This is a genomic window from Dyadobacter sp. HNCC25DJ187 (assembly GCF_056895255.1).
In genome coordinates, this window is sequence record NZ_JBXHAT010000006.1 from 1 (window position 1) to 57,671 (window position 57,671).

The following is a 57,671-nucleotide window of genomic DNA, read 5'->3' on the forward strand; positions in this document are numbered from 1 at the left end:
AAGTTATTTTTAAGGAAACCTCTTGAACTTCATGATAGCGCTATTCCAGCCCAGTTACTAACTATTAATAGCTATCTATAGATTTAATAAGATCAGCTTTGAATAAGGTCTTATTATGTTGGTGTAGATAGGAGCTTCCATCAATGACGGAAATAGAAGCCCCTAATTATCGAACTGTAGAAGCGAAATGTTAATCTATATGCTTTTCATGCAATCATGCTTCCAGGATATCAATCCTTATACACATGGTAGTATACCCTGAAAAAAGATACTACTTGATATAGCATGACAATCCTAACCGAAAACGATTACCTCTGATCATATAGTTCTTCCATGAATCTGTTACCAATGGCAAATTATATTGCGCCTGCAACCCCATATTTTTCCCTATTCGCAGGCTCAGACCCAACGCCCCGAACATGACGTAATGATTGGTATTAATAGCGGTTTTGTTACCTGAAAATCCATCCTTTATTGAAAACTCACCGAGGTTGTAACCTGATGATAATTGTACGAATGGAGTAAAACGAAACGGAAGGACATAATAACGAGCGTATACCTCTGGTGTGAAAGCAAATTCCCTCAGCCCCCCACGCTTCAGGTTCACCCAGCTACTTCCCTGCTTTGAAAATCGATTGGCCACTGACAACTGAACGCCAACTACCAGACGGTCTGCGATCAAATAACCAGCCTGGGGTGTCAGTGACCAGCCTCCTATATGCCTGCTATTATTCCCAGAACCATTCAATGAAAAAGTAAAAGTTCCCTTTTTCAAATTTTTATAAGTAGGTCTATCTGTTGGGCCATCAATCTGATCAGAGTTTTGGCTTGACTGCGCAATCAAATTACCAGAGAATATCAAAAGACTGGCAAAGAATAAAAGGATTATCTTTTTAATCGATAGCATTGGTGATCTGTGTTAAAATTTAAGTGTATAACCGATGGAAGGAAGTATAGGGAAAAATGAAACTTGCTTTACCGCTATTGCAGTTGGGACGAAATCCTGATTTCGCTGAGTCTTCAGGTCCAGATATAGCGGGTTGTTCCTATTATAAGCATTGTACAAGCCTATTCGTAATTCGGCATTACGTTTGCGGGGAGTTACCAAAGATTTGCTTACCCCAACATCCAGCCGGTGAAATGCAGGCATTCGTCCGTTGTTTCTTTTATCATAAATAAATCTGGGACCGTTGCTGCTTTCAGTTATAAAGGCTGCTTCCGGTAAAGTGACGGCATGACCGGTCTGATAAATAAAGCTCGCACTTACCTTCCATTTTTTACCAATCTCGTAGTTTGCAGTCGTTGCTAAATGATGCCGTCTGTCATACTTCATGGGATACCATGTTGCATCATTAATCTCTGAAAACTTTCTTTCCGACTTTGATAAGGTATAAGCAATCCACCCATTGAAGCGACCAGTTTTTTTACTTAGCATGAATTCAATCCCCTTCACGCGTCCCACACCGCCTTTTATGACAATATCATCCCACGAATCAGCCAGCAAGCCAGTAAAATTAGTGCCGTCGGGATAATCAATCAGGTTTGTCATCCTTTTTGTATAGGCTTCCGCTGATAGCTCCAGACCTGCCTTAGGGAAAGTCTTATATATGCCTAATGATAATTGCGAGCTTCGTGATGGTACTACCTTGCCGGTCGAAGGCAGCCATGCATCATAACCGAAGCCAAAACCGTTGTTAGTAAGTAAATGAACGTATTGATTCATGATTGCATATCCACTCTTCAGTGTCCAGTTAGCAGGTAGTGACCAGTTCAGCCCCAGGCGTGGTTCAGGATTCAAAAAAGTTCGGTTATTGACATGGTACATGCTATAGCGGAAACCAGGATTAAAATGCAATCTCGTGGTAAGACTGATATTCGCATCCGCGTGAAAGCCCAGCTGTGTTGCGGGTAGTCTTCCTGTTCCGATATCATTCTGAGCCCCACTGTAGTTGCTGTTTGTGACAAACGGACTAAAAGAATGCCGGGTGATGTCCATACCAAACTTCAGGTTTGTACGATTGGAGAGGAAATAGTCAAATTGAATTTTACCACCTACATCTGTTACCCCCGCATTGGTGTTTCTATGCAGTTTCACGGGTTCCGCGTTCAGACTGATATCTTCGAAGTTATTGGCCAGCTCACTGGTGTATTTGGAATAGAGCAAGATGAATCTGGAGAAAAGCTTGGGAGAAAATACTTTGCTATACCTCAGTGTTGCAGTTGTATTCCCCCAATTATTTCCTAAAGCTGTTTCAGTTTTCCTTCCGTCAATAGCACTCCATTCGCCGTAGGTAAACCTGTCAGAGCCGTTATATAAGCTTAAATAGATCTGGTCCGTTTTGTTGATCTGATAGTTGAGTTTTGCATTAAGATCGTGAAAGCGATACTTCCGTGTTTCACCATATCCGCTGGCTTTCTTAGGTTGTAATAAGGAAGATAGTCCCAGGGTAGAAATACGCCCCGATACAATAAATGAAGCTTTATTTTTAACAATTGGGCCCTCTAATGTCAGACTTTGATTGAGGATGCCGATACCTACTTCCCCGCCAAATTTCTGGTTGTTACCGTCTTTCATAGTAAGGTCTATCACCGAGGCAAGCCTGCCGCCATACCGGGCAGGGAATGCACCTTTATACAAATCGACTGATTTCAAAGAATTTGGATTGAAAACCGAAAAGAATCCACCCAAATGCGTCACGTTGTAGACAGGAACCTCATCCAGTAAAATCAAATTTTGATCGGGTGTTCCTCCACGAATATACAATCCTGCACTACCTTCTGTCCCTGTAGAAACGCCTGGTGTAAAGCTCAACGCTTTTAGAACATCCACCTCACCCAGCAATGCAGGCATTGATTTAAGTCTATCCATCGGTATGGATAAACTTCCAGTAGGCATATCCCTATCTTTATTTTCCTTAACCGTCACCTCCCGTAGTAAATTATCCTGCTTGAGTCTGACCTCCAAAGGATTTTTATGTTGTTCAAAATCCTTGATGTACACGGGTGCATAGCCAATAAAGCTGACTTTAACTGTGTGGTGGCCATTGGGAATTTCCAAACTGAAAAAGCCATAGGCATTTGTTTGCACTTCCTTTTGCGACAGACTGTCCCTCACGGTAGCGCCTACCAGGAGCTCTCCATTCGCCTCATCACGTACGGTTCCGCTTATAAGTAATCTCTGAGCAAAGGTATTATGTGCGCTGCAGACCATGAAAAAGGCCATTACTACATATTTTCTCATAGTATCTCAATTACCTTTTCGTTGGAAGCGAAAATGAGCCCGTAGCCGTTTTTGATATTGCTCAAAGCTCTTTGTGGAGGAAGCACAAGCAGATCGACGCCCTCGGGTTGGTCGTATTCTATTTTGGCATAATCAAATGCCTCTTTTGTGACCACTTCCACTCTCATGGTAACCTTCGATGCCCATTGAGGATTATGTTGCAGATTTCCCCTGCCTGCCTCAATATAGAATCTTATGGGGATCTTGGGATCAGGCAGGCATTTACTTTTCATTAAAAAGACCCGCGCGGAACGATCTAGTATACGTTCCAAAACCTCATTGTAGTAAGTTGATATTTTTTCTATTGCCCAGGTATGGCAATCCTGCTCTTTGGCAGGTATATTATCTGTGGCACCATATGCACTGGCAGGTATGGTATCTTTTTCGTAGTAGGAAAAAAATGTAAGTGTGTAATAGGTTTCTATCTCAGGCTGCTGGTCTGTAAAGTACAGACTTATCAGATCCTGACCCGTCTGGTGGTTGATTTCACCGGGAACATTACGGGTTCTTTCTACTGTAACATTAGGCAGATCCGAAGGAACAAATACAGATACAGATTCGGCAGTTGGCAGTGCGGGAGCCGATGCTTTTACAATATAGGTGGCTCCTGCCTGTATGACGCGATCAGATACATAAATACCCTTTTCGTTTGCTAGTGGAGAAAGTTCAATGTATTCTTTTCCATCCACCAATAACCCCACTTTTGCATTTGAAACGGTGACCTCTTCCGGAATTTCCCCAACAGGATTGAAAGTTTTGGTTACTTGTATGCGTATGGGAGCCCCCGATTTAAGTTTACCCCATAAAACCAGTTTATCGCCCGAGTAAGGAACATCAAGATGAAGACTGGTTTCTTTGCAACCTCCCAGAGACAGCAAAAGCAAAACACATACAACCTTCATGTACCGGAATAATGTATCCGGCGCTTTTTTGTAGCTATCATGTAGTGACCGCTGGGTAATTCTGTTAGGCAAAAGTAAGCCTGAAATCAAATTCGACTCTGAGGTCATAGGGTGCTTAGGTTATCTCTCCATGTAAAGAGGTATCAAAGCTTTCTAAGGGTTGTATCTGATAAATATTTATTTTCAATTGTAAAAAAGGAAACTACCTTACATGGTGTGAGATCTTCTTATATGTATCATCGCGCCGGATCGAATGATTGGAATTGTATAGATCAATTTCTAAAATACTCTATCACGTGCATCTTTAACAAGGCTTCCTGTTTTTCAACACCGCCCTGAGGAAGTGCCCTGTTTAAGATATAGTGTGGCCAACCGTCTTTATCGGTGTGCTCATATATATAGTACCCCGAAAGACTAAGTACTTTGCAAATACCAATGTGCATCAAATCCTGTTTTTGTTCTTTGGTAAAGCGTTTGGCTCCTAGCCCAAGCTCCTGAACGCCTATCAGGAACAGCACGCCATTGAGGTCGGCGGGGCGTTTCCCTATTGTTTCTTCAAGGGATTGTAACAAATGCTCCCATTGTACATCCAGGGGCTGGTCTTCTATATCGGTCATAACTGGCTTTCGGCTTCCGGCTTTTGGCCGTTGGCTACTGTTTAATTCAATTCCTTATGTATTTTTAGTCTTCCTTTATACTACCACGCTATTCTGGCCGGGGTGCTGCGTGAGGGATAGAAACGGAAAGCCCGCAGCGCCTTTTTGCGGCGCGAGGACTTGCAGTAGATAGCCCGGCCCGAAGGGACACGCCCGAAACCTCATTATTTAAATATCCTTTTCGTTGCGCTCCCTTCTTATATTGAAGGAAAGGTAAATTACAAACCAATAACTTCCCTCAGGCGTTCTGAACGTGGCGGTTTATATTTTTGTAAAATAACAAACATCCTCGCATCTTATAGATATAGAACGGAAAAGCGTTGACGGTTTTTCCTAACTTTGGCTTTTGCCCGAATGAATAATGATTGTAGGAGAGAATAAATCAGAGCGATTGAAAAAGAACGATTATATAACCAGCTTGAATGAACCGCAACGCGCGGCTGTATTATATGGTGAAGGTCCGTTGATGATTATTGCTGGTGCAGGATCCGGCAAAACAAGGGTACTTACATACCGTATAGCGCACCTGATTGAGAATGGCGTGGATCCGTTCCGGATTTTGTCGCTGACTTTTACCAATAAGGCTTCAGGGGAAATGCGCCACCGGATCGAAACTACGATAGGAACAGAAGCCAGAAATATCTGGATGGGGACTTTCCACTCAGTATTTGCCAAAATTCTAAGGATTGAAGCGAGATTTTTAGGTTATACCAGCGATTTTTCAATTTACGATACGGATGATTCGAAGTCGTTGCTGCGTAGTATCATCAAGGAATTTAATCTGGATGATAAGGTATATAAAGCAAATGTAGTATTTAACAGGATTTCAGGGGCGAAAAACCGTCTTATTTCTGCAGATGATTACCTGAAGAACCCGACGATTCAGGCAGATGACGATGCGGCCAAGATGAAGGAGATTGGCAGGATTTATAAAACCTACGCTACCCGCTGTTTTCAGGCAAATGCAATGGATTTTGATGATCTGCTTTTCAATACAAATGTATTGTTTCGTGATTTTCCGGATGTACTCTACAAATACCAGCAGAAATTCCAGCATGTGATGGTGGATGAGTTTCAGGATACGAACGTTTCGCAGTACCTGATCACCCGAAAACTATCGGCTGTACACCGTAATATTGTGGTGGTAGGTGATGATGCGCAGAGTATCTATGCATTCCGAGGTGCGAATATTGAAAATATCCTGAATTTTTCGAAAGACTTTCCGGATGTCCAGACGATCAAACTGGAACAGAATTACCGCTCTACCAGCACAATCGTTAATGCAGCTAACTCTGTGATTGCCCGCAATAAATCTCAGCTGGAGAAACATACATTCACGGCGAACGATGAAGGAGCACTGATTGATGTAATCAAAGCGGGATCGGACAATGAAGAAGGACGGTTGGTTGCCTCCGCTATTATGGAGGAAAAGATGCAGCAGGCTCTTCGCAATGAGAATTTCGCCATCCTTTATAGAACAAATGCACAATCCAGATCTTTTGAAGAAGCGCTGAGAAAGCTGGGTATCAAATATCGGATCATCGGCGGACAATCCTTCTATCAGAGAAAGGAGATCAAAGATCTGTTAGGCTATCTGCGGTATACGGTCAATCAACGTGACGAAGAAGCTTTCAAAAGGATTATCAATCTTCCAAAGCGAGGTATTGGCGATACGACTGTAGCGCGGATCACGGTGACAGCAGCGGAAAACAATGTACCTATCTGGGAGGTTGTATCCAATATAGGTAAATATGCTACCGGAAGAACCTCCGCTCCTATTGAGCAATTTGCAACCCTGATCAAAAGCTTCAAGATTATGCTTGAAGAAGGAAAAGATGCATATGAAGTGGCTTCGCATATTGCGAAGGTATCCGGAATTCTGAGAGAATTGTATGAAGACAAAACGGTAGAAGGACTTTCGCGGTATGAAAACGTGCAGGAACTCCTCAATGGTATCAAAGAATTTGTTGACAATGAAGAGAATGAGGATAAGACACTAAGTGCATTCCTGCAGTCGGTTTCGCTACTTACAAATGCAGATGAACCTGATGAAAATGAAGACCACGACCGCGTAACGATGATGACGATTCACTCGGCAAAAGGACTTGAATTCAGAAATGTGTTTATAGTAGGGCTCGAAGAAGACCTTTTCCCTAGCCAGATGATGCTCGAAAGCCGGCAGGATCTCGAAGAAGAACGCAGGTTGTTTTATGTAGCCATAACGCGTGCTGAGAAAAAATTATCGTTCTCGTATGCAGACAGCAGGTACCAGTGGGGCAGGTTAAAAATGTGTGAGCCGAGCCGCTTTCTGCTGGAGGTAGATCAAAAGTACCTGAACCTTACTACAGCCTTGAGACGAGACAGCGAACCGGCAGCTTCACCCATGTCCTTTGTAAGGAATCTGGGTCCCAGAAAGCCAACAGAACCAAAACCTGTAACTGCTGCTCATGCGCATACCCCTACCGGGGATTTCGTCCCGAGCGACACCCGAGATCTTTCAGAAGGCGATAAAGTGGAACATCTGAAGTTTGGATTTGGCACGGTTTTAAAAATGGAAGTAAACGGAAATGACCGTAAAGCGACTGTAAAATTCGACACCGTAGGCGAAAAAACGCTTTTACTTAGTTTTGCCAAGTTAAGAATCATAAAATAATTTTTATATTATAGTTATAGTGTGTTTCTTCACCGCTTTAAGTTGTATCCAAAATGCATCCCCGAAACTCTTGGTTCGCCAACACTTTCGGGGATGTGTAATTTCTAATATTTTTTAAACTAACTACTTATGTTTCTTGATGCAGATCTTACACAGATAAAAGAGCGTGGCAGCGATGCTACGGTGGTGGAACAGCAAATTAAATATTTCGTCGATGGGTTCCCGTTTCTTCAGTTATCGAAAGCAGCCACAGTCGGTGATGGAATTATCAAGCTTACCGATGAGCAAATCTCAGAAGTAGTAAGCGAGTTTGATAAAAGCGCCGCAGAAGGTGAGATCGCATTGTTGAAATTTGTTCCTGCCTCAGGAGCTGCAACAAGGATGTTTAAATCTTTATTCGGTTTTTTACAGGAAGGGAAAAAAGACAAATCCGTTGAGGAGTTTTTCTCTCAGCTTCCGAAATTTGCGTTTTACGACGACTTGAAAACCTCCTTACATGCAGATGGCCATGATATCGAGACTGCTGATGAAAACACGATCGCTTCTTATTACCTGACCAACAAAGGGCTTGGTTATGGCGAACTGCCAAAGGGTTTGCTGAAATTCCATAATTATCCGGAGCGTCCACGTACTCCATTAGAAGAGCACTTGGTGGAAGGTGCAAAATATGCGAATGCCGGAAGTCTGGTGAAAATTCACTTTACTGTTTCGCCAGAACATCGCGATAAGTTTGAAAAACTGGTTGTAGAGGTTCTTCCGGGATATCAAAGCAAATTTGGGGTAAAATACTTCGTTTCGTTCTCGGAACAAAAAAGCTCAACAGATACGATTGCGGTCAATACCGACAATACGCCTTTCAGAGAAAAAGATAACACATTACTGTTCAGACCGGCAGGACATGGTGCCCTACTTGAAAACCTGGGTCAATTGGATGCTGATATCATATTCATCAAGAACATTGATAATGTAGTTCCGGATAGTATCAAAGAAGAAACGATTACTTACAAGAAAGCACTGGCAGGTATTGTTCTGAAATATCAGAAGAGAATTTTTGACTATATCAACCACCTTACGGGCTCTACAGATGAGACGTTACTGGAAGAATTAGACACTTTCTTCAGAGAAGAACTGTGTGTGGTGCCTCCTGTATCATTCAAAAACTGGGATGCTGCAGAAAAAAGAACTTATTTCCTCAACAAGCTGGATCGTCCGTTACGGGCATGCGGCATGGTGAAAAACCAGGGAGAGCCAGGCGGAGGACCTTTCTGGGCCGAAAACTCAGATGGATCTTCTTCTTTACAGATTGTGGAATCAGCACAGGTGGATGTTAACAATGCGGATCAAAACAGCATTTTCAAAAACTCAACGCACTTCAACCCGGTGGATCTGGTATGTGCTGTTAAAAACCGTGTTGGTGAATTGTATGATCTGAAAAAATTCAGAGACCCTTTGACTGGTTTCATTACAGAGAAGTCGAAAGATGGAAAAGATCTGAAAGCGCAGGAGTTGCCAGGCTTATGGAATGGAGCAATGGCAGACTGGAACACGATCTTTGTAGAAGTTCCGCTGATTACCTTTAACCCTGTAAAGACGGTGAATGACTTGCTTCGGGAGCAGCATCAATAGTTTAAACTGATCCGTTAGCTATATATGCTTTATAAGATAAGAGGTCGGCTCCGCAATGGAACCGACCTCTTGTCTTATATATGAATCTCTGACAAATCAGGGAATCGGCAAAACCTTTGTTTCCTTGAACGTAGAAAGAATAACCATTGTCTGAGTGCTGGCTACCTCTTCAATTTCATTGATTTTTTCCAACATCAGTTTTTGGTAGGTACTGATGTCTTTGGAAATCACTCTCAAAAGGAAATCTCCTGTACCAGTAATATGATGGCATTCGATGATTTCCGGTATAGCATGTACTTTTTCAACGAAAGATTCTGTAACTGCTTTTCTATGTCCAACCAAAGAAATTTGTACAAATGTACTTACTCCCAACCCTACTTTATCCGGTTCCAATTGCGCGTGGTAACTTTTAATGATACCCGATTGTTCCAGTTTTTTAACCCTCTCAAGGGTTGGAGCAGGCGAAAGTCCTATTTCTTTGGATAATTGAGCATTGGTTATTTTTGCATTGGTTTGTAAAATCTCAAGTACTTTACGGTCTATCTGATCTAACTTTATTATCGACGACATTTTTTATGACAAGTTTATAGTATAGCCTGAAAAGGCGATGCAAAACTAAATAGAATCCCGAAGATTCTCTTAATAATCTATTGAAATTTTGTCAAAAAAAAGAATTATCGTAGGTCAAAAGTGAAATTAGTGTGACAATATTAGGTTTCAATCATTTGTAAACCTTTCAAAACAAAAAGCTTAAACAGCGTAAGATTCAATTTTCCGAAGAAAATCCTGATAGGTTGCGCGTACCCCTTCTTCTAATTCTATTGTATGTTTCCAGCCCAAAGCGTGTAATTTGCTCACGTCCATCAATTTTCTCGGTGTTCCATCAGGCTTCTCAACGTTCCAGTTAATACGTCCTTGATACCCAACAGTTCTCTGAATCAATTCTGCCAAATCTTTGATGGAAATGTCATGTCCCACCCCAATATTCAAAAACTCAGAACCACTATAATTCTGCATCAGAAAATAGCATGCATCGGCAAGGTCATCCGCATGTAAAAATTCACGCAACGGTGAACCTGTACCCCATAGTTCTACGAAGGGTTTGTTTTCCTCCTTTGCTTCATGAAACTTACGGATCATGGCAGGCAGTACATGCGACTTATTCAGATCGTAGTTATCATTAGGACCGTACAAGTTGGTCGGCATAACTGAAATAAAGTCTGAACCATATTGGCTACGGTACGCTTCACACATTTTAATGCCTGCGATCTTAGCAATGGCATAAGGCTCATTGGTAGGTTCCAACGTTCCTGTCAGTAGAGAATCTTCATTCAGGGGCTGGGGTGCCAGTTTCGGATAGATACAGGAAGAACCAAGGAACATAAGCTTGGTAACGCCATTCTGGTGCGCTGCATCAATTACATTGTTTTGTATCTGAAGATTTTCGTATAAAAATTCTGCGCGGTAAGTATTATTGGCCATGATCCCTCCTACTTTTGCAGCAGCAAGAAATACATAGTCAGGACGTTCCGCTGCAAAAAATTCACGAACAGCTTCTTGCTCCCGAAGATCCAGTTCTGAGGACGTACGCACTACAATATTGTTGAAGCCCTCATTATTCAGTTTACGATGAATTGCAGATCCAACCATTCCACGGTGTCCGGCAATATAAATTTTAGCACTTTTTTCCACTGCGATTATCTAAATTTGTAGGTTCAAAAATCAATAACGTTGAGACGAATTCGTTACAAAAGTAATCATCTTGCGCTTAGAAAGTTTACACACATGCAAAGACTTATTCTGATTCTGTGCTTTTTAACGGTTTTTGTACCGATAACAAGTTTCGGGCAAGCCGCGCAAAAAGAAACTGCGCCATCCTGGCTTCCCAAAGAAACCGTCAAATCTGACTCTGCCAACAATAAAAAAGCCCAGTCCGGCGGGTTAAAATCTTTGGTATCTGCGCTTGATCCGACAGTGGGAACATCGCTGCCCGGAGGTAAAAGCCAATCCACATCATTATCCGGTCTGTTGGGAGAAACCATTCCTGATCTTGGCCTGCGTGTAAAAGAATATAAAAATCAAAAAGAGGAAAGGAAAAGGAAAAAGGAAAAAGTCAAACTGGCCAGGGTCCAGTATGAAGGTATTCCTATACAGGCTATGTCCGTGAAATTCGGAAGCGGTGATCGTGCTAATATAGAGAGTTTCCATGTTTTGAAAGAAAGTGCTCCGCTAGATCCATATGTGCGAGCTACAGAAACGAGGTGGTACGACACGAAAACGAAAAGATTGAGCTCTGCTTTGATTAAAGATAAAAATAAGGCTTTGTTGCTCCATGGTTCCTACCGGAAGTACAGTGGCGAAAACCTGATTGAAGAGGGAAACTATTACAAAGGAGTGAAAGACGGAAGATGGGTGAAATATGATACCAAATTCAACCTTGTAGATAAGTCTGTATGGCACAGAGGATTTCCTGCCGACTCCCGTATAACCTATTACGACTCTGCACATACGCAGGTGAAAGAAGTTGTTCCTGTGATGTTTGGAAAAGTGGAAGGTGAATTTCTTCAATATTATAAGGAAGGCCAGCTTATGGCCAACGGAAAATTTGAAAATGGCCAGAAAGTAGGCAGATGGATTGAATATTACCAATTCCGGCGACAGAGAAAAAAGGAGATCCAATATCCTAAAAATAGTTGGGATGAAGAATTTGAGCCGTTTATACTACGGGAGTGGGATGATAAGGGCAAGCTTCTTTATGACTACACCAAAGACCCACGTGCATCGGTAGAGGAAGAAAGTGAAGTTGAGAATCCATAGATTGTCAACTTTCCTCCTGTTTTGATGATACCAAAGACTACCGCGACACATGCCGCTTCTGAGTAATATATGATTAAATCAATACCCGTTTTTTCAAAAAACAGCACAATACTGGCAGTCGTTTTTTGCTTTATTCCACCCCTTATATACTTTTTCGTATTTAAGAAGGTAGCTCTGAATATCAATTATGTAGCATTTGATGACATCCTCATACTTGGTGTTATTCCGGGATTTGGTGATGCACCATTGCTTGAAAAATGGCAGCGCCTGATAGAGCTTTTTCCCGAGCACCGTCTTGTTTTTTCAAGATCTGTAATTCTTTTGCTCCACAGTACATTTGGTCGGCTCGATCTGGTATGGGCTATGGTTATCGCCAATTTATGCTGGGCGGGCTGTGCTGTCATTTTTTATAAAGCATTTCAAAAGCTACAACTGTCATTGTGGTACTTTGTGCCCGTTATGTGGTTATGGTTCTCCATTCAGTCATTTGAGAATATATTCTGGGGCGTTAGTTCCTTATGTAATTTCGGTGTGTTATTTTTTGTTATTACTGCATTTTACCTGGCCGCATATTACCCAAGCCGCCTCATTTACTCATTGCCGGTTGCCCTTATTGCAACGTTTACTTACGGCAATGGGCTCATGTCATTCCCGATCATAGCGCTGATCATGTTGCTGTCGGGTCAGCGGAAATCTTTTATCATTACACTTGGAGTAATGGTTCTTGTCGCCTTTATCTATTTTATAGACTTTACACCCATTACCCAAAATCTTGATTTTAAAAACCCGGATGAAGTAAAGGAAGGAATACTTGGATTTCTTGGATTTATAGGTTCCATTACCACCCTTGACGCCTACACGGCAAAGCCGGAAATACTGATGGTTGCTGTAATCACTGGTATCGTGATGATCGTTGCTTTTGTGTTTCTCTTCAGAAAACAGTTTCTACAATTATGGACAGCTGTATGGATAAATCAACCTTTTACCAATAAGGGTGCTTTGTTTGCACTTTCGCTGGCACTATTTATAATGATCACATCACTGGCTCTATCCTACAAGCGTATTCCAACCGATCATTTTGAAGGTATGTTCAAAGGCCGGTACAGGATGTATTCTGCACTTGCCTGCATTGCCCTGTACTTTGCTTTTCTTTCTTTGTCAAAATTTATTGTCTTAAAGAAAAGCCTGGTATTTTGCCTTGGAATCAGTATCATTCTGAACCTGACTATTTTGCACAGTAATTTTGCAGATACCGTCAATAACCGCAGAAGCGCTATCTGCCAGGAATTCAATGCCCGATACAATGCCGACTGGTTGGGAACAAAGATGTTCTCTATGGACCGCAATCACCTCGAAATGATCCGATCTTATTATAACTCAGAAGACCCTCTTGCTGAAGGCTGGAAACCAAATAAAATCCAAACTCCAAAATTTGAAGGAAACTATCCTCCGGATTTAATTAACGATCGAAATTCATATTTACAGATTGGTTACAGCGAGGCGAATTTTCCCAATGTCAAAGATTATTCCGATGGCGCGTATGTCATTCTTAAATCCGATAGCCATGTATACGCAAGTAATCTGTACCAGTATCCGGTTCCTTTGAAAACAACTGTAAGACGTTTGATGTATTTTGCCAAAGGTGCCATTGCCAGCTTCCATCAGGAGACAATCCAGCCGGGAACATATAACATATACCTCCTGCAAAGACTTGATGGTGAAAATCATTTCTACGCTACCAACAAGACCTGGGTGAGACAATAATGGCCACTAGAAACGATTGTGAATAGCTGTAAGAATACGTTCCACCTCAGCTTTCACTTCAGAGGCAGGCCGGACAAAATTGTTATTCATAAAACTAAAAATCAGCGTTTTTCCTTTTTTAGTCAGCAAATATCCACTGAGATTATATACGTTACTCATTCCCCCTGTTTTGGCATAAACAAAAGGGCTATCAGCCTTAAATTGATTTTTGACAGTCCCCGAAACCCCGCCTGCAGGAAAAATAGCATGTAGTCTTTCCTTAGGAAGTTTTGTCTTGATTTTTTGAAGCAGCCAAGTGGTTGATCTGGGTGTAAAAAGATTATATCTGCTCATACCCGAACCATCCTTCCAAACAGGCTTGTCCGGAATCCCATTCAGATGATTGGCTGTAACATGATCAATAGCCATTGCTGTATTTAAAGGCATCCCATTAGCAGATGCATAAAGTAGCATGAGCTGTTCTGCCAGCAAATTATCGCTTTCATGCATCATACGGGTGTACAACGAATCTGAAGGGATACTGTAAACTTTCTGCAATTCAATATTCAATGGTATTCTAATAGATTTTACTTCTTTTTGCAATACATCGGATAACATATCTACCAGAAGGTCATCCGACATGCGTACCGGTACGTCTTGTTTAAAGGGTTTTTCGACAGACGCCTGTGAATAATGAAAGTAATTGCTTTCTTCATCTCTCAGGAATCCTGTTGTTGTTGTATCCTTTCTTGTAAAACGTTTCCAATAATGAGGATAAACTGAAAATTCACGCTCTTGTTTCTGTGAAAAACGGGCTATGTTACCGTAAATAGGCATCGCAGATATTTCCGGCTGATAATAACCATTGTAATCGTCCCATGCCCAGCCTGGTCCGAATCTCTTGTCTTCGAAATGAACAGATGTATAAAAAATCTGCTCTTTTCTCGATTTCAAAAAGTCAATTACCTTACTTTTTGGCAGATCGGGATGTAATAATGAAGGGTCACCTGTGCCTCTTATCAACAGCAGTTCTCCCCATTCCAGGTATTCAAGTCCCGGAATGGAATCACCCAGAATGGACAATCCGGCATAAAGACTGTATAATTTGGTATTTGATGCCGGAATAAAGTACTTGTCGTCGTTATAAGCAGCCAGACTTTTGCTACCATTTTCTGACAAAACAGATACGCCAGTGTGCTGTTGACTTAATATGTCCGATCTTTTTATCTCGCGATTTACATAATGTGATACCGAACATCCTGACAGGAACAGAGGAAAAGCAAGCAGCAATAATGTGCGCATAAATGAAACAACAACAATTAATAAATGTCAAATAGAGGAAATAGCTTCCAAGAAACCATAATTTGTAAAGAAACGTAACTATGGTTATGCTTAGTTTATTAGCATGGAAGTAAAATTAGTTTTTTCAATTTAAAACAAGCGAATTTTAGGGTCGGCTCACGCAGTAAGAATTTTCAGCCACCATAATTTTGTTACTTTACAGCCATATTCATCAATAAGAGTAAACCATGACTGATCTCCACGCTATCCTTAAACAGTATTGGGGATATGATCAATTCAGGCCATTGCAGGAAGATGCTATCCGATGTGTACTTAATGCGACGGATACGCTGGTTTTATTACCGACAGGTGGCGGCAAATCTATTTGTTTTCAGGTTCCGGTTATGGCTATGGAAGGTGTATGCATCGTAGTCACTCCTCTTATCGCCCTGATGAAAGATCAGGTAGAGCAGTTGAAACGACGCAATATATCAGCAGCAGCTATTCACTCAGGCATGAACCGGCATGAGATAGACATCACGCTGGATAATTGTATTCATGGTCACACCAAGTTCCTATATGTTTCGCCGGAACGACTTCGCACTGATATAATGATTCAGCGTGCGAAACAGATGAAGATATGCCTGCTCGCTATTGATGAAGCTCATTGTATTTCGGCCTGGGGCTATGATTTTCGTCCCTCCTATCTGCTTATCTCTGATTTTCGGGACCTGTTGCCTGGCGTACCCGTCATGGCACTGACTGCCACAGCTACCGAGGAGGTTCGTGTTGATATCATGGATAAGTTAAAAATGAAATCGGCCAGCGTATTTAAACAATCTTTCGCCCGTGCTAACCTGTCCTACTCAGCTTTTGCTGAAGAAAATAAAGAACGGAAGCTGGTCCAGATATTAAAAAATGTTCCCGGAACGTCCATCGTATACGTAAGAACGAGAAAGCGAACCAAAGAGCTGGCCGATTCCCTCGTTCGCAATGGCATTCCTGCTTTGCCCTATCATGCCGGACTGCCTTTTAAAGATCGCGGGGATCGACAGTCTGCCTGGATACAGAACCAGACGCGGGTTGTAGTTGCCACTAATGCCTTTGGTATGGGGATCGACAAACCGGATGTCCGCTCTGTCGTCCATTATGACTTACCCGAGAATCTGGAAGCATATTACCAGGAAGCAGGAAGAGCTGGGCGGGATGAAAAGAAAGCATACGCCGTAGCTCTTTTTAACAGAATTGATCTTGAGGAATTAATTGATAGCGTTGAACGCAAATATCCACCTTTCGAGCTGATCAGACGCGTATACCAGGCATTAGCTAATTATTACAAAATTCCTGTCAGCGGGTCTGAGTTTGTGAGTTATAACTTTGATATAAAAGACTTTACCGGCATATTCGGATTACCTGTAAATGAAACACATTATGCGCTTAAACTGCTTGAAGAGGAAGGATTTATTCAGCTCGGAGAAAATTTCAATGAGCCGTCCAAATTACATTTTCTGGTAGATAACCGGCAATTGTATGATTTCCAGATACGCTATCGTGAAATGGATTCGTTTATCAAAGTGATATTGCGGTTGTATGGTGGAGAATTGTTTACAGAATATGTGAAAATATCTGAAAGTGAGATCGCTCAGATTTTCTTCGCCCCGCAGCAGGAAGTGATCAAGAAGCTGATGTTTATGCAGGAAAGAGACATTCTGGTGTATGAGCCTCGTCGGGATCAACCACAAATTACTTACATGACTCCCAGATACGATGCTTCTTTGCTTCCACTTAACATCAGAGAAATTGAAAAAAAGAAAAAAAGGGATTTAGACAAGGCAGGTGCAGTTGTACGTTATGCATCGCATACCAGGCAATGCAGAACTTTGCTGCTGTTAGAATATTTCAATGAATTTGATGCGGATCCCTGTGGCATTTGTGATGTATGTATTTCAAACAAGAAAGGCGAATCTGCAGAGGATGGGAATTTACAAGCTATTCTTGATTTTATCCGACAAAATAACAGCGTATCTCCAAGAGCACTGGCCCTCTCTTTTGATCACATACCCGAAAAATTGCTATCGAGTATTTTAAAGAAATTTATCGAAGAAGAGATTATACATTATAATACAGTCGGGGAACTGACTTTAAAAAGCTAGTCACTATTTTGAAAAAAAACACACTTATTACCGCGCTGATATTATCGTTATTTGCATTCACATCCTACGCCCAGCAAATTCCCGGATTGCAATATAGCAATTACGGAGGGCTGTACCGGGCTTCTTATAATCCATCTGTTCTAGGTGGTTCCAAACACAAATGGCAGGTCAACATCGGAACATTAGGGGGCAGTATTAATTATCGCTATTTTGTATTTCTTGGTAAAAATTCGCTGCTATATCCACTTATTGCACCTCACTCTACCAAAGAACTCTATGGTCGTTCGCGGACGATGGGCTCTCTAACTGAAAACCCGCTTCATCTGGTAAGCGAAATTCGCTGGCCCTCAGTGATGTATTCTATTGATAGCCGCCAGGGTATTGCATTACAATTCAGGACAAGAGGTGTTGTAACGGGTAATAACATTCCGGGTCCGATTAAAAATATGTATTTCCGCAGACTTGATACCGGAGAAGCACTTCCTGCGGATGGAGACTGGGGAAATTTCAATACGGTTCAGCAGAGCTTTTCCGACGCAAGCCTTAGTTATGGCCTACTGGTTCTCGATACTGACGCTCATAAGTTAAGACTGGGTGTTACGGGGAAGCGGATATTTGGAGCACGGGTCGCTTATCTGGATGCAGATATCAGTCAATATGCGCTACGACCTGAGGGAACGGATCCTGAAATAAGTGAATTGGTCCTATCAAATATGTCTTATGAGAGTGGATATAGTCATGTCAACCAAAGGATGAGTATCGGTAATCTTTTCAATTCCGATAAATATGCCAATGGATGGGCATATGATCTTGGTTTTACCTATGAACTGGGGGCTTTCTGGAAAAATACCGCAGAAAAATTTGACGAAAATCCCAAATATATTTTACGCCTGGCTGCTTCTTTAACTGACGTAGGTAGTATACGTTATAAAACAAATAATAGTAAAGTCATTTCAGGAAGTGTACCTGAGTACCTGATGAACCAATCGGCCATGGAAACAATCAGTGACCGCGGTCCTGAAGGATTGATGGAACTTCTTCCCTATACACAGGATACCACCTTAAACAGAACTGTCCGGCTGCCGGGCGCCTTAAACCTGGAAGCCGATATTCAGCTTGTGAAAGGCTTTTTTATCAACCTGGCACAAACGAAAAGATACAAGTATCGAAATGATCAGCTATTAGATATGTATCAGCCCAATTCTTTCACGATAACACCGCGTTTTGAAGACGAAGATTCTGACTTTGCTTTCCCGATTTCGTTTATAGAGGGTAATAAAAAGCCGTCCATCGGTGCAATCGCTCATTTCGGACCGATGTTTCTGGGATTTAGTAATATCAATGGTCTGATCAGGAAAACAGGAGCACGCGGAAGTATGGTTTATCTTGGATTTTCAGCCTGGAAACTGAATAGGAAAAGGGAGAAAAAGTAGTGCGTGATCAGGCTTTGGATTTACCCATCCCAAACCAGCTTCCGATGCGGGAAAACATCCTTTTTTCGAACTGCCAGAAGAAAGAAAACTTGCCCCATATCCAGCCCCAGCATAACAATACAACCTGATAGAGAGGCAAAATAATGATGATGTTGACAGTCCACCGTAGCCAGGATGGTGATTCGTTGGTGAGGCCGATCAACTCAAAGAAAGCGCGCTTAATATAAAGAATAGAAAAACCCGTACAAGCGAAAACGAGTAGGATGATAAGCACATCCCAGCCATTTTTTACATTCCACCGCTGTTTGAGTTTTTCTATCATGATAAATTTTATTCGTAGAAGAAACCCAGATGTTCCGGTTTTACTTCTTCGTTATCCAGTGTCAAAAATTCTTCCCAGAAAGGGTCGTTCGGTAAGCCTGCTCTGCATATCACCGGCTCCTTTTTTACAGGATGTTCAAAAAATAATCTTCTTGCGTGCAAATTGATGCTGCCGTCCGGATTTCCTTTCGGAGATCCATATTTCACATCACCACGTATAGGGCAACCCATAGATGCCAACTGCACACGGATCTGATGTGGCCGGCCGGTTATAGGTGATACTTCTATCAGATGAAATTTATTGATCTCACCCAGCCAACGATATGATAATTCAGCTTTTTGAGAACCAGGAACCTCATAATCATGTGCTGTGGTTACATTTCTTCTTTCATCCTTGGACAACCAGTGTACAAGCCTTCCTTTTTTTACAGCAGGTTTATTTTTCACCACAGCCCAGTATGTTTTCTGAACATCTCTTTTGCGGAAGATTTCATTCATACGTTCCAGCGCCTTGGATGTTTTTGCAAACACGACAAGTCCGCTTACCGGACGGTCCAAACGATGTACCGTACCTAAAAATACGGCACCTGGTTTGTCGTATTCTTCCTTGATATAGTCTTTGACCATATCAAGCAGACATTTATCACCTGTAGAGTCACCCTGAACCAGAATGCCTGGTTCTTTATTGACAATAATCAAATGATTGTCTTCATATATAATTTGAAATGGTCTTCTGGCCATATTATTAGTTTAATACTTTTTAAAAGGTCAATAAGATTCTCCCATATTTGGAAAGGAGTTATTTTTGACATCCTTGATATAATTTCCGATTGCATCAAGCATGATGTCATTCAGTTCTGCGTATCTTCTCAGGAATCTGGGCTTAAATGCCTTATTGATGCCCAATAAATCATGTAGCACCAATATTTGTCCATCTGCGTCCGGACCAGCTCCAATGCCCACCGTAGGAATAGCGATACTTTCCGACACCATCTTGGTCAGTTTGGATGGTATTTTCTCCAATACTACTGAGAAACAACCTACTTCCTCAAGCATTTTGGCATCTTCCATTAATTTCTCCGCCTCAGCCTCTTCTTTAGCTCTAACGGAGTAAGTCCCAAATTTATAAATTGATTGCGGTGTGAGCCCCAAATGACCCATTACAGGAACCCCTGCACTTAATATACGAGTAATAGAATCTTTGATTTCTAATCCCCCTTCCAGTTTCACAGCATGAGCACCTGATTCTTTCATAATTCTGATTGCAGAACTCAAAGCTTCACGCGAATTTCCCTGATAGGATCCGAAAGGCAAATCTACAACTACCAGCGCGCGCTTCACAGCTCTTACTACGGATTGCGCGTGATAGATCATCTGATCAATCGTGATGGGCAGGGTAGTCTCATGTCCTGCCATTACATTAGAAGCCGAATCGCCTACTAAAATAAGCTCAACACCTGCGGCGTCGACGATTCCTGCCATGGAATAGTCATAGGCAGTCAGACAGGAAATTTTCTCGCCCCTTGTCTTCATTTCCTGAATGACGTGAGTGGTAACACGCTTGATATCAGCCTTATGTACAGACATACTATTTCAATTATACAGTTCTGGTGAACTTTGATTTTTACTGTTAACGTCTTTGTAACCAGCTTTCCGGATTCAATCTGGATGTATTTTTCCAGATCTGGAACTGCAGTTCAGATGTTCCGTCACTGTCTGTCGCCACACGTCCTATAGCTTCCCTGGCTTTTACCTTTTGTCCGGGCCGCACGCTCACTCCGCTCATTTTAGCATAGATAGTCATATAGTTACCATGCTGAATAGCAACAACGCTACCCATTCCCGGCATCTGGGTTACATCCAGTACCACACCATCATACACCGAACGGACAGGATCTCCTGCTGATGTTTGAATATCAACTCCCAGGTTATCAACCATAACACCTTTAAGTACAGGGTGGGGGCGTTGGCCGAAATGACTGGAAATGAACCCTTTCACCGGCCAGGGTAATCTTGCCTGTGAAGCAGTGAAAGACGAAGCCAGTGTCGATTCCTCCTCATTCATTCCACCCGACGAGAATACGGGTTCTTCTTCTTTAGGTTCCTCTTTTACAGCAGCTTCTCCTTTCTTTTCTCTTTCTGCATTTTCCCGGGCAATCCGCTCTCTTTCGGCCTTCCTTCTGGCTTCGCGTTCTTCTCTTTCCTTTCTCTCACGTTCGAGCCTTTCTCTTCTTTCACGCTCAGCTATCCTACGAATATTAGCCTCCAGAAAATCGTTTGCACGCTTATTTTCAGCTATCTGTTTTCGAAGTTCAACCTCTTTCTGAGATAATTCCTTGATTACCTCGTTCTGCTTCACTTTTAAGCCTTCAAGCTTTGTATTTTCCGTTACACGAGTATCCAAAACATTCTTCTGCTGACTTTTCTTCGAAGTAATCCTTTGACGTTCAGCCCTTAACTTATCTTCGAGCACTTCCATTTCTTTCACCTGCCCCTGCCGCGCTTCAGTATATTGTTTCAAATACTTGTATCGGAGCACAAATTGATTGAATGTTCCGGCCGAGAACAGGAATACAAGCTGATTCATATAGGCATTCCGCTTGGAGGCTTCGTAAATCATATGTCCGTATTCCTCCTTAACTTTTGCCAGACTCGCTGCCAATTCCTGCTGCTTTTTTTGCAACACAGCCAATTCTTTGTCCAACAAAGCCAGATCGTCTGAAAGCAGATCTATTTGTTTCCGGTAGGTATTAATTTGCTGATTCAGCGCCCTCAATTGCCCCAGATTGACATTTTTCTGAGAAGAGGTCTGCTTAAGTATATTTTGTATATCTCTGATCTTACCTTGGTTTTCGGCTTTTTCCTTCTCCAGCTGTTCTCTTGTTTTTTGTGCAAATGCACCGGACACCGCACAGCAGGAAAGCAGAAGCGCTAATATGAAACAGCAATAGTGTGATTTATATAGGGGCATATATTGTTTTTATCAACCTGAAATACCTAACCGGCGGACAAAGTTAAGCAGACTTACTGTTTTGCCCTATTATTTGAAATACAATATGGTTTACAGCTTACGGGTATAGCCTGATGGTACACTGAACGGGAAGCCCGGACTTTGTGCCTGAATGTCAACCCTGGAGTGTTTCAACGTGATTTTCGTATCGGATGCTTTTCCGTCCTGTAATGATTTTACATGAAGCATCACCAGACTCGTAAAAGGGAAGAGGAGATCATTAACGGCCCGAAAATCTGTATATTCTAAAGCGAAGGTATTGTTTGTACCATTCTCAGTAGCATTAAGTTTTGTAAGTTTTTTATTGTCCTCTGCCACATAATTGACTACTCCGATACGACCTTTATCCTGATTGATCACATAAAAATTCTCCTGTTTGGTAAAACGATCGGCAGGCAGAGCAGGGAAGAGGAGACTACCTACAATTACGGACTGAAGAAGTGCAAAATTAAGCTCAAAATTGTACCTTTTACTCAGTTGCTCATAAGTAAACACGAAGTATTGCTTATGAAATTTATCCATAAAAATAATAGAATCCGGCGTTATCAGCCCACGGGCTACTTCAAATCCTACACCGGTTACAGATATCCAGATAAGGCTATCTTTTTTCATCCGGATATTGAGATTGGTATTATCAAAATTCTGCTTGCTACTCTCGAAAGAAACTTTTGATTTGGCGGTCATGTAATCAAATGCTACCTCGTTCACTTTTATAGGTTCAACTGGCTCACCAACTATAGCATCCTTTTTATTAGCTTCTCCACCAGCAATCACAAGAGAATCCCGGATAGCGGCAGAAGTGTTTTTTGTTATCTTGCTTTTATGACATGCCGTAAGCCATATCATACTTGTGACCATCAGCCACATTACTATTCTATTGTTCATGTAAAGCTCCAGTTGCAATTTTTTTATCAAGCAGCTCAGTGGTTTCACCCATCTTTTTGGCCTTTTTCCATTGGGTAACTGCATTGTCACGTTCCCCTAATTTAAACAAGACATCTCCATAATGCTCAACAATCGTTCCGCTTACAAGTGTGCTTTCTATGGATATTGCTTTTTCGAGGTATGTTTTGGCCTTTTTATAATCTTTTAAAATATAAAGAACCCAGGCATGCGTATCCAGGTATGTGGGGTTGTCAGCGTGCATTTGCACAAGTTTTTCTGACATTTTCAAAGCCTGATCCATCTTCTCTTTACGCAATGACAGAAAATAGCTGTAATTGTTGAGTACATGATCGTTATCCGGATTTTCTTTCAGAGCAAGTTCATAAGCAGCATCCGATTTTTCATGATTACCCAAACCGTTAAATGCATCTCCCAGCTGGGCATGGATATATGGAATCATATCCGGCTTATCAGTAATCAGCTTAAGACTTTCTTCGAACGAAGAAATGGCTTTGTTGTAATCCTTCTTCATCAGGTGAGCCGTGCCATTGGAATACCATAATAAACCCTGGTTCGGGAAAACTTCCAGAGCTAGTTCGGAATGCACCAACATACTGTCTACCTGATTTAATTCTCCATCGAGTTGTATAAGGGCACCCCAAACTTCAAACGTAGAGCCGTCCAAACGGGCTGCTTTTGCATAAAGATCTCTTGCCTCTATCTTTTTACCTGTACGCATGAGCTGATCAGCATACACAATACTCGCTTTGGAGTCGTTGGGGTGAGTATCAGCTAATTGCTTAGCCAGCACTACTGCATCCTGGAATTCGGCTTCCGTTTTCAGCATTTTAACGTACCCTGACAAAACCCGTATTTTGGGCTCTGCTTCCAGATTGGGATTGGCAAATACCAATTTTAACTCCCTGTTACATTTTTCAATATCCCCGTTCCTGCGATAGATATCCGCCAGCAACACATGTGCCTGAGCTTCGTCCGGATTGATCTTCAGTGCCTCTTCCAATGGCAAAATAGCCTCATTGGTACGGTCATTGGCAATGAGCATCTCAGCAAGCTCAATCCGATAGGCAACTTCTCCGGGCTCCGCAGTAATTAGTTTTTGAGCTTCGCCCAGTGCTTTATCTAATTTGTTCTGGCGTAAATAAAGCTGTTGTTTCTGATGTGTGATTTCTTCCGTAACTCCTATTGATTTTTCAAGGTTATCATAGGTTACGATGGCTTTGTCATACTGGTCATTAAACACATAAATCGCAGCAAGCTCTATTCCATACTGTATATTATCCGGACTTTTAGCCACGAGTGCCTGGTAGATCTGGACTGCTTCGGCATATTTTCTTCCCTTGGCTAATAGCTCACCGAGTTGTTGCGCATAGAAAATATTGTTTTTATCCAGATCGTAGGCCTTACGTGAAGCAACAATTGCCTCATCTGCTCTTTCGAGCTTTACAAGAGCACGAGCCAGCATATAATGACCGGCCGCTTTACCAGGCGTTTTTTCAATTAATTTTTCAAAAATCGGAAGTGCTTTGGCAGGTTCGTCTCTCATTAGAAATTTCATCCCTTCAATAGCCAGAGATTCATCTTTCAGATGCTGATCCGGTACACTCAGTGAATCAGGCTGAGCTTGTTCACCGCCAGTTTTGTTCTGTGCGCTCGCTATATGTCCAGCATGAATGATCAGCACAAAGCCGATCAGGAAGAATATATTAAAGGGTCTGGTCCTCATATCTTGTCATGATGCCCATCTGATTGCGAGCCAAACCGGGCGTTTGGTGGTAAAAAGCAAAGTTATTGTTTTTTGTTCTTTTTGTCAGGAGATATGCTGGTATAAACAAGAATAGTAACGACAAAGTTGCCCTATTCTTGTTTTGATAACTGCTATTGCACAGAATAGGTCTGTCGGGACACACCGCTTCTCCCATCTCCGCTGAGCACTTCGGTGCGGATATCCATGGCAGACACTGCATCACTATTGTAATAAGTCAATTTTGCTTTACCATCTTTATCAGTCCTGATCATCGGAGCCCAAAATACGGTGGATCTGTAATCAGGACGAGCGTCTTCTTGTCGGGACTGATCATATTTAGGCATATAAAAATCTCTTGGCGTATTATAACCTGCGATTTTGGTCACCAGAACACCCGGCACTACATCATTGGAATAGTCATAATTAGAATCGCCTCTTTTAGTATAAACCGCTATCACACCATTTCCACCACGACTGCCATAAATGGCCGCAGAAGGCCCTTTAAGTACATCAATGGATTCCACATCATTAATATTAATGGATGTAAGCATATCTTTTTCAACCGGCATTCCGTCCAGTATAAATTGTGGTTCTCCACGACTACCTCTGATCGAAACTGTGGCATTCATTCCTGTACCTAGTACTTGCACTCCGGCAACACGCCCGGCAAGCACATCCAATATGCTGAAAGCCGAAGAAGCCAGCTGCGGCGTCATTTTGATAGACGCATCCGCATTGCTGTATAATTTTCTTGTATCCCGCTGCGATTCCCTCTTGGCCTTAACTGTCACTTCATTCAGCAACTTTTCACGGTTGGCTCTGATTGTCCTGATGATTTCTTTATACTCTTCTGCTCGTTTGAGATAGGCCTGCAACTGCTCCGCCTCCACAGTTACAGGGTAATAAGGCACTTTCACAACTGTAAATACCGGAGGTTGAAAAATATACGCCACGAATGTCAGGTTCTGATTACCTCTTCTATTCATTCCCTGTAAACGGGCACTGAGCGAATCAGTAAATACCATATCCTGAATTGCAAAAAAGCCATTCTCCGCCGTTTCACCTGAAAGCATGGTTTTGACACTATCATTCTGCAGATAAAGAGAGAAAAGTACTTTCTCCGTTACAGGACGGTTCCCACGCTTTACTGTACCAGACAATGTAATTCCTTGCTCTATCAATCGCCGGGGCCGGGCCAGAGAATCCTTCATCACGTCCTGCCATAGAAACCTACGCCATCCCTGAGTCATCATCAAATGGTCTATAGCTGATCTCCGTTCCGTTTTGGAAGGATCGAAGTAGTATCCGGGTTGCTCTATTGTCCCTTTCAGATCAGATGTAAGTAATAAATAAGAGCTGATATCCTGGTCGTAAGGCTGCATGGCTATCTGTCCGGCATCCGTCACAGAAACAGAAAGGCTTACTTCAACCGGCTTGCCCGATGTATCAGTAACCATCACAGATAATTCGGTTTTTCCTCTTGGTTTATAGACCTTTTTGTCAGGAGTAACCACTACCCTGAGCCGGTTGCCATGATCAATAAAAACAAGTCTTTCGCAGACCGGCCTGTTCTGATCGTCAAAAAGCGTGAGGTGTGTGATACCTTCCGGTAAATCCTTTTTATCAAGATTCATCCTCAGATTTCGGCTACTCACTTTCCCTCGGGCTACAAAGGTGACAACGCCACGTGAATGCCCTACAATGTGCACATTCCGTTCTTTTCCGTCCTGAAAATTATGGTATATCAGAATACGCATTGTCTTTGGATTGGATACATTATCAACCATGAGTGAATAGCCCTGTTCCATAGCTGCGGGAAGTGGGAATGTCTTCAGATCACCATTCTCCTTTTTGATATATGCTGTATATTTCACGCCCTTTTCGGGTGTAAACTGAAAATTACCCAAGCCGAGATGCATGCTTTTGAAGGAAACTACAGTATCGTTTTTTTCGTCAGCGATGAAGCCGTTTACCTCAGTACCTAAACCGTCAGCGCTTGTTGCCTTAAAGCCAACCCGTCCGATAATCCCGGTCAAAAGCTGCCCACCTTCCGGAAAAAACTGCATATCCAACCCTTCCGGTGCGGAGGGTGGAATAGTGGCATTCTGATCAAAAATGAAAATGTTTCTCTGAAAGAAATAATCTTCTGAGAAATTGCGCATCCAATTCGTATAAGCTCTTACTACATAAGCACCTGCTGGCAAGGGGGATGCCAGCACAATATCTCCATGGCCCGTACCGCCGTCCAGTTGCACACGTTTCAAAGCAACATTTTTGCCTGTACTTTGTTCTATCATATCTACATAAAGGAGGGTTGATGCGCTATCCGACTGATGCATAGCACCTTCTACCAGATAACTTTTAAACCAAAGGGTATCACCTACTGAATAGTAGGGTTTATCCAGATGCAGATATGCTTTTTCCTGAGGGTAAACGGAACGATATTTTTGAAGTTGGCCAGTAATTATTTTGGTAAAATCTTCATCGGTATATCTGACTGCAGCGAGCAACAAACCTGCAACCAATACAATCAGAGGATAAGCTAATCTTTTATGAACCATGGCTTTAAATTAAGACTTCCCACTTACTATCAGCCAAAATAAGAAAATTATTACTACTATTTATTCCATTTTTTAACCAGCAGATACAACGGATAGCTGATGACCAGAAAGAGTAGGGCAAACTGGCTGCTCGATAAGTCCTGCACCACGGCACTGACCAGAAATGCAGTTGATAACATAAGCATGATCACAGGCAGAACCGGGTACGCCGGCACCTTCCATGGCCTTGGCAAATCCGGTTCGTTTTTTCTGAGCGCCAGCAATGATGCAAATCCAGAAGTATAACCTAATACAAAAAAAAATGTTGCAATATCTGATAATCGTTCGCAGGTTTCTTTCCCTGTCAGAATCAGGACTACAGCAATGCAGGAGGTAATCATCATAGCCTGTGAAGGCGTTCCGCCTTTATTAACTTTTGTTCCGCCTTTGAGAAATAGTCCGTCACGACTCATGGAATACAACACCCGCGGATTGAACAGTAATTGCGCATTGACAATACCGAGGATGGATACCATCAGGAATATCGTTACAATTTTGCTGGTACCTTCCCCAAAAATAAGTCTGATTGCATCCGCCGCAGCCAGCTTTGACTGAGCCAGATCATGCATAGGAATGACGTGCAAAATGGCGAGATTACAGAGTAGGTAAATGATAATAATCAGCAACACACCTCCGATCATAGAACGTGGCAGATTTTTCGTAGGATCACGGTCTTCTTCCGTAAAATAGGCTGCTGTATGCCATCCGTCGTAGGTATAAAATATCGCTTGTAAAGAAAAAACAACAGGTGCTATCCAGCTGCCGGTCTGAGCAATACGACTTGTAGCAACACCAACCTGCTGAGCTGAAACCTCTTCTCCATAGATGTAACAGACAGCAACAAACGCAAACAAACCCACACCTTTCAATACACTCATGATATTCTGAAAAGTACTTGCCAAAGCCAGTCCAAGCCAGTGAATCCCGGTTAGTGTACTAAGAATTCCGGCAGCAACAAATGCCTCATATCCTGTAAGTGTGGGTATAAGCAATGCCAGGTATTCACTCATTGTATAGACGCCAAAACCCAGTGCCGAACAGGTTCCCAGCCAACTGTTGATCCCGACCACAAAACCAGCATAATTCCCAAAAGCCCTCTGTGCATATACATACCAGGCACCCGCTTTGGGAACAGAGGTTCCAAGCTCAATGGTACAGAGCGTACCTAAAAATGCATAGAGGCTCACAGCCAACCATAAGCCCATAATGAGCAGGGGAGAACCGAGCTGCTCAGCAATAGGCCCGGGCTTTCGGAGTATGCCCGTACCTATTGTACCACCGACTGTTACGGCAACACCGAATCCTACACCCAGAATTTTGAAAAGTTCAGTTTTTGCTTTTACCTGGGCCATATGGTACATCCGTTTGTGTCTTCCAAAATAGTAAAACTTTTTGTTTCTGTAAGTGATATATTCGCTGGCTATTTCGATATCATACAACCTCCTGGTCATGCTTAGATTACGAAACCATTGGCTTATTCATCTATCAGCGTGGCTTCTGTTTGCCTTTCTACCTCTCACGATTATTTCCCGTGAACTGGATCCGGATGTCATGAGCTCGATTTGTACGTCATTACCTTTCTGGATATTTATTTCCATTTACCTCGTGGTCTACTACGGCAATACGTTTTTGCTGATTCCCAGGCTTTTTTTCACCAAGCGGTATGTAGCCTATTTCAGCATTTTTGTGTTTTGCTTTTTTCTGTTTTTTTATACTAAACCATTTGAAAACCTTTTATTTCGGCAGATAACGGATAATCACATCCAGGAAATAGATGGTCCTGGCGCACCTGTCCCCGAACCACCCGGTTCGGGAAAGCCGGCTTACCAAATGAAAGCTCGTGAACCCTATCTGCATAACAAGCCACCACACATAGCGCCACCGCAAAGAATGGATAGAGCTAACCAACCCGCTATCGACTTTGTAAGCCTGGTTCTCTTTTTGGTAGTATGGGCAATAGCTATGGCAGTTAAAATATCAGAACAATGGAGATGGTCGGAGAAAAGGATGATGGTTTCTGAAACAGAAAAAGCGAAGGCTGAACTTTCTTTTCTCAAAGCTCAGATCAACCCTCACTTTTTATTCAATACATTAAATAATATTTATTCCCTTGCCGTCGTAAAGAGTGACCACACAGCTGACGGCATTTTGAAGCTTTCCCAGCTACTGCGATACATTACGGAGGAGGCTTCGGCAGATTTTGTACCTCTTAAACATGAAATCCAGTGTTTGGAGAACTATATTGATCTTCAGAGGCTGCGTTTGAATGCTAAGACAACAGTGAATTTTGATGTGGAAGGAAGTGCTGAAAATCAGTTGATAGCACCTCTTATTTTGATCACTTTTATCGAAAATGCTTTCAAATATGGGGTTAGTAATCGCTACGAGAATTTAATAGAAATAAAAATCCGGGCATCCAGCCACTCTATAGAATTCTCATGCCGTAATAAAATCACCGAAACAACAGCGGAAACCGATAGAGAAGGTGTTGGAATTTTGAATACAGAAAAGCGATTGAAATACTTCTATGCAGACCGGTATGATCTGGAGATCAGAAAAGAAAACGGTCTTTTTGAAGTTGACCTTAAACTCCAATCCATGGATCTGAAATGAAGTGTATAGCGATTGACGACGAACCGCTGGCTTTGGAGCTGATCAGAAATTACATTTCAGCAATTCCTGAGCTGAGCTTGCTGGAAACTTTTGATGATGCCATCGAAGGAGCTGATTATTTGAAACAACATCAGATCGATCTGCTTTTCATTGACATCAGTATGCCGGATATCACCGGATTGGATTTGGTAGCTTCTCTGGAAAATAAACCTATGGTCATTTTTACCACTGCACATAAAAAGTATGCGCATATGGGTTTTGAACTGGAAGCTATAGATTATTTGCTGAAGCCGATTACTCCGGAACGTTTTCAAAAAGCAGTGAAGCGTGCAAAGGAACAGTATCTGCTACGCAAACAGCAATCAGAGCAGAATTGGGAACCATTTATGGTAAGATCAGAATATAAAATGATCCGTATTGATCCCGCAGAAATCGAATATATTGAGTCTATGGAAGACTATATTAAGATTTTCCTGATTGATATACCCAGGCCGGTTCTTACACTGATGTCACTAAAAATGGTACTCGAAAAATTACCGGGTGCCGGATTCAGCCGGGTGCATCGTAGTTTCATAGTAGGGGAAAAGCACATTCATTTTATAGTAAATAAAAAAATAGCGTTGCAGTCCGGTAAAGAAATCCCTGTCGGTGACTCATATCTGAGCTTTATAGAAAAGTGGAAAAATCACTGATTCATTTTTCCATTCACCGATACAAAAGTCCTGTTTACCGGTAAACTCAGCCACCTCTGCAACAAGAGACACGTCTATTTCGATAAGGTAAGTAGATACACCTTGAACACGAAACAGATGGAACGTAAAGAATTTTTAAAGAGAGGATTTTCAGCATTGGGTTTGGCTGCTATTGTAAGTTGCTCCAACAAGTCAATTGATCCGGTGGACACTACAGAAGCGGGTACCTCAGCAGGGAGCGGAGACGGGACCTGCACCATTACTGCTACTGAAACCGAAGGTCCTTTTCCTACTAAAGTACCGGGGAGCTACGTTTTAAACGACATTACCTCTGACAGACAGGGCAATAAACTGACCATTAAGATCACCATCCAGAACAAAAACAACAGTTGCGCCGCTCTTGCCGGTGCCCTAGTTGATATCTGGCATTGCGATGCCGCCGGTAATTATTCACAGTATGGGGGCACAGGCATGCAGTCCACTAACTATCAAAGCGTCAGTTTTCTTAGAGGACGACAAGCTACTGATACCAATGGGCTCGCCACCTTTACAAGTATCTATCCGGGCTGGTATTCGGGTCGTGCACCGCACATTCACGTCCACGTTTACAATACCAGCGGCAAGTCGTTATTGGTAACTCAAATCGCATTTCCGGAAGCAACCAGTGCATTGGTTTATGCGCAAGGTGTGTACAAAAGTCATGGCCAGGCGGATACCACCAATGCGAGAGACAATGTATTTAGTGATGGAGTTTCTACTGAAATGGCTGCCGTTACAGGTTCTGTAACTACAGCATTTGAGCTGACACATACGATTGTGGTGAACGGGTAGGGGAGGAGTATTTTGGCGTCGCCTATTTGGCCGTCAGCAATCGCTGTCGGCAGTCAAACTCCTGCATAGGTTCAGGTCGCCAGAGATCTTAGTTAATGATATTTTAAAACCGTCAGAGTAGCCGACGGCCAACAGCCACCCATGAAATCCATTCGACTTTGTTACCGGAAAGTTATAGACACAGACTCCAGGTCTGCGTGGGAGAAAGCTGTGTTTGACGCCACGCATCTTGAATTTTATATGCAGGCACAGCGACTGGATCCCGAAGGTAAACATTCCACATTTGCGGAGCTTACAGACCATATTCCCGATGCACAGCATCTGCATTATCTGACCAGCTCCGCCGCAATAGGATACATCAGAAAGCTTGACGACGTCATTCCGGATGTCTACAATACGCTGGGATTGCCATGCCTGCCGTTCCATGATTTTAAGTTTGAGATCCTTGCATCGCATATAGAAGATAAGGCCCAGCACCGGATCGCGATCTCTTTTTACAGCGATCCGGTGATATGGCTGGAAACGATAGGTAGTAGCATTTTAATTACAGGGCAAGACAATCACGAAAAGCTTCGTAGCGGAGAACAGACAGAAACAGAACTCATTCCAATGAGCTCATTTTTAAGCATTTCACATTATATTAACCCTCAAAACTGAAGTCATGATTACACAAACGCCAGCTCATATATACCTGCAAAGCCAGCGTAAAGCAATAAGAAACGAAGGGTTTCGTAGTTACAGTACGTTTAATAATACGAAAGGAATAGGTGATCTTATTGCGTTCCATGAAGTGGAGCTGGATGCCGGCCAAAGTATTGACATTAAAACTGATGTACTCACGGAAATCATTCTTGTACCTGTTGTCGGCGGAGTGGAATTGATTTCCACCGGCATTGATTCTATATTTCTGAGTGTAGGAGAAACGTTTCGCTTTTATACTTTTCCGGAAAGCGATTTCAAAGTAGCGAACCCCTATCCCACCGAACCGATCAGTTACTTAGAGATACATATCCGTCCGGGTTTGTCGCAAGACGAAACTGATAACCTGCTGGACGAAGTCTTTCTTGATAGCTTTTCGACAAACGAGATCAATCAATTACTTCCCGCATTTACAAATTTGAATCGCTCTGTGAGCGCGGTATTAGGCCAATACAATGGAAGGGAAGAAGGTAGTTATATTCTGAACAATCCGCAGAATACTGTATTTGTATATATCATCAATGGTGCCTTTGAAGTACAAAACCGGCTGCTAGAAAAAGGCGATGCACTCTCACTTTGTGAACTCGAAGAAGTAGAATTCGAAGCACTGTCTGATGGGGCGCTAATTTTGCTGATGGAAATTGGGCAACTGAAGATTTAGCCGAGCATCAGACACTTTGTTAGCGAACTTTGAATGGAAACGGTAATACAATATCGTTATCTTCGTAGTGAAAACAAATGCCCAAACGCTGTGATTTACCTCGATAACAACGCCACCACCCGCATCGATCCACGTGTGCTAGAAACGATGATGCCTTATCTTACCGACAATTTTGCCAATGCAGCATCGACGCATGCTTTTGGTTTGGGCGCGAACGATGCGGTAAAAGTGGCCCGGCAACAGGTCGCAGAATTGATCGGTTCTGAAATGCATGAAATTGTGTTCACCTCCGGAGCTACGGAAGCCATTAACCTGGCGATCAAAGGCGTGGCGGAAAATTATCAAAGCAGGGGAAAACACATCATCACCGTACAGACCGAACATACGGCCGTTTTGGACGTTTGCCGGTATCTGGAAAACAAGGGTTTTGAAGTAACATACCTGCCTGTAAAGTCTGACGGTTTGCTGGATCTGGAAGTTTTAAAATCGGCGTTGCGGCCTTATACCATTTTGATTTCTGTGATGCTGGTAAATAACGAAACCAGTGTGATCCAGCCCATTAAAGAAATTGCCGCACTTGCCCACCAGGCTGGAGCATTGTTTATGACGGATGGCACACAGGCAATCGGAAAATTGCAGGTAAATGTGGATGATCTGGGTATTGATTTGATGCCTTTATCTGCTCATAAATTCTATGGTCCAAAAGGAGCAGGCGCGTTGTTTATTCGTCAGCGGAGACCATGGAGGATAAAACTGGAAGCCTTATTACATGGGGGAGGACACGAAGGCGGAAAACGCTCCGGAACGCTGAATGTAGCCGGCATTGCAGGGTTGGGAAAGGCAGCAGAGCTGGCTCAAAAAGAAATGAAGCAGGATGCCCAACGCATTGGTAACATACGCGATGAACTCGAAAAAGAGCTTCTAAAAATTGACGGAACCCGCATCAACGGAAACCCTGAAAGACGCCTGTACAACGTAACCAACATCCTTTTCGAAGGCTGCGATTCCGACGCCCTCATCATGGGGCTCAACGACATAGCTATCTCCAACGGCTCCGCCTGCACCTCCGCATCCATCGAACCCTCCCACGTACTCATCGCACATGGACTTTCAGAAACAGAGGCGTTTTCTTGTTTAAGGTTTAGTTTGGGGCGGTTTAATTCGGTTGAGGAGGTTGCAGGTGTGGTGGGGAAGGTGAAGTTGGTGGTGGAGGGGTTGAGGGCGATGGTCGGGTGAGGTAGTTAAGAAACTTCTCTACCTAAACAATGTCAAGATCTCCTGAGCTTCTTCAATTTTGGCTAATCTATCTTTTATTCTTTCATGTGCATCATTTACAATGTTCATAAAAAGAAGATTATCAACGATAAGTTGTCTGTCCCTTTTAATATGTTCTTCATGTTTTTTAATTCGAAGATTTATACTGTTAACAAGTCGAGGAAGAGTAGGCTCAGCAGAAGGATTTAGCCATTCTATATCGGATTGATGAATATTTTTATTCATATTTTCTGAATTGAGATGAAGTTAGACACTTGTGGTGATTAAACTTTAAAAACGTTGCATTTGTGCCAATTTAGATTCTGAATATCAGGCCAAAAACTTTGATTTTTAGGTAAATTTATCCGTTTTCGATCAAATTTCTTAATCGAATAACCAGTCTCTCCCTCAGTGAACGTGCCGGACACAATTACCCGATAATCTTCATCAACAGAAATCAAACCACGATCGAACGCGCGGTGCAGATTCGGGCATAGTGCAATCCCGTTGGAAATCGTGTCATTGTAACTTTCTGAAAACGGTATGATATGACATGCATCAATCAAAGAAACCTGGACTGTTGCATCTATCCGCATGCCCGAAATACAGCAGGTATAATTGTAAATCTTAGGTATTTCACGTTTAAAAATCCCTCCCCGGATGAATATTTCTTCCTCATCCTGCTGCTTTATAAGTGTTTGAATCTCGCTTCTGTACGCTGCTGCTGGCTCATGTAGGATTTTCTTTTCAATCTCGGAATACTTATCGTTCAGATATTCCTTTTGCTCCACCAGCTGTGCCTTCGTATCCGGAAAATATTCATCCAACAGGAACTCTTTCAGAATTGCATTGCTCACAGGGTTCTTCATCAGGAGAAACAGCTCTTCATCAATCTGAGCGTATTCAACGGCAGCATTCAGGCCAGAGAAGCTCCTGATGCTTGATTTTAAAGAAAGCAAACTTTCATATCCTGGTTTAGGAACAAGTTTCCAGAAAGATTCAGAAGAAAGATGGTAAAATGGAAGAAAAAATCGGCAGTAATGATTAGTCACAACCAGCGAACTCCAATTTGCGGAGAACAACGAAACGATCTCAGGAGTTATATAAATTCGATTCTGCTCAATCAGTGAATTTTGAACAGCTTGTAAAATCGAAAGTAACAGAATGGGCTTATGAGGTGCTGGCCCATGTGACCTGTCAATTCTTAATTTCTTAAACGCAAGAAGATAGCTATGAAGTTGAGAGGTCAATTTAACGGAGAGTAGAAGTTTTCCTTTGTAATATTATGCGATCATGCAACAGCCTGCCGGTTATTCAGCAATTCTTTATGGTCAAGGTAATCGTCCAGAAGTTTTTCTATATCATTCTGCATTCCCCGCTTCTTGACCATAATTGATTTGCTTTTCACCAATTTAACCGCATTTTGAATCAGGTCAAATTGATCCGGGCTATCTGAGCAAACTTCTCTTAACAGCTGTTCTTCTTCCCGCATCTTCAAAACGCGTTTACTCATATCGATATGGGTATTGAATATGCTGTTATAAATATCTGCCACGCTGTTTTTGAAAAGCCCCTCTCTATACCAAATTACTTGTACGGCAATGAGTTCCTGATGAGAAATGAGTTGTAGAGTTTCGCCCTGCTCCTGTTGAATTTCATACTGAGCGTTCAGCAACTTGGTGAGCATTGTGGCTCGTACATCTTCCACATAAGGTCCCCAGGTTTCTTCATCCTCCACATTCTTCGCTTCAAAACGACGACGTTTTTCACGGTTCTCACGAATATCTCTGGATTCAAGCAAATAATCACGAAATTCAACCAGAGGCAACATCCATTCTTCCCCATTGCCTATGAGCCCTTCCATCGACTTATCGCGCTTCACAACCGTACATACCCAACATCCAAAGCGACTATTGCCACAGCTAGGCGTACTCTCATCAATGACAAGTGGACAATCACCTGAATTGGCATTTTTATACAGCGTCACAAGTTCTTTATGCGTTCCACCCCATGGAGGAGAAACCTGCATCATATACTGCCATAACTCACTTGTTTCTATATCGCTGATCGGTGCGTAGACAAAGGCATTTGGAAGCATGTGTTTACGCAACCGTTGTCCCTTAAGAGCATGTTTTTTCATTGATCTGGAACGGGTAGAGCTTTCATCCGTTCTTGTACCCAAAAGAATGATTACTTCACCGCGCTCATCGATTTTACTTTTAATGAATTGCGTAGTAGGGTTGATTTTCAATCGCTCGGTACACCAACGGAAAGAATTATTCGGTGCCGGATAACCTTTTCCGATCAGGTTTACCCAAAATGTATCTTCCAGCCTTGGGGTGGTTCGCTGCACACGAATAGGCAAGCCTTGCTCCACGGCCGAAATCTCAATCTTCTTTAAGGTAGATTCTATAAACTTAACAATCCTCGGATTTTCAACCAATGTATCGTTACAAACGACATATATTTCCCGTGTTCTTGTCTGCTCAGGTATTTTCTTTAGCGCGTTCCAGATCAGCTGTAAAAGAAGCGTTGAATCTTTTCCTCCACTGAACCCTATAACCCAGGGACGCGGATTTTCATCATATAAATATTGATCTATGATTTCACTTTCAATAAATGGAATTTTAATGGACATGCGCAAAAATAGTAAATACCTTAACCAGGTGATAGTTTACAGCAAATTACTCAAATTTAGTTTATCAAAAAACGAACAATTCATAATGTGTTAACCTACAATAAATTAACTAAGTAAAACAAAAAAAGCCCGGAACCACTTTCGCAGCTCCGGGCTTGTCAAAATTTAATATATCCGGTTATAGTATAGCTTCAGCCAGAACCAGCACCTTGTTGTTAAGCACTTCTACTACTCCTCCGTCGATCGTGTAAGTTTGCTTTGTGCCGCTTACATCCACGACTACATCTCCTTTACCCAATGTGCTTACCAACGGAGCATGACGATTCAATATCTGAAACTGTCCTTCCGTACCTGGTAATGTAACGGCTGTTGCTTCGCCATTAAATACCTTTTTATCAGGTGTAATAATATCTAAATGCATTTGTAAAAGTTTATGAGTTTATGAGTTCGAGAGTTTTGGAGTAAACGCAACTCCTAAACCCATTAACTATTTTACACTTATATTCTGCTGGCAGCTTCTGCAAGCATTTTCTCACCTTTTGCCTGCGCATCTTCAATGGTTCCAACCAGGTTGAACGCCATTTCAGGAAGATGGTCATAATTTCCATCCATGATCAGGTTAAAACCTTTGATTGTATCGTTGATATCAACCAATGTTCCTTTCAAACCTGTGAACTGCTCTGCTACGAAGAATGGCTGAGAAAGGAAACGCTCTACACGACGTGCACGTGATACCACAAGCTTATCATCGTCAGAAAGTTCTTCCATACCAAGGATCGCAATAATATCCTGCAATTCTTTGTAACGCTGAAGAATGTTTTTAACACGTTGTGCGCAATCATAATGAGCGTCACCCAATGTTTCAGCATTCAAGATACGTGATGTAGAATCCAATGGATCCACAGCAGGATAGATACCTTTTTCAGAAACTTTACGGCTGAGTACAGTCGTTGCATCCAAGTGAGCAAACGTTGTAGCAGGAGCCGGGTCAGTCAAGTCATCCGCAGGTACGTACACAGCCTGTACAGAAGTAATAGATCCACGCTTGGTAGATGTAATCCTTTCCTGCATCTGACCCATTTCTGTAGCCAGTGTAGGCTGGTAACCTACCGCAGAAGGCATACGTCCCAAAAGGGCCGATACTTCAGAACCTGCTTGTGTAAAGCGGAAAATGTTATCAATAAAGAAAAGAATATCACGACCCTGACCTTCGCCATCACCATCACGGAAATATTCCGCCATAGTAAGTCCTGAAAGTGCCACACGTGCACGTGCTCCAGGAGGTTCGTTCATCTGTCCGAAAACGAATGTAGCCTGAGATTCTTTCAGTGAATTGTAATCAACCTTTGAAATGTCCCATCCACCTTCTTCAAGGCTGTGTTTGAATGCGTCACCGTATTTAATAATACCAGCTTCGATCATCTCACGCATCAGGTCATTTCCTTCACGGGTACGCTCTCCAACACCTGCAAATACAGAAAGACCTGCATAAGCTTTTGCGATGTTGTTGATCAACTCCTGGATCAATACGGTTTTACCAACACCGGCACCACCGAACAAACCGATTTTACCACCCTTTACATAAGGAGCAAGCAAATCGATTACTTTGATACCTGTGAAAAGGATCTCAGTAGAGGTAGCCAGGTCTTCAAACTTTGGAGCTGCACGGTGGATAGAAATCCCATTACCCGTTTTGTCAACCGGAGTAAGGCCGTCGATAGCCTCACCTACTACGTTGAACAAACGACCTTTGATAGCTTCTCCGGTAGGCATCTGGATAGGAGTCCCCAACGGAGTAACTACCATACCGCGCTGCATACCTTCAGTACTATCCATAGCGATCGTACGAACTCTGTCTTCTCCCAAGTGCTGCTGGCACTCAAGAATAACTCTTTGACCGTTTGTTTTGATGACTTCTAACGCATCAAGAATAGCAGGGATGCGTCCGGCGTCTTCAAACGATACGTCTACAACTGGTCCAATTACCTGTGTAATTTTTCCTGTATTTGTTGCGTTTGCCATTAATATGATTTAGATTATCTTCGATGAGGTTATTTTCAGACCGCAAAAGTAGGAGATAATTTGGTCAGTACCAATAGTTGCCCCCCTGATTTATAGGATATTTTTTAGAAAATCACCCTTTTTTATCTAAAACAGTATTCAAATTTTCAGAAAAGGGCATTCCAAAAATTCTATACGGAACTTTTTGAGAGACTTTCTTTGTAGGGGTTCGCAGGTTCAGAGCCTGTATACCTACATTTCGCTACTCTTTTTACGAATTTGATCTACTGCAACGTTTTAATTTCAATCTTTATAGAAAAACGCAGTAATCTTGTAACTGCTAATTATTAATCCGGTTTAAACCAACTGTATGAAGGAACTCTTTTTCTGGAGAGTGTGGTCAGCCTCCGAGCGCCGGGCTGCCGTTGCTTCCCTGCTGATCCTGTTTTTTGCCATCTTGTTTCTTATCCTGAAAGGTTTTGATCCGCTGTCTAATGTAATTCGCTGGAATGTTCTGAGCGAAGTTTCTGAAATCTCCACCGTTGTAGACATTTTCCAAATCGGGCAATGGCAGTATGGTGTATCTGTTCCATCTCAGCTGGTTACTGAAAATTTCATAGCATCAGTGATGGAAACGAATTCCGTTACAGTTGGGCTATTTTGGTTGTTTTCACTGACAGGGCTGTCTGTTCTCCTTGCCTCACTGACTACACTGCCACGATTCTGGTATCTGTCAGGAATGATCGTATTCATCATACTACTGGCACTGTCCCGGCTGGAAACGTTAAGCATTTTCGGAGAAGGAAGTAGGGTAATGTTCCTCTTTACCACATTTCTTTACGGGGGTATAAGTTACTATTTCCATGCTTTCAGCCCTGAAAGTGGCATTGTTCGTCGTATACTCGCTATGCTTGGTGCCTCTGCTTTGCTCGCAATACTGGTCTTTGTTGCTTCTCCTATGCCTTTCCCGGCATTGGCTGCCGTATCCTACTCCACACCTTTCTGGCTCCTGCTGACGGTCATATTTCTGCTGGTAATATCCACTGAACTGATGGCACTTTTTGTTTGGATCAGTACGAGCGGATCAGGAAAAAAAGGTAAGCCGGCACTCATCAACTTCCTGGTGATCAGTATACTATTTCTGCTGATGCTTACTTTACAATATCTGCGCAATACCAAACAAATTGACTGGAATCTGACACTGATCGGCCCGATATATCTCGCCATTGCTGCAGCTATTGTAGGGATTTGGGGGTTTCAAAAAAGAGCTAATTCTACCGGCGCACTCATGCCATTCCGAAGTTCAGGGTTTTGGTTTTATATAGGTTTATTTATTATTGCTGCTTCATTTTCGGCATTCACGTTCGGAACCGCGAATGACCCTCTGCTGGAAGTATTGGAGGATGTGGTCATCCAGGGGCAGCTTGGTATGAGCCTGTTATTCTTTTTTTATCTCCTGGTCAACTTTTTCCCTTTGTTCAAACAGGGACTCGAAGTACATAAAGTATTGTATAAGCCGATGCGTTTCGGACTAACCCAAACCAGGCTTTTCGGCGTAGTAGCCGTTTTTGTTTTATTTTCGATGCAGCGCTTGCTTCCTCTCAATCAGGGCATTGCCGGCTATTTCAACGGCCTGGGTGACTTATATAGTAAAACCGGTGAATACACACTTGCTGAGCAATATTACAAAATGGCGCTGCAGCAGGAATTTCAGAATCATAAGTCTAACTATGCTTTGGCGTCAATCGCACTCCGACAAGGAGATAACAATGCGGCGGCCTATTACTTCCGCCAGGCACTTCTTAAAAATCCCTCTGCAGAAGCTTATGCCGGTCTAGGTTCAATACTTATTCAGGAAAACCTTTTCTTCGATGCCATTTACAGCTTACAGGAAGGTGTGCGGGCATTTCCTGAAAGCGGAGAATTACAAAATAACCTGGGGATGCTTTATTCTAAAACCAATGTGGCCGATTCCGCCTATTACTATCTTGAAAAAGCAGAGAAAAACAGTAAAAATACAGATATACCTGCTACAAATCTGCTTGCTGTACTTTCAAAAAACACAGATGTTCAGCTACTCGATTCACTGACTTCGCAGTTCAAAGACCGGAAGTATATATCATGGCAGGCCAACTGGCTGGCTGTACAGAATCTAAAACAGCAATTTTCAAAACAGTCTTTTCATAAAGACGCTATACCCAAAGATTCACTGCTGAGCGTAGCATCTTTTGCATATATACAGAACTATGCCTTGAATCAGGCCAAAAACGATAGCACATCATCCTCTACCCTGCAAGCGTTGGCAGTTAAGAACCCGCTGCTGTCTCAGGATCTGTCTTTTACTGCCTTTTATCCTGAATTTTATTCCGGAAATAAGTTGAGAGCTATCGAGACCATCACAGCATGGGCAGAAGATGGGGGAGATAAAGAAAACCTCTACCGGAAAGTAGCAGGCCACTGGTTTCTTCAGTTAGGCTTGTACGAAAAAGCAATTGAGCAACTTTCCATGGTCGAGGGGGAAGAGGGTACTCTGGGAATGGCCATTGCCAATGCACTTTCCGGAAATGATGCTGTGGCCTCTATGATGTTGGATAAGCTTCAGGTAAAACAATCAGCATCATCTTTGGAGCCACTTAGAAAAACCCTTTTATCGACAAAGCAGCCAGCATCCAAAGCTGATACTTTACTGGCAACCGCCAAAAAATCAGGTTTGGGACGGGATTACGATGCAGCTGTACAGGAAAATCCTTTCAGTGGGAAAGTAGTTGCAGCCGCCGCAGATTGGTACCGACAAAACAAGCAGATTCCTAAAGCCTATGGTATAGTTGTAAATGCATTGCGTTTCAATGATTATGCGCCGGAATTATGGGAACAATATACCTACCTGAGCCTGGCGCAGGGACTTACTGACCAAGCTGAAGCGGGAGAAGTGAAGGTAAAACAATATGCCCTGCCCGCCGATTATCAGCAATTTGTGAATCGCTATCAGCCTATGCGCGCACTTATCGAAAAACAAAGAGCAGAATTTAAATGATTTTTTAGCTTAGCAAATAGTTATTGCACCATTGAGCCTGTAAATCTGATGACATTAACGTGGACCAAATCCTTTGCCGGAAGTGAATACCGTATTTTCAGAGGAAAACTGATTGTCGGATTGTTCAAGTCCAGTTTTTGGAAAGGAAATGCATACGGGGAATTGAATGGATACATGGTTACTTTCAGGCCAAAAGGGTTTTTCAAATCCGGTACCTTGATATTTGATATTGAAGGAAAAAAACAACTTGGCAGCATCACTTACAGCTTTTGGAAACAACGGGCGGAAATCAAATATGAGGATGAGTTTTTCATTTTTCAGTATACCACCTGGACACATCAGAGCTGGGAGGTAAAGAGAGAAAACGATCTCGCCCTGTTTAAGTCTATGGGATTCTTGAAAAATAAAGGTGAAATAAATTCAGAAGATATTCCCGGAGCTGTAGTGCTAGGCGCTTTTTATGTACATGGCTATTTCTCGCGCATGAATAAGTCGGCCTGATTAATTTATTGATAGTTAGTTATCTTACCATACCATTACATCATGAAAATTATTGAAACAACTGATATTTCACGCCGATATGTAATGGGTAGTGAAGTGATTCAGGCCTTGAAATCAGTAACTATTTCTGTAAACAAGGGAGAGTATGTGGCTTTTATGGGACCGTCTGGCTCGGGTAAATCTACATTGATGAATATCATCGGCTGTCTTGATACTCCTTCGACGGGCCGCTATATCCTCAACAATAAGGATGTAAGTGATATGACGGAAAGCGAACTCGCTGAAATACGCAACAAGGAAATTGGGTTTGTTTTCCAGACTTTCAATCTTCTGCCGCGTATGTCTTCACTTGATAATGTGGCACTTCCACTGATCTATGCAGGTCTGAGTAAGGCAGATCGTACCGAAAAAGCCATGCTATCCCTGAAAAATGTCGGACTGGAAAACCGTGCAGGACACAGGCCTAATGAACTTTCCGGCGGACAGCGCCAGCGCGTGGCTATCGCCAGGGCCCTTGTGAATGATCCGAGTATTCTGCTTGCCGATGAACCTACCGGTAATCTGGACTCAAAAACATCTTACGAGATCATGGATCTTTTCGATCAGCTATATAGCAAAGGAAATACGATCGTCATGGTTACGCACGAGGAAGATATAGCGCATTATGCACACCGTGTAGTGCGTCTCCGCGACGGACTTGTAGAATCTGACACCATTAATCCGAATCCGACCAAGGTAAGCTCTTTCGTTTAAGAAGCTTACCGAAATAAATAGATTCTCTACCTTTGCAGAATAAAAACCGTCAGAGGTATAACAGATTACATGAAATCCGGATAAATTACTGATGCTTGGTAATTTATCCGGATTATTTTTAGTTAAAGTCTTTGTATAAAGCTTGCTGACTATGTTATACTCACCTAAAAAATGCTCATTTACGATAGTAAACTGCGCTTTTTTAGCTTTCGTAACCTTGTCATCAAACTTTCTTCTGCAGACTTTTGAATTGCTATTAGTATAAAAATTTATGAAGATTAATTTTAAAGACCTTATCATATTTGAAAATGACGACTTTTTGCTCGTCAATAAACCTCCTCATTTAGCAACCCTGGATGAAAGAACTGCTGATCGGGGAGGAAGTTTGCTGAGGCTTGCCAAGGAACATAATCCTGAATTACAAGCCGCACACAGGCTGGATAAAGAGACTTCTGGTGTACTGGCCTTTGCAAAAAATCCGGCAGCTTACAGGCACCTTGCTATGCAATTTGAGCACAGAGAGGTGACCAAGCGTTACCACGCTGTAGCCAATGGCATTCACAATCTGGATAGTATTTCGGTATATCTGCCCATTCTTGCTCTTAAGAATGGCACGGCTGTGAAAATCGATCGCTCAGAAGGGAAGATGGCTGAAACCATTTTTAATACACTACAAGTGTACAGAGGGTATACATTGATCGAATGTATACCCATTACCGGCCGTATGCACCAGATCCGCATTCACTTGTCCTGCCTCAAAGCACCGATCGTAAACGATCCTCAATATGGCGGAGAACCCATCTTCCTTTCAGGTTTGAAACGCAAATTCAACCTAAAAAAAGATACAGAAGAACAACCTCTCATCCAGCGTGTTGCACTTCATGCTTACGCGCTGTCATTCGCATTGATGGATGGCGAGCGCATCATGGTAGAAGCGCCGTATCCCAAAGATTTTGAAGTGCTTGTCAAACAATTGAATAAGTTCGGCGTATAGTCTTAGCATGATTTTAGTAGGGATGGACTGAGAAATCAGTCCATTTTTCATTTAAAATTACCGCTATGCTCATCCAAATACTTCGAAAAAAATCACTTTCAGCACTTTGTCTGTCGATGACTTTATCGACAATGACCTATGCTCAGAACACTTCTAAAAATGATGTGATTCTGAAGCGCGACAGTTCCAGAATCCAGGCTTTGATCACCCGGATGACCAATGAAAAGATCAATTACAGGGATCTTGGAACCGCAGACAGTACAGATGCTTACATTTATATGGACCAGGTTGCGAAAATTTATTTTAAAAATGGAAAAATACTGAGTGTTAGGGATTCTGTTTTAGCGTTTGCCAGTCCGCCAGACTCGGTTGGCCAGTATGCGGACCTCTCTAATTTACCAAAAAATAAGTTCGACAGAGATGTTGTTATGGCGAATTCGGATCAATTGAGGGATAAGCTCCGTTACTATAGCGATAAAGCCATAGACGGGAAAAGAGGAGCCATTGTATTCACTTCACTGGGAGTCGCTTCTCTTGTCTCCGGACTGATCGTTGCAAACACCGGATCAGATCCTGATAACAAAAGAATAGGTTATCCGCTGGCCATAACCGGAACAGTTGTTGGAGGTGGCCTGGGATTGCTCACTTTCAACAATTATAAAAGAAACAGCAGAAAAGCTCAAAAAGTAAACGAAGAACTGGAAAGAAGAAATCAACCCCTTACGATTTTAAAGCTAAGTCCTTCTTTCAACCCGTTAAATAACTCAGGCATGCTCGCGTTGCGGATATCTTTTTAATTCTTGTAATTGCACGAGAATTAAACTTCCTGTCTATCATAAACTTTATGCTGAGTCTACTTTCTCGCCTGCAACGAGGTACACTATTATTGTTACTTCTCTTATTGACTCCTACCGTTAGTGCGCAAACAATTTCCAAAACTGATACAATTATATTTCGTAATGATTCGAAACTGGAGGTAGTGATCAAAGAAATTCAGAAGCATGCAGTAAGCTACAAAAAAGCAAATGACCCTCAGGGTCCAGTCTTTACAGTTAATAAATCAGAAATAGCACGAATACATTATAGCAACGGAGGGGTAAAAGTTTTCGATGAGCAGGAAGAAGCCTACTTTGAATTCAGCAACAGCAAAACTACACGGGCAGCTACGCCATTTCAGAAGGGAGAAAAATTTTATAATCTACCCATTAATACGGTCCAAAATTGGCAAACAGAACAGTTGCAGACCAATTATCATTTTTATCTCAAAAAAGCAGATGCCTACAAGAAAATGGGAACGGCGGGTGCTATTGGCGGAATTGCACTGACGGGTGCTGGTATTGGGTTAATGAGTGGAGCAAGTAGCTCCATCAACTCATATAATGGATTCAACCAATTTTTGGGAGGATATATGATATTCCTGGCAGGGGTCGGAGCCGGTATACCCCTGACGATCATTGGATTTGTTAAAAAGAAAAGCTATACAAAAAAAGCGCTACTTGTCAGAGAAGAATTAAGGAAGCGAAATCAATCGTTTGGTTTCCGTGTAACTCCGGTAGTCAATCCCACTACACAATTCGCCGGGATGTCTTTGAAGATGACCTTCTGACACAGACATATAAAAGCCGGCTTGGAATCACTTCCAAGCCGGCCTTTATTCGTTTCTCTAATTCCTAGAATTTGAAGGTAACACCTGCTTTAAGAGGTAATACATTTGTACCTCCCGATAGCTCAGCAAATACCCCTATAGCAGGTTTAAAGTAATATCTCGCTCCCGCAAAAGCTCCGATTACTATGGATGACCCGGTATAATAACTATTTCCGTCAATACTGAAACCCAAAGTAGGACCAGCATATAAATCAAGCTCGTTGATTGTCAGGAAGTGCTTTCCGTAGTGATATGAACCTCTGGCTGCAATAGGTACGGAAGTATAACTTTCTCTGAATCCGAAACCACGATAAGTATAGAAGTTTATATCCGCCTGAGCTCCTACACTGATAAAATCATGAACACCATATTCGAAAGACGCACCAACTGCGAAACCTCCGCCGTAGAAACCATATCCTCCAACACCAATACCGGCGTTCAATAATTTATCTCCTTTCTCGAATTGGGCAAAAGCTTTTTCTGACGTTACGCTAAACAAAGCAGCAACAACAAGCATTAATAGAGTCTTTTTCATGTCTGTGATTTGATTATTAAAATTTACTAAGGCACAAAGTAAAATCATTTTTTACGATGTCTCAAAACTTATGCCACCGATACTTATTATACGGATTAAATTTCAAACAAGCGGCTGACGCAAATTGCACCAGCCGCCTGCAAGACATTAAATATTCTTTCTTAACTTCTCTTTAAACACTTTTTTAAACTTATCCAGCTTGGGTGCGATCACAAACGCACAGTATCCCTGATCCGGGTTATTGGCATAGTAATTCTGGTGGTAATCCTCAGCAATAAAGAACTTTACAGCAGGTGTAATTTCAGTCACAATAGGTTGGCCATATGCTCCGGATTTATCCAGTTCAGCCTTTGCTGTTTCCGCAAGCTGTTTCTGCTCTTCATTATGATAGAAAATAACAGAGCGGTACTGGGTTCCAACATCATTTCCCTGGCGATTGAGTGAAGTAGGGTCGTGACTGCGGAAAAAAGCTTCAAGCAAGTCCGCGTAAGTAATCACTTTGGGGTCATAAGTCACTTCCACACATTCAGCATGACCTGTTTCTCCGGTACAAACTGCTTTGTAAGTTGGATTGGGGTCATGACCTCCGGAATAACCTGAAACCACTTTTTTAACACCATCCAGGGATTCAAGGACCGCTTCTGTACACCAAAAACATCCAGTTCCGAAGGTGGCCTTTTCAGTTCCGGCAGTACTTACATTTGTTTCATCCAGAGCAACTGTTTCTTTCTCCATTTTTTTTTGTTGTTTTTTATCCGATTGTGCACAGGATATAGCAACCATGCCACACAAAAATATAAAAGTAAAAAGCGAGATGGTTGTTTTCATTGGCTTGATCATTAAATTATACAATTGATAAACACCCACAGATTGAAGAAAGTTTATTCTTTCCGTGACAGATTATTTACGAAATTTGCCATTAAAAAGATTGCACCCCTCTACATCGGGAAGTATATCGCTCTCTGTTCACCATCATCATGACGTATCTCCATTTCAAAGCACTCCATATTATTTTTGTAGTCAGCTGGTTTGCTGGCTTGTTCTATATACCCCGGTTGTTTGTTTACCACACAGAAGCAAATACCAAACCTGAACCTGAAAGAAATATATTAATTGCCCAGTTTATCAAAATGGAGATGCTGCTCTGGAAGGCCATCATGGTTCCTGCTGCCTGGCTGGCTGTTCTCTTCGGTGGAATTCTTATTTATATCACGCCGTCCTGGCTGGAGCAGGGGTGGATGCAGCTCAAACTGCTATTTGTAGCGGGACTGGTAGTTTATCATCTTTTTACGGGAAAAATTCGGAATGAGCTCAAAGAAGGGAAGTTTCGTTTCACTTCTTTCCAGCTCCGTCTTTATAATGAGGTGGCCACTATATTTCTATTCTCAATTGTATTTCTGGTCGTTCTTAAAAATACAGTGGATTGGCTTTGGGGAGTACTTGGACTTATCACATTTGCCGTGTTAATGATGACTGCAGTACGAATGGTGAAACGAATACGGGAAAAGGGTAAAACAGAAAAATAAACAAAGACAGAAAGTTTTATAATTCTTTCTTGAAAATCTCAAATCCGTTTACTTATCTTTGTGAATAGAGAAAAAGGTCGCAAGACTCAAATAATATGAATTTCACATTTAATACTATTGGTTGGTGGCGCGGACGTCTGAACAGGATGGACCGGTAACCGCTATTTCATGGTATAGAATGAAAAATATACTTTCCTAATGGCCCGCTGTCCTTCCGATAGCGGGCCTTTTTTGTTATTTATTATTCGATTTTTGAAATGAAAACTTTGACTAAAAATTACCGTATAACTACCAGTTATAAAAAACTGCTGGCAGATACGCTCACACCCGTATCTATTTATCTGAAACTGAGAGACCGATTCGTTAATACGATTCTGTTGGAAAGTTCAGATTACCACGGCAATGAAAACTCGTTTACCTATATCTGCTGTGATCCGGTAGCTTCGTTTAAGCTGAACAACAGCCATGTAAGCCTTCACTTCCCGGATAATACAGATGAGCAGTTTGATCTCGAAAATCCAAAAGATGCGGTACAGGCGCTATACGGTTTTGCTCAAAGTTTCTCTTCGGAGAAAAGTGCTTTTCCTTTTATTACCAACGGTCTTTTTGGTCATATGACCTACGATGCAGTATCGTATTTTGAAGATATTCAGATCCAGCCTTCCAGCCCTGAAACGGAAATAGATCAGATCTTTTATCAGGTATACCGCTACGTTATAGCCATCAACCATTTTAAAAATGAACTCTATATATTCGAACACCACTACGAGGGAGGAGACGAAGGTACAGGGCTCGATCAGATTGAAATCCTGATCAAAAACAGGAATTTCCCCAAGTACGATTTCAAAATCGTGTCTGATGAAACTTCGAATGTGACAGACGATGAAATGCGCTCTACTATAAAGCAGGGTATTGACTATTGCCTTCGTGGTGATGTATTCCAAATCGTTCCTTCTCGTCGTTTCAGCAGAAATTTCCAGGGCGATGAATTCAATGTGTACCGTGCCCTTAGATCCATCAATCCGTCACCCTATTTATTTTATTTCGATTACGGCAATTACAAAATATTTGGCTCATCCCCGGAGAAACAGATATTTATCAAAAATGGTCAGGCTGAAATACATCCTATTGCAGGCACTTTCCGACGCACCGGCGACGACCAGGCCGATGCAGAAGCAGCTCAGGATTTGTTAAATGATCCGAAAGAAACAGCAGAGCACGTGATGCTGGTAGACTTGGCACGTAACGATTTAAGCAGAAGTTGTGATGCTGTAAAAGTGACCAATTATAAGGAAGTCCAATATTACTCTCACGTCATTCACCTGGTTTCCAAAGTGGTAGGAAAAATGAACGAGCATGTAAATCCATTACAACTTGTTGCCGATACATTTCCGGCTGGAACGCTCACCGGAGCCCCCAAGCACAATGCGATGAAACTTATCGACGGCATGGAAAATACCAATCGGAGCATTTATGGTGGTGCGATCGGTTTTATGGACTTTAATGGAGATTTTAATCATGCGATTGCCATCAGAACCTTCCTCAGCAAAGATAATACGCTTTTTTACCGAGCAGGGATGGGTGTGGTTGCCAAATCGGTAGTAGAAAGCGAGTTACAGGAAATCAACAGCAAACTGGCTGCGCTTCGTAAGGCGATAGATTTTGCGGAGGAAATATAGAATAGCTATCGGCTGCCGAGAATTCAATTTGCAAATTTCAGAAGTAATATTAACATTAAATAACACAGACTAACAGCCCAGGCCGACCGCCTATAGCTGAAAGCCGACAGCCTAATAAACATGAAAATCCTTGTTATAGACAACTACGATTCTTTCACCTACAATCTGGTGTATATCCTGCGCGAACTGCACGATCAGGTTGATATCTTCAGGAATGATAAAATCACACTGGAAGATGTCGGCCAGTATGATAAGATATTATTATCTCCGGGCCCTGGAATCCCTTCGGAAGCGGGCATTTTACAGGATGTGGTTCGCCAATATGGGGCAACGAAAAGCATACTGGGTATCTGTCTGGGGCACCAGGGAATAGGGGAGGTTTACGGTGCCGAACTGGAAAATATGTCCGATGTATTGCACGGCATCAGCGACACCGCCTTCGTAACGGATTCAGAGGACCGGCTTTTCAAAGGTCTTCCGTCAGAAATTAAAGTAGGCCGCTATCACTCCTGGACTGTGATTCCTGAAACATTTACTGATGATATTAAAATTACCGCTGTGGACGATCAGGGAAGAGTGATGGGATTATCTCACAAAACCTATGACGTAAAAGGTCTGCAATTTCACCCTGAATCTGTACTGACTGAATACGGAAAAGAAATGCTGAAAAACTGGTTGGATATATAACCATAACCCTTATGAATGATCACTTTGCAACAGGAAATATCATTCAAAATGTTCTTTATCCTTTATCAGGAATATATCCCAATATGAAATGAAAGCTATTTTAAGTCATCTGTTTGAATATAAGGTTTTAACAAAACAACAAGCGAAGGAAATCCTGATTGGTATCAGTTCAGGTCAATATTCGAATTCAGAAATTGCCTCTTTCCTGACCATTTACGCCATGAGAAGCATCACAGTAGAAGAGCTGGAAGGCTTTCGTGATGCAATGCTGGAAATGTGTCTGTCCGTTGATCTTTCAGTTTATGATCCCATAGATGTGTGCGGCACAGGCGGAGACGGAAAAGATACTTTTAATATATCTACTCTTTCCTGTTTTGTAGTAGCCGGAGCGGGTCAGAAAGTAGCCAAACATGGAAATCACGGTGTATCCTCACTGTGCGGTTCTTCTACCATTCTGGAATACCTGGGGGCTAAATTTACCAACAAAGCAAGCATACTGGAAAAACAGATAGATCAAGCTGGCGTATGCTTTTTACACGCTCCGCTATTCCATCCTGCTATGAAAAATGTAGCACCTGTGCGACGTGAACTGGGTGTAAAAACCTTTTTTAATATGCTCGGCCCCATGGTCAATCCGGTGTCGCCGCAAAAGCAATTGGTAGGTGTTTTCAGCCTTGAATTGGCACGCCTTTTTGCTTATCTTTACCAACAGACGGATAAGCAGTTTTTGGTCCTGCATGCATTGGATGGTTACGATGAAGTTTCGCTCACAGGATCTTTTAAAATCATTACAGCGCATACCGAACAAGTGCTTACACCATCACACCTCGGACTGGATGTGCTGCGTGCGGAAGAGCTTTCGGGTGGAGATACAGTAGAGGCATCTGCCAAAATCTTTATGAATGTATTGAATAACGAAGCCACCGATGCGCAGAAACAGGCAGTGCTCGCCAATGCATCCCTGGCGTTGTATTGTGCTAACCCCGGCCTCACGCTGACGGATGCAGTAGCAACAGCCAGAGAGTCATTGGAAAGTGGAAAGGCGCTGCAAAGTTTCAAGAAATTGATTGAGTTATGATAAAGAGCCTGGATCAACTGGATATTAACAAAACTTACAGCTACGCCGATTACCTTAAGTGGCAGTTGGAAGAGCGTGTGGAGTTAATAAAAGGAAAAATCTTCAAAATGTCGCCAGCTCCTGCAAGAAGGCATCAGCGCATTTCAGGTGTTTTTCAGGGAGAGCTCTATAAGTTTCTTGACAACAAAACCTGCCAGGTGTATTCAGCTCCATTCGATGTAAGGCTTACACCGCTTAAAAATGACCAGAAAGATAAAATTTATACCGTTGTTCAGCCAGATATCTGTGTGATTTGTGATCCTTCAAAGCTGGACGATAGAGGGTGTATAGGAGCTCCTGACTGGATTATCGAAATACTCTCTCCGGGAAATTCTCAAACTGAAATGAAAAACAAATTTGAGGTTTATCAGGAAAATGGAGTAAAAGAGTATTGGATCGCCGATCCTACGAGTGAGGTAATATTCGCCTATATTCTGAAAGAGAATCGAAAATATGTTGGTTTACAGCCTTTTGTACTGGAAGACAATATAACAAGCTATATTTTCCCTGATTTTAAATTAAGTGTTGCAGCTGTTTTCAAAGATTGACCATGACATTCTGTTTCAAAGCCTTTTCATTGCTATTGGTATTCACACTTAGTTTGCATACGCAAGTTGATGTAAACGCCATGGATGGTGGTAAGAAAGAAAAAAAGAAATATGAATACCTGCTGTATACCCCGAAAAATTACCTGCAATCCGGTAAAAAATATCCGCTTGTAATCTATCTGCACGGAAGTTCACAAAAAGGTGACGACCTGAATAAACTGAAAGCATACGGTTTACCACAAATGGTTGCCAACGGCGAAGATTTTGACTTTATTATTGCTTCTCCACAATGCCCTTCCAATGCATCATTATGGTCTTCTGAAAATTGGTTTGAGCCGTTGTTTGCTGAACTTACCTCCAAGCTCCGCGTAGATACTGACAGAGTGTACCTTACAGGAATCAGCATGGGCGGAGGAGGCACCTTTGAAGTGGCAAAGGAAAATCCTGATACATTTGCCGCATTGGCTCCTTTGTGTGCCTGGCAAAGTACAGCAAAGGATATTTGTAAGTTAAAAAATATACCGATCTGGACCTTCCACGGCACAGCCGATGATATTGTCCCGATCTCACAAACGAAGGAAAAAACGGAAAAACTGGCCGCATGTGGAGGTAACATCAAATTTACTCCGCTGGAAAATGAAGGACATGCTATTCAATGGATCTACGCGGACAAGACTAAATATCGTATTCTCGACTGGATGCTAAGCCAAAAGAAAAAATAAGGCACATGAACATATTAGAAAAAATAATTGCCCGTAAGAGAGAAGAAATTGCTGCAGCTCAGAAAGTAAAATCTATTACTGAACTGGAAAAAGAAGTATTGTTTACACGGAAAACGGTTTCACTGGCAACTGCTTTAAAACAAGCACAAAAGCCAAGAATTATATCTGAATTCAAAAGAAAATCGCCTTCCAAAGGTGTGATCAACGGAGCAGTTGATCCGGCAAGGGTTACGAAAGACTATGTGAATGCCGATGCTGTTGCTTTATCAGTGCTTACGGACATTGATTTCTTTGGAGGCTCATTCGGTGATTTCGCAGCTGCCCGTCAGGCGAATCCGGAGATACCTATGCTCAGAAAGGACTTCATGGTTGACCCGTATCAATTGTATGAAGCAAAAGCAATCGGAGCTGATGTTATTCTTTTGATTGCGGCCTGTCTTACACCACAGGAAGTAATATCAATGAGTCAAAAAGCACATGAGCTCGGGCTGGAAGTTTTGTTGGAAGTACATAATGAGGAAGAGCTCAAAGAAAGCCTTTGCGACAGCATTGATATTGTGGGCGTTAACAACCGCAATTTAAAGACCTTCGACACCTCTATCGAAACTTCCATCGCTTTGAGTGAACACATCCCGGATTCTTTTGTTAAGATATCAGAGAGTGGCCTGAAAGATGCTGAAACCATCCAGCAATTATATCAGCATGGCTACAAAGGCTTTTTAATTGGTGAAACGTTTATGAAAACCGTGAATCCTGGAGCAGCACTTGCAGATTTACAAAATGAATTATCTCAGTTTAGTAATCAAAATCCTCTGGTTCTATGAAAATAAAGGTTTGCGGAATGCGCCAGCAAGGCAACATTGAAGAGTTAGTAGCTTTGAAACCTAACTTTATCGGGTTTATTTTCTATGAAAAATCACCCCGTTTTGCCGGTGAAGAATTGAGTGAGGAGTATGTTAAAACTATTCCAAAGGACATTAAAAAAGTAGGTGTATTTGTAAATGCCAATCCGGGATACATTCTGGATATGGTTAAGAAATATAATCTGCAGTATGCGCAGTTGCATGGAAATGAAATGCCTGATATGTGTCGGAGTCTTCGACAGAAAGGCGTAAATATAATTAAGGCGTTCTCTATCGATGAGACTTTCAACTTTGCCATGCTCAATAATTACAAATCTTTCTGTGATCTGTTCTTATTTGATACAAAAGGTGATCAGCCGGGTGGAAATGGAAAAGCGTTTGACTGGAATTTGCTTAAAAAGTATGATAATGAAAAACCATTTCTTCTGAGTGGAGGAATTGGACCGGATAACATAGAAGAAGTTATTCAACTGTCAAAGTCGATGTCCATTTATGGCATTGATGTAAACAGTAAATATGAGACAGAACCAGGCGTAAAAGATATATCAAAACTGACAGAGCTTTTCGGATTGGTGAGAGTAAAGGAAGAGGAAGAAGCAGAAGTTTAAACAATCGCAATGGAATCAGTAGCAGAAAAAAATTCATATCAGGTTAATAACCGTGGATACTATGGCACGTTCGGTGGAGCATTCATTCCGGAAATGTTGTATCCCAATGTAGAGGAATTACGTGAGAACTATCTGAATATCATATCAGATCCAGCTTTTCAGAAAGAATATGACGATCTTCTTCGTCATTATGTGGGTCGCCCTACACCTTTATACCGTGCCAACCGATTGTCGGAAAAGTATAAGACCAATATTTTCCTGAAACGTGAAGATCTTTGTCACACTGGCGCTCACAAGGTGAATAATACCATCGGGCAGATACTTTTGGCTAAAAGACTGGGAAAACAACGTGTAGTTGCTGAAACTGGTGCAGGACAGCACGGCGTGGCCACCGCTACGGTGTGCGCGCTGATGAATATTGAGTGTATCGTGTACATGGGTGAGCTTGATATAGAAAGACAAGCTCCGAACGTAGCGCGTATGAAAATGCTGGGTGCAGAGGTTCGTTCTGCTACGTGTGGCTCAAAAACATTGAAAGATGCGACCAATGAAGCTATGCGTCACTGGATTAACAATCCTGTTGATACGCACTATATTATTGGTTCAGTTGTTGGTCCTCATCCGTATCCGGATATGGTTGCGAGATTTCAATCTATTATTTCGGAAGAAATGAGATGGCAGCTTAAAGAACAAACCGGAAAAGAAACGCCTGATTACGTAGTAGCATGTGTGGGTGGAGGAAGTAACGCAGCTGGTGCATTCTATCACTTCCTGGATGAAGAGACGGTAAAACTGGTAGCAGTGGAAGCAGCCGGACTAGGGATTGACTCAGGTCATTCCGCAGCCACAACAGCATTAGGCAAACCAGGTGTATTGCACGGTAGTCGTACTATTCTGATGCAAACCGAAGATGGACAGGTTACAGAGCCTTTTTCTATCTCAGCAGGTCTGGATTATCCGGGAATTGGCCCACAGCATGCACATTTATTTGCAAGCGGACGCGGTACATTCTTATCAGCGACAGATAAAGAGGCGGTTGAAGCTGCTTTTGAGCTAACCAGGCTGGAAGGGATTATTCCTGCGCTGGAATCTTCTCATGCCCTTGCCGTGCTGAACCGCCTTGGTGCTGCCGCTCATGAAAATGTGATTCTTAACCTTTCAGGGAGAGGGGATAAGGATATGGCAACCTACATGAAATACATCGATTAATCAATATCAATCATGGCAACACTTACACTACCCGAAGTATTTGACTTGCGTCTTCAAATTCAGATACTGGAAAAAAAAGTAAATTCCGGCGAATTATCACTCTTTGAAAGATGTGATCTGGAAGACGAAATACTGGAAATGAAGGAAAAACTAGGGGAATTTGACCGGTTGAAATTCAGTGATGAAGGAGAATGCCTGAATTGCTCTGCATAAGTTTTTATATAATTTAAACCTTAATCTTTACCACCAATGAAATTAAGATTGCTTTTTCTGGCCAGCTTGCTGATGATCGGTTCTATGGCCTTTGTTTCACCTAAAAATACACCGCCTAAAAAGATGCTACGTCACGTTGTATTGTTCAAGTTTAAAGATTCTGCAACACCTGCACAGGTAAAAGAAGTGGAAGACGCATTCCGTAAGCTCCCATCTAAAATTAAGGAGATTAAAGGATTCGAATGGGGAACTGAAAATAGTCCGGAGGGACTTTCGCAGGGTTTTACCCATGTTTTCTTTGTTACCTTTGATAGCGAAGAGGGACGCGCAGCATACCTGCCACACCCTGAACATAAAGCATTTGGCAAGGTACTCCAACCATATCTTGATAAAGTACTTGTTGTTGACTATTGGACTAAGGAATGAACCGGATAACTAGCTTATTTAAAACTGCAGCTGAAACTGAAAACGATGGATTGCTGAATGTGTATTTTACAGCTGGCTTTCCAAAGCTTGATGATACCTTGAAAGTGCTAACTGCCCTACAGGAAAGTGGAGCAGACCTGGTTGAAATCGGCATGCCTTATTCTGACCCTGTTGCAGACGGAGAAACCATTCAGCATAGCAATGATATTGCATTGGAAAATGGCATGTCAGTACGTATCCTGTTTGAGCAGCTGAAGAACATGCGGGAAACCATCACTGTTCCTGTTTTACTAATGGGATATATTAATCCTGTTCTACAATTTGGTATACAGGCATTTTGTCAGCAATGTGCAGAAGTGGGTGTGGATGGATTAATTCTTCCTGATATGCCTATGGACGTATACGAAACTGAATATAAGCCGCTATTTGATGCTTATGGTATTCTCAATATTTTCCTTGTAACACCTCAGACCTCAGAAAAGCGGATCAGACAAATTGATGAAGTAGGAGAGGGTTTCATCTATACAGTTTCTTCCGCCAGCGTCACAGGATCTCAAATTGGGGTAAGCTCTAATATGGAATCTTATTTCGAGCGCCTGAATGACATGAACCTGAAGAATCCGAGATTGATCGGATTTGGGATAAAGGATCATGCGACTTTCAGTAAAGCTTCCCAATATGCTGCTGGTGCCATTATTGGCAGTGCGTTCATCCGTGTTTTAATGGAAAGCGACGATCTTGTAAATGATATCAAAACATTCGTTTCTGAAGTAAAAAACAAGCCACTTACAGCAGTAGAGGCTTGATTAAAAGACCAGAAGAACTAGGTGCTGTTGGCATCAATTTTGTAAAAAGCAATCCGTCACCGGGTTGCTTTTTTTATTTTACTCTTATTCCGTATAAATATGATATTCAGGACAATACTTATCACCTGCTTACTACTAAGCACTATGAGCAGCTTTGCACAGTTTAGCCTCGATCTTGAACTTGGGCTTATAACCGGTACAAACTATAATAAGGTAAGAATTCCAAATTCAGGCGGTACCATTGTCAATCTTGCTGATGAGCTATCCATCAAGCCTAAGGCATTTTACAGACTAAGAGGTTCTTATACAATAGCGGGACGTCATACTATTTCTGCTTTGTATGCCCCGCTCACAGTAACATACAACGGAGCCTTTAATCGGGATATCAATTTTAATTCAGAGTTATTCCAACAGGGGTCACCGATGGAAGTTTTTTATAAATTTAATTCCTATCGTCTTACCTACAGATATGATTTTGTGAAAACAGGGCGATGGAGGGTAGGAGCAGGACTTACCGGCAAAGTAAGAGATGCCGATATCCGCTTTAAGAATGATGCTCAGGACACCCATTATGATAATCTGGGATTTGTGCCTCTGATTAACTTTTATGCTGCCTACAAGCCATCTTATCGGTGGTCTTTCATTCTGGAAGGAGATGCACTTGCCTCAAAATTTGGTCGTGCTGAGGATATTTTTGCTGGTGCAGCGTATCAGATTAATTCAAAACTTGGTGTGAAGCTAGGCTATCGTGTAGTTGAAGGTGGTGCAGATGTTGAAGATATATACAATTTTAATTGGATCAACTATGCATCAACAGGTTTGCTAGTGACTTTTTGATTCCTGCATTGTAGCAAAAATGGTGATATAACAAGATGAAATCGGCTGTATTAAAAGGATTAGAGACAAATAATGTTTAAATTACTTCGTTTTACCTCATAAGAACAGTATATAATTTTACTTTCTGGGTAAACATTATTTGGGCAATTCAGTATTTACCTCTATACCTATGACACCTTTCACACCGGCTATGGAAGGCCTGATGCAACGCATCCAGGAATACCGTCAGAAATACTATCAGAATCAACTACTCAAAGGAAGTATACTTTCAATAGTGCTTCTTCTAACAGTTTATCTGCTTTTCAATACACTTGAATACTTTGGCAGATTCAGTTCTGGTGTAAGAGGAATGCTGTTTTTTGGCTTTCTGGCCATTATTATTTTCTCCCTTATTCAATGGGTAGTTCAGCCTCTGATTCACCTCATAGGCCTCAAAAAGCCTATTTCCGATGAA

Annotated in this window: 54 protein-coding genes (1 of these 54 running past the window's edge); 32 read left to right on the plus strand and 22 right to left on the minus strand. The window is 42.1% G+C overall.

The features are described 5' to 3' along the window. Positions 1-271: 271 nt before the first annotated feature. The 4 genes from AC1XUE_RS25245 to AC1XUE_RS25260 form a co-directional block, all read right to left on the minus strand. Entirely contained in the window at positions 272-907 is a 636-nt protein-coding gene (locus AC1XUE_RS25245) for a hypothetical protein (protein ID WP_483358773.1), read from the minus strand. A gap of 12 nt (positions 908-919) precedes the next feature. Next, on the minus strand, positions 920-3,241 hold the full coding sequence (locus AC1XUE_RS25250) for a TonB-dependent receptor (protein ID WP_483358774.1): 2,322 nt from the start codon (positions 3,239-3,241) through the stop codon (positions 920-922). Beyond that, positions 3,238-4,290, minus strand: a complete 1,053-nt coding sequence (locus AC1XUE_RS25255) for a DUF4249 domain-containing protein (RefSeq protein WP_483358775.1) — start codon at positions 4,288-4,290, stop codon at positions 3,238-3,240. Before AC1XUE_RS25255 ends, AC1XUE_RS25250 begins: the two co-directional genes overlap by 4 nt. 164 nt (positions 4,291-4,454) lie before the next feature. Next, positions 4,455-4,799, minus strand: coding sequence for a hypothetical protein (locus AC1XUE_RS25260; RefSeq protein WP_483358776.1), 345 nt, complete (start codon positions 4,797-4,799; stop codon positions 4,455-4,457). 400 nt (positions 4,800-5,199) lie between these two features. On the opposite strand from AC1XUE_RS25260, the gene AC1XUE_RS25265 reads away from it, so the two are divergent. Together AC1XUE_RS25265 and AC1XUE_RS25270 are read left to right on the plus strand one after the other, a co-directional pair. Continuing rightward, on the plus strand, positions 5,200-7,491 hold the full coding sequence (locus AC1XUE_RS25265; RefSeq protein WP_483358777.1) for an ATP-dependent helicase: 2,292 nt from the start codon (positions 5,200-5,202) through the stop codon (positions 7,489-7,491). Positions 7,492-7,620: 129 nt separating this feature from the next. After that, positions 7,621-9,117 carry a DUF4301 family protein gene (locus tag AC1XUE_RS25270; protein WP_483358778.1) on the plus strand — a complete coding sequence of 499 codons (1,497 nt, stop codon included), beginning with the start codon at positions 7,621-7,623 and terminating at the stop codon, positions 9,115-9,117. Between the two features lie 96 nt (positions 9,118-9,213). Here the strand turns inward: AC1XUE_RS25270 and AC1XUE_RS25275 are convergent, their stop codons facing one another. After that, the gene (locus AC1XUE_RS25275; protein WP_115834344.1) at positions 9,214-9,687 is read right to left on the minus strand and encodes an Lrp/AsnC family transcriptional regulator; all 474 of its coding nucleotides are present in this window, start codon (positions 9,685-9,687) and stop codon (positions 9,214-9,216) included. A gap of 180 nt (positions 9,688-9,867) precedes the next feature. Continuing rightward, positions 9,868-10,809 carry a GDP-L-fucose synthase gene (gene fcl / locus AC1XUE_RS25280; protein WP_483358779.1) on the minus strand — a complete coding sequence of 314 codons (942 nt, stop codon included), beginning with the start codon at positions 10,807-10,809 and terminating at the stop codon, positions 9,868-9,870. 93 nt (positions 10,810-10,902) lie between these two features. Between fcl and AC1XUE_RS25285 the strand changes: the two genes are divergently transcribed. Further along, positions 10,903-11,934: a toxin-antitoxin system YwqK family antitoxin gene (locus tag AC1XUE_RS25285; protein WP_483358780.1), complete on the plus strand. Its 1,032-nt coding sequence runs from the start codon at positions 10,903-10,905 to the stop codon at positions 11,932-11,934. A 69-nt stretch (positions 11,935-12,003) separates the two neighbouring features. Further along, positions 12,004-13,698, plus strand: a complete 1,695-nt coding sequence (locus AC1XUE_RS25290) for a hypothetical protein (protein ID WP_483358781.1) — start codon at positions 12,004-12,006, stop codon at positions 13,696-13,698. A gap of 6 nt (positions 13,699-13,704) precedes the next feature. Here the strand turns inward: AC1XUE_RS25290 and AC1XUE_RS25295 are convergent, their stop codons facing one another. Beyond that, on the minus strand, positions 13,705-14,979 hold the full coding sequence (locus AC1XUE_RS25295; protein ID WP_483358782.1) for a D-alanyl-D-alanine carboxypeptidase/D-alanyl-D-alanine-endopeptidase: 1,275 nt from the start codon (positions 14,977-14,979) through the stop codon (positions 13,705-13,707). Positions 14,980-15,206: 227 nt separating this feature from the next. Here AC1XUE_RS25295 and AC1XUE_RS25300 point away from each other — a divergent pair, with 227 nt between their 5' ends. Both AC1XUE_RS25300 and AC1XUE_RS25305 read left to right on the plus strand, forming a co-directional pair. Continuing rightward, positions 15,207-17,111 (plus strand): RecQ family ATP-dependent DNA helicase, encoded by a 1,905-nt coding sequence (locus AC1XUE_RS25300; protein ID WP_483358783.1) that lies wholly within the window; start codon positions 15,207-15,209, stop codon positions 17,109-17,111. An 8-nt stretch (positions 17,112-17,119) separates the two neighbouring features. Then, positions 17,120-18,544 carry a DUF5723 family protein gene (locus tag AC1XUE_RS25305; protein WP_483358784.1) on the plus strand — a complete coding sequence of 475 codons (1,425 nt, stop codon included), beginning with the start codon at positions 17,120-17,122 and terminating at the stop codon, positions 18,542-18,544. 7 nt (positions 18,545-18,551) lie between these two features. Here AC1XUE_RS25305 and AC1XUE_RS25310 read toward each other — a convergent pair whose 3' ends face one another. The 8 genes from AC1XUE_RS25310 to AC1XUE_RS25345 all read right to left on the minus strand — a co-directional run bounded on the left by AC1XUE_RS25310 (position 18,552) and on the right by AC1XUE_RS25345 (position 28,477). After that, positions 18,552-18,866 carry a DUF6787 family protein gene (locus AC1XUE_RS25310; RefSeq protein ID WP_483358785.1) on the minus strand — a complete coding sequence of 105 codons (315 nt, stop codon included), beginning with the start codon at positions 18,864-18,866 and terminating at the stop codon, positions 18,552-18,554. Between the two features lie 8 nt (positions 18,867-18,874). Beyond that, positions 18,875-19,606, minus strand: coding sequence for an RluA family pseudouridine synthase (locus AC1XUE_RS25315; RefSeq protein ID WP_483358786.1), 732 nt, complete (start codon positions 19,604-19,606; stop codon positions 18,875-18,877). Positions 19,607-19,633: 27 nt separating this feature from the next. Beyond that, positions 19,634-20,452: a 3-methyl-2-oxobutanoate hydroxymethyltransferase gene (gene panB, locus AC1XUE_RS25320; protein ID WP_483358787.1), complete on the minus strand. Its 819-nt coding sequence runs from the start codon at positions 20,450-20,452 to the stop codon at positions 19,634-19,636. A gap of 43 nt (positions 20,453-20,495) precedes the next feature. Beyond that, positions 20,496-21,836: a murein hydrolase activator EnvC family protein gene (locus tag AC1XUE_RS25325; protein ID WP_483358788.1), complete on the minus strand. Its 1,341-nt coding sequence runs from the start codon at positions 21,834-21,836 to the stop codon at positions 20,496-20,498. A 90-nt stretch (positions 21,837-21,926) separates the two neighbouring features. Next, positions 21,927-22,760: a lipoprotein insertase outer membrane protein LolB1 gene (lolB1, locus tag AC1XUE_RS25330; RefSeq protein WP_483358789.1), complete on the minus strand. Its 834-nt coding sequence runs from the start codon at positions 22,758-22,760 to the stop codon at positions 21,927-21,929. Continuing rightward, positions 22,750-24,504, minus strand: coding sequence for a tetratricopeptide repeat protein (locus tag AC1XUE_RS25335; protein ID WP_483358790.1), 1,755 nt, complete (start codon positions 24,502-24,504; stop codon positions 22,750-22,752). The genes lolB1 and AC1XUE_RS25335 overlap by 11 nt, the downstream gene beginning before the upstream one ends. Positions 24,505-24,656: 152 nt before the next feature. Then, on the minus strand, positions 24,657-27,086 hold the full coding sequence (locus tag AC1XUE_RS25340) for a TonB-dependent receptor plug domain-containing protein (RefSeq protein WP_483358791.1): 2,430 nt from the start codon (positions 27,084-27,086) through the stop codon (positions 24,657-24,659). Positions 27,087-27,142: 56 nt separating this feature from the next. Continuing rightward, the gene (locus AC1XUE_RS25345; protein WP_483358831.1) at positions 27,143-28,477 is read right to left on the minus strand and encodes an APC family permease; all 1,335 of its coding nucleotides are present in this window, start codon (positions 28,475-28,477) and stop codon (positions 27,143-27,145) included. A 97-nt stretch (positions 28,478-28,574) separates the two neighbouring features. Here AC1XUE_RS25345 and AC1XUE_RS25350 point away from each other — a divergent pair, with 97 nt between their 5' ends. The 6 genes from AC1XUE_RS25350 (at position 28,575) to AC1XUE_RS25375 (ending at position 33,857) form a co-directional block, all read left to right on the plus strand. Next, positions 28,575-29,738, plus strand: a complete 1,164-nt coding sequence (locus AC1XUE_RS25350) for a sensor histidine kinase (protein ID WP_483358792.1) — start codon at positions 28,575-28,577, stop codon at positions 29,736-29,738. Further along, on the plus strand, positions 29,735-30,430 hold the full coding sequence (locus tag AC1XUE_RS25355; protein WP_483358793.1) for a LytR/AlgR family response regulator transcription factor: 696 nt from the start codon (positions 29,735-29,737) through the stop codon (positions 30,428-30,430). Before AC1XUE_RS25350 ends, AC1XUE_RS25355 begins: the two co-directional genes overlap by 4 nt. 117 nt (positions 30,431-30,547) lie before the next feature. Then, on the plus strand, positions 30,548-31,261 hold the full coding sequence (locus tag AC1XUE_RS25360) for a dioxygenase family protein (RefSeq protein WP_483358794.1): 714 nt from the start codon (positions 30,548-30,550) through the stop codon (positions 31,259-31,261). Between the two features lie 141 nt (positions 31,262-31,402). Next, positions 31,403-31,918 carry a hypothetical protein gene (locus AC1XUE_RS25365; RefSeq protein WP_483358795.1) on the plus strand — a complete coding sequence of 172 codons (516 nt, stop codon included), beginning with the start codon at positions 31,403-31,405 and terminating at the stop codon, positions 31,916-31,918. 4 nt (positions 31,919-31,922) lie between these two features. Further along, positions 31,923-32,621 (plus strand): pirin family protein, encoded by a 699-nt coding sequence (locus AC1XUE_RS25370; protein ID WP_483358796.1) that lies wholly within the window; start codon positions 31,923-31,925, stop codon positions 32,619-32,621. Between the two features lie 33 nt (positions 32,622-32,654). Then, positions 32,655-33,857, plus strand: a complete 1,203-nt coding sequence (locus tag AC1XUE_RS25375; RefSeq protein WP_483358797.1) for a cysteine desulfurase family protein — start codon at positions 32,655-32,657, stop codon at positions 33,855-33,857. Positions 33,858-33,875: 18 nt separating this feature from the next. Here AC1XUE_RS25375 and AC1XUE_RS25380 read toward each other — a convergent pair whose 3' ends face one another. The 5 genes from AC1XUE_RS25380 to atpD form a co-directional block, all read right to left on the minus strand. Beyond that, entirely contained in the window at positions 33,876-34,121 is a 246-nt protein-coding gene (locus AC1XUE_RS25380; protein ID WP_483358798.1) for a hypothetical protein, read from the minus strand. A 38-nt stretch (positions 34,122-34,159) separates the two neighbouring features. Further along, positions 34,160-35,125, minus strand: a complete 966-nt coding sequence (locus AC1XUE_RS25385) for an HNH endonuclease (protein WP_483358799.1) — start codon at positions 35,123-35,125, stop codon at positions 34,160-34,162. Positions 35,126-35,166: 41 nt separating this feature from the next. After that, the gene (dndC, locus tag AC1XUE_RS25390; RefSeq protein WP_483358800.1) at positions 35,167-36,513 is read right to left on the minus strand and encodes a DNA phosphorothioation system sulfurtransferase DndC; all 1,347 of its coding nucleotides are present in this window, start codon (positions 36,511-36,513) and stop codon (positions 35,167-35,169) included. A gap of 178 nt (positions 36,514-36,691) precedes the next feature. Next, positions 36,692-36,934 (minus strand): ATP synthase F1 subunit epsilon, encoded by a 243-nt coding sequence (gene atpC, locus AC1XUE_RS25395; RefSeq protein ID WP_483358801.1) that lies wholly within the window; start codon positions 36,932-36,934, stop codon positions 36,692-36,694. Positions 36,935-37,011: 77 nt separating this feature from the next. Then, positions 37,012-38,535, minus strand: a complete 1,524-nt coding sequence (gene atpD, locus AC1XUE_RS25400; RefSeq protein ID WP_483358802.1) for a F0F1 ATP synthase subunit beta — start codon at positions 38,533-38,535, stop codon at positions 37,012-37,014. A 349-nt stretch (positions 38,536-38,884) separates the two neighbouring features. On the opposite strand from atpD, the gene AC1XUE_RS25405 reads away from it, so the two are divergent. The 6 genes from AC1XUE_RS25405 to AC1XUE_RS25430 all read left to right on the plus strand — a co-directional run bounded on the left by AC1XUE_RS25405 (position 38,885) and on the right by AC1XUE_RS25430 (position 45,402). Further along, positions 38,885-41,548 carry a tetratricopeptide repeat protein gene (locus tag AC1XUE_RS25405; RefSeq protein WP_483358803.1) on the plus strand — a complete coding sequence of 888 codons (2,664 nt, stop codon included), beginning with the start codon at positions 38,885-38,887 and terminating at the stop codon, positions 41,546-41,548. A gap of 48 nt (positions 41,549-41,596) precedes the next feature. Continuing rightward, positions 41,597-42,049 (plus strand): hypothetical protein, encoded by a 453-nt coding sequence (locus AC1XUE_RS25410; protein ID WP_483358804.1) that lies wholly within the window; start codon positions 41,597-41,599, stop codon positions 42,047-42,049. A gap of 42 nt (positions 42,050-42,091) precedes the next feature. After that, complete coding sequence (locus tag AC1XUE_RS25415; protein WP_483358805.1) at positions 42,092-42,802, plus strand: ABC transporter ATP-binding protein; 711 nt, start codon at positions 42,092-42,094, stop codon at positions 42,800-42,802. A gap of 271 nt (positions 42,803-43,073) precedes the next feature. Next, complete coding sequence (locus tag AC1XUE_RS25420; protein WP_483358806.1) at positions 43,074-43,796, plus strand: RluA family pseudouridine synthase; 723 nt, start codon at positions 43,074-43,076, stop codon at positions 43,794-43,796. Between the two features lie 65 nt (positions 43,797-43,861). Further along, positions 43,862-44,593, plus strand: coding sequence for a hypothetical protein (locus tag AC1XUE_RS25425; protein WP_483358807.1), 732 nt, complete (start codon positions 43,862-43,864; stop codon positions 44,591-44,593). A 47-nt stretch (positions 44,594-44,640) separates the two neighbouring features. After that, positions 44,641-45,402: a hypothetical protein gene (locus tag AC1XUE_RS25430; protein WP_483358808.1), complete on the plus strand. Its 762-nt coding sequence runs from the start codon at positions 44,641-44,643 to the stop codon at positions 45,400-45,402. A gap of 64 nt (positions 45,403-45,466) precedes the next feature. Here the strand turns inward: AC1XUE_RS25430 and AC1XUE_RS25435 are convergent, their stop codons facing one another. Both AC1XUE_RS25435 and msrA read right to left on the minus strand, forming a co-directional pair. Next, positions 45,467-45,976, minus strand: coding sequence for a hypothetical protein (locus AC1XUE_RS25435; protein WP_483358809.1), 510 nt, complete (start codon positions 45,974-45,976; stop codon positions 45,467-45,469). A 147-nt stretch (positions 45,977-46,123) separates the two neighbouring features. Continuing rightward, positions 46,124-46,711 carry a peptide-methionine (S)-S-oxide reductase MsrA gene (msrA, locus tag AC1XUE_RS25440; protein WP_483358810.1) on the minus strand — a complete coding sequence of 196 codons (588 nt, stop codon included), beginning with the start codon at positions 46,709-46,711 and terminating at the stop codon, positions 46,124-46,126. A 242-nt stretch (positions 46,712-46,953) separates the two neighbouring features. Between msrA and AC1XUE_RS25445 the strand changes: the two genes are divergently transcribed. The 14 genes from AC1XUE_RS25445 to AC1XUE_RS25510 form a co-directional block, all read left to right on the plus strand. Beyond that, on the plus strand, positions 46,954-47,502 hold the full coding sequence (locus AC1XUE_RS25445) for a CopD family protein (RefSeq protein WP_483358811.1): 549 nt from the start codon (positions 46,954-46,956) through the stop codon (positions 47,500-47,502). 257 nt (positions 47,503-47,759) lie between these two features. Then, a complete protein-coding gene (locus tag AC1XUE_RS25450) occupies positions 47,760-49,181 on the plus strand; it encodes an anthranilate synthase component I family protein (RefSeq protein WP_483358812.1) in 1,422 nt (473 codons plus the stop codon). A gap of 120 nt (positions 49,182-49,301) precedes the next feature. After that, a complete protein-coding gene (locus tag AC1XUE_RS25455) occupies positions 49,302-49,868 on the plus strand; it encodes an anthranilate synthase component II (protein WP_483358813.1) in 567 nt (188 codons plus the stop codon). A gap of 88 nt (positions 49,869-49,956) precedes the next feature. After that, a complete protein-coding gene (gene trpD, locus AC1XUE_RS25460) occupies positions 49,957-50,946 on the plus strand; it encodes an anthranilate phosphoribosyltransferase (protein WP_483358814.1) in 990 nt (329 codons plus the stop codon). Further along, entirely contained in the window at positions 50,943-51,533 is a 591-nt protein-coding gene (locus tag AC1XUE_RS25465; protein ID WP_483358815.1) for a Uma2 family endonuclease, read from the plus strand. Before trpD ends, AC1XUE_RS25465 begins: the two co-directional genes overlap by 4 nt. 2 nt (positions 51,534-51,535) lie before the next feature. Continuing rightward, positions 51,536-52,255 carry a carboxylesterase family protein gene (locus AC1XUE_RS25470; RefSeq protein ID WP_483358816.1) on the plus strand — a complete coding sequence of 240 codons (720 nt, stop codon included), beginning with the start codon at positions 51,536-51,538 and terminating at the stop codon, positions 52,253-52,255. A 5-nt stretch (positions 52,256-52,260) separates the two neighbouring features. Continuing rightward, complete coding sequence (gene trpC, locus AC1XUE_RS25475; protein WP_483358817.1) at positions 52,261-53,079, plus strand: indole-3-glycerol phosphate synthase TrpC; 819 nt, start codon at positions 52,261-52,263, stop codon at positions 53,077-53,079. Beyond that, positions 53,076-53,726 carry a phosphoribosylanthranilate isomerase gene (locus tag AC1XUE_RS25480; RefSeq protein ID WP_483358818.1) on the plus strand — a complete coding sequence of 217 codons (651 nt, stop codon included), beginning with the start codon at positions 53,076-53,078 and terminating at the stop codon, positions 53,724-53,726. The genes trpC and AC1XUE_RS25480 overlap by 4 nt, the downstream gene beginning before the upstream one ends. Positions 53,727-53,735: 9 nt before the next feature. Further along, positions 53,736-54,935, plus strand: a complete 1,200-nt coding sequence (gene trpB, locus AC1XUE_RS25485; protein WP_483358819.1) for a tryptophan synthase subunit beta — start codon at positions 53,736-53,738, stop codon at positions 54,933-54,935. 12 nt (positions 54,936-54,947) lie between these two features. Next, positions 54,948-55,148, plus strand: coding sequence for a hypothetical protein (locus AC1XUE_RS25490; RefSeq protein WP_483358820.1), 201 nt, complete (start codon positions 54,948-54,950; stop codon positions 55,146-55,148). A 36-nt stretch (positions 55,149-55,184) separates the two neighbouring features. Further along, entirely contained in the window at positions 55,185-55,574 is a 390-nt protein-coding gene (locus tag AC1XUE_RS25495) for a Dabb family protein (protein ID WP_483358821.1), read from the plus strand. Further along, positions 55,571-56,380 (plus strand): tryptophan synthase subunit alpha, encoded by an 810-nt coding sequence (gene trpA, locus AC1XUE_RS25500; RefSeq protein ID WP_483358822.1) that lies wholly within the window; start codon positions 55,571-55,573, stop codon positions 56,378-56,380. The genes AC1XUE_RS25495 and trpA overlap by 4 nt, the downstream gene beginning before the upstream one ends. A gap of 144 nt (positions 56,381-56,524) precedes the next feature. Next, on the plus strand, positions 56,525-57,217 hold the full coding sequence (locus AC1XUE_RS25505; protein WP_483358823.1) for a porin family protein: 693 nt from the start codon (positions 56,525-56,527) through the stop codon (positions 57,215-57,217). Between the two features lie 169 nt (positions 57,218-57,386). Beyond that, positions 57,387-57,671, plus strand: partial view of a DUF4175 family protein gene (locus AC1XUE_RS25510; RefSeq protein WP_483358824.1) — the 5' portion only. It continues 3,063 nt past the right edge of the window; 285 of the gene's 3,348 nt are visible here — the first part of the coding sequence; its start codon is at positions 57,387-57,389; the stop codon falls past the right edge of the window.

Coding starts and splice junctions, on each gene's coding strand:
- AC1XUE_RS25245 (WP_483358773.1), bottom strand. CDS start 907: ATGCTATCGATTAAAAAGATAATCCTTTTATTCTTTGCCAGTCTTTTG.
- AC1XUE_RS25250 (WP_483358774.1), bottom strand. CDS start 3,241: ATGAGAAAATATGTAGTAATGGCCTTTTTCATGGTCTGCAGCGCACAT.
- AC1XUE_RS25255 (WP_483358775.1), bottom strand. CDS start 4,290: ATGACCTCAGAGTCGAATTTGATTTCAGGCTTACTTTTGCCTAACAGA.
- AC1XUE_RS25260 (WP_483358776.1), bottom strand. CDS start 4,799: ATGACCGATATAGAAGACCAGCCCCTGGATGTACAATGGGAGCATTTG.
- AC1XUE_RS25265 (WP_483358777.1), top strand. CDS start 5,200: ATGATTGTAGGAGAGAATAAATCAGAGCGATTGAAAAAGAACGATTAT.
- AC1XUE_RS25270 (WP_483358778.1), top strand. CDS start 7,621: ATGTTTCTTGATGCAGATCTTACACAGATAAAAGAGCGTGGCAGCGAT.
- AC1XUE_RS25275 (WP_115834344.1), bottom strand. CDS start 9,687: ATGTCGTCGATAATAAAGTTAGATCAGATAGACCGTAAAGTACTTGAG.
- AC1XUE_RS25285 (WP_483358780.1), top strand. CDS start 10,903: ATGCAAAGACTTATTCTGATTCTGTGCTTTTTAACGGTTTTTGTACCG.
- AC1XUE_RS25290 (WP_483358781.1), top strand. CDS start 12,004: ATGATTAAATCAATACCCGTTTTTTCAAAAAACAGCACAATACTGGCA.
- AC1XUE_RS25295 (WP_483358782.1), bottom strand. CDS start 14,979: ATGCGCACATTATTGCTGCTTGCTTTTCCTCTGTTCCTGTCAGGATGT.
- AC1XUE_RS25300 (WP_483358783.1), top strand. CDS start 15,207: ATGACTGATCTCCACGCTATCCTTAAACAGTATTGGGGATATGATCAA.
- AC1XUE_RS25310 (WP_483358785.1), bottom strand. CDS start 18,866: ATGATAGAAAAACTCAAACAGCGGTGGAATGTAAAAAATGGCTGGGAT.
- AC1XUE_RS25315 (WP_483358786.1), bottom strand. CDS start 19,606: ATGGCCAGAAGACCATTTCAAATTATATATGAAGACAATCATTTGATT.
- panB (WP_483358787.1), bottom strand. CDS start 20,452: ATGTCTGTACATAAGGCTGATATCAAGCGTGTTACCACTCACGTCATT.
- AC1XUE_RS25325 (WP_483358788.1), bottom strand. CDS start 21,836: ATGCCCCTATATAAATCACACTATTGCTGTTTCATATTAGCGCTTCTG.
- lolB1 (WP_483358789.1), bottom strand. CDS start 22,760: ATGAACAATAGAATAGTAATGTGGCTGATGGTCACAAGTATGATATGG.
- AC1XUE_RS25335 (WP_483358790.1), bottom strand. CDS start 24,504: ATGAGGACCAGACCCTTTAATATATTCTTCCTGATCGGCTTTGTGCTG.
- AC1XUE_RS25340 (WP_483358791.1), bottom strand. CDS start 27,086: ATGGTTCATAAAAGATTAGCTTATCCTCTGATTGTATTGGTTGCAGGT.
- AC1XUE_RS25345 (WP_483358831.1), bottom strand. CDS start 28,477: ATGGCCCAGGTAAAAGCAAAAACTGAACTTTTCAAAATTCTGGGTGTA.
- AC1XUE_RS25350 (WP_483358792.1), top strand. CDS start 28,575: ATGCTTAGATTACGAAACCATTGGCTTATTCATCTATCAGCGTGGCTT.
- AC1XUE_RS25355 (WP_483358793.1), top strand. CDS start 29,735: ATGAAGTGTATAGCGATTGACGACGAACCGCTGGCTTTGGAGCTGATC.
- AC1XUE_RS25360 (WP_483358794.1), top strand. CDS start 30,548: ATGGAACGTAAAGAATTTTTAAAGAGAGGATTTTCAGCATTGGGTTTG.
- AC1XUE_RS25365 (WP_483358795.1), top strand. CDS start 31,403: ATGAAATCCATTCGACTTTGTTACCGGAAAGTTATAGACACAGACTCC.
- AC1XUE_RS25370 (WP_483358796.1), top strand. CDS start 31,923: ATGATTACACAAACGCCAGCTCATATATACCTGCAAAGCCAGCGTAAA.
- AC1XUE_RS25375 (WP_483358797.1), top strand. CDS start 32,655: ATGGAAACGGTAATACAATATCGTTATCTTCGTAGTGAAAACAAATGC.
- AC1XUE_RS25380 (WP_483358798.1), bottom strand. CDS start 34,121: ATGAATAAAAATATTCATCAATCCGATATAGAATGGCTAAATCCTTCT.
- dndC (WP_483358800.1), bottom strand. CDS start 36,513: ATGTCCATTAAAATTCCATTTATTGAAAGTGAAATCATAGATCAATAT.
- atpC (WP_483358801.1), bottom strand. CDS start 36,934: ATGCATTTAGATATTATTACACCTGATAAAAAGGTATTTAATGGCGAA.
- atpD (WP_483358802.1), bottom strand. CDS start 38,535: ATGGCAAACGCAACAAATACAGGAAAAATTACACAGGTAATTGGACCA.
- AC1XUE_RS25405 (WP_483358803.1), top strand. CDS start 38,885: ATGAAGGAACTCTTTTTCTGGAGAGTGTGGTCAGCCTCCGAGCGCCGG.
- AC1XUE_RS25410 (WP_483358804.1), top strand. CDS start 41,597: ATGACATTAACGTGGACCAAATCCTTTGCCGGAAGTGAATACCGTATT.
- AC1XUE_RS25415 (WP_483358805.1), top strand. CDS start 42,092: ATGAAAATTATTGAAACAACTGATATTTCACGCCGATATGTAATGGGT.
- AC1XUE_RS25420 (WP_483358806.1), top strand. CDS start 43,074: ATGAAGATTAATTTTAAAGACCTTATCATATTTGAAAATGACGACTTT.
- AC1XUE_RS25425 (WP_483358807.1), top strand. CDS start 43,862: ATGCTCATCCAAATACTTCGAAAAAAATCACTTTCAGCACTTTGTCTG.
- AC1XUE_RS25430 (WP_483358808.1), top strand. CDS start 44,641: ATGCTGAGTCTACTTTCTCGCCTGCAACGAGGTACACTATTATTGTTA.
- AC1XUE_RS25435 (WP_483358809.1), bottom strand. CDS start 45,976: ATGAAAAAGACTCTATTAATGCTTGTTGTTGCTGCTTTGTTTAGCGTA.
- msrA (WP_483358810.1), bottom strand. CDS start 46,711: ATGGAGAAAGAAACAGTTGCTCTGGATGAAACAAATGTAAGTACTGCC.
- AC1XUE_RS25445 (WP_483358811.1), top strand. CDS start 46,954: ATGACGTATCTCCATTTCAAAGCACTCCATATTATTTTTGTAGTCAGC.
- AC1XUE_RS25450 (WP_483358812.1), top strand. CDS start 47,760: ATGAAAACTTTGACTAAAAATTACCGTATAACTACCAGTTATAAAAAA.
- AC1XUE_RS25455 (WP_483358813.1), top strand. CDS start 49,302: ATGAAAATCCTTGTTATAGACAACTACGATTCTTTCACCTACAATCTG.
- trpD (WP_483358814.1), top strand. CDS start 49,957: ATGAAAGCTATTTTAAGTCATCTGTTTGAATATAAGGTTTTAACAAAA.
- AC1XUE_RS25465 (WP_483358815.1), top strand. CDS start 50,943: ATGATAAAGAGCCTGGATCAACTGGATATTAACAAAACTTACAGCTAC.
- AC1XUE_RS25470 (WP_483358816.1), top strand. CDS start 51,536: ATGACATTCTGTTTCAAAGCCTTTTCATTGCTATTGGTATTCACACTT.
- trpC (WP_483358817.1), top strand. CDS start 52,261: ATGAACATATTAGAAAAAATAATTGCCCGTAAGAGAGAAGAAATTGCT.
- AC1XUE_RS25480 (WP_483358818.1), top strand. CDS start 53,076: ATGAAAATAAAGGTTTGCGGAATGCGCCAGCAAGGCAACATTGAAGAG.
- trpB (WP_483358819.1), top strand. CDS start 53,736: ATGGAATCAGTAGCAGAAAAAAATTCATATCAGGTTAATAACCGTGGA.
- AC1XUE_RS25490 (WP_483358820.1), top strand. CDS start 54,948: ATGGCAACACTTACACTACCCGAAGTATTTGACTTGCGTCTTCAAATT.
- AC1XUE_RS25495 (WP_483358821.1), top strand. CDS start 55,185: ATGAAATTAAGATTGCTTTTTCTGGCCAGCTTGCTGATGATCGGTTCT.
- trpA (WP_483358822.1), top strand. CDS start 55,571: ATGAACCGGATAACTAGCTTATTTAAAACTGCAGCTGAAACTGAAAAC.
- AC1XUE_RS25505 (WP_483358823.1), top strand. CDS start 56,525: ATGAGCAGCTTTGCACAGTTTAGCCTCGATCTTGAACTTGGGCTTATA.